Below are 57,671 nucleotides of genomic sequence, written 5' to 3'. Positions count from 1 at the left end.
GAACCGCCAATGTTGATAATAGCTTGATAGAATTCGCTCATCTTTTCATAGAAGACATCAACCCTTACATGACCATCTTCCTTGAGCGTGTAAGCCACGCCAAACATGAACATTGCTGCAAAGAGATGCCACTCTAGTTCTTGCATTCCTATGCTCACATCGTTAAATAGATAACGCATTACCACGTCATAGAATACATTTAGAATCATTAACATCATGAGTAGACTGCACACATTGCCAAGACCATTCAGGATTTTTTCAAGCAGATTAATTACAGCTTTCATTATTTAACTCTTAGCAATGGCACACAAACTTCGTGTGCCTTAATTGAATAAAATAGATTGGAATTTTAGTAGATTAGTGAATGCTATTTGTCTTCAAAACTATCGAGATAAGCTTTATCCGAGAAATTAGTCCAAGCTCTTATTTGGTCTTGATATTTATAAATTGATTCTAATATCTCTTTAGTTTTTGGGTCTTTATCAGCCGCTTCTTTTAGTAGCTCAGCTGTCACACTTTTAATTTTTGCCATGACAGGCTTTGGAAATGAACGTATTTTTACCTTAGGGTACTCATCTTGCAGTAAGGCTAAATTTACCCCACTTTCGTGCATCGATTGAGCGTACATATCGTAAGCTGATGCTTTCATAGCAATAGTAAGAATTTGTTGCAGATCAGGTGGTAATGAATCATAGGCTTTTTGGTTTACCATGAATTGCAATTCAGTTGCTGGCTCCTGCCAACCGGTATAATAAAATGGGGCAATTTTATGAAATCCCATGCGCAAATCTAATGATGGACCAACCCACTCAACTGCATCTATGGTATTGCGCTCCAACGCGGTATAAAGTTCACCGGACGGAATATTAGTCGGCTTTGCACCTAACTTTGCAAGAACCTCACCAGCAAACCCTGGGATCCGCATTTTTAAACCCTGAAAATCTTCAATTGAATTGATTTCTTTACGAAACCATCCGCCCATCTGAACACCTGTATTACCGCCGGGAAATGACATAATGCCATATTGATCATACGTTTCTTTCATTAACTCCATGCCGCCACCATAATAAAACCAGGCATATTGCTCAGGTGCAGTCATTCCAAATGGGAGAGTAGTGAAGAACATCGTGTTAAAGTCTTTTCCTTTCCAGTAATAAGAAGCGGAATGTCCCATTTGATATTGACCACTTTTAACAAAATCAAAGATACCTAAAGCTGATTTATGTTTATTAGCAGAATCAATTCTAATGGTAAGGCGCCCGTTGGACATTTCATCTACCATTTTTGCCATATTTTTTGTCGTATCTCCAAAAATAGGAAAGTTTGGACCCCATGTCTCAGCTAATCTCCAGCGGTATTTTTTCTGGTCATCTGCAATAGCAGGTTGAATAACCACCGATGCTAAAATTAATGCGCCAGCGAATAATCGATATATTTTGTTAGCCATATTCATACTTACTACCTTATTTTCTGCAAATGCAGTGATTAAAACCTATGTTTTTTGTTAATTGGATGTTAAACAATTGGGCCAAATAAACTATTCGGGCAAATACGCAAAGACACTAAGTGAAACTACCTACGTGTTAATATATTGTGAACAGGGCGTTAACCTGAAATACTGTCGATTATTAGAAGTAGAGATATAGGCAGATGAACGTGAACTTCAGAATGCGACTTATGTTAATAGCCGTTTTACAGGTTGTATTGACATCCTTAGTTACTTATTATTTTGTAACAAAAGAGTATCGTGACTTATCAAGTGAAAGTTTAATTACACTAGAGAAATTTTTAATTGACCAAAAAAAACAAGAACTCAAAAATTACACTGCTTTGGCAAAATCATCAGTTAACCATTTATATTCGCAATCAATCCCTGATAACACCGCTATAAAAAGCGTCGTTGCTCAAATTTTTGATGGTCTTTTATACAATGGAGACGATGGTTATTTTTTTGTATATGATGGTAACGGAACCAATATAAGTCACCCCAAAGAACCTTTTAGGATTGGTAAAAATTACTGGGAACTTGAGGATGAATCAGGTGAAAAAATCATACAAATACTGTTGAATAATGCAAAAAATGGTGGCGGCTTTTATCGTTATCCTTGGTTGAAACCCTCACTTAAAGCGTCATCCGATAAACTTGGATACTCTATTTACTTAGAAAAATGGGACTGGATGATTGGCACCGGAGTCTATCTTGATGATGTCTATGCGCAGCTCAGTCAGTTGCAGAATGAAATGGATAGACACACAAGTAAAACGAAACAGATTATACTGATAGTTGCCATTTCATCTATCTTTATGATTTTCTTGTTTGGTTTGATTGTCAACTTAAATCAAAAGAAGAAAACCGACTTAAAGATAAATCAACTTGGACAACGGATCATCACTTTGCAAGAAAACGAGCGCAGGCATTTTTCGCGTGAACTTCATGATGGGATTGTTCAGATACTTATATCCATCAAATATTCACTGGAAGCGACAGGCCGATATATTGGAACAGCCAACATACAAAAGCCTGAACAATTAAACAAAGCACAAAGTAATTTAAATACAGCGATCCAAGAAATACGCCGTATTTCGCATCATTTGCATCCTCGCATTCTGGATGAATTAGGTTTAACCGCAGCACTTGAAGCGCTCGCTTCTGAGTTTACTGAACGCACTGCAGTTAACATTCATATTGTTAAACCTGCCGCCAGAAAGTTACTACCGGATAATATAAACACAACACTTTATAGAGTAGTACAAGAAGCATTAACAAATATTGAAAAACACGCAAAGGCAACTGAAGTGGCTATTACTTTTGAATTTCAGAACAACTGGCTCACGCTCAATATTTCCGACAACGGTTGTGGATTTAATCAAGAGCTTAAATATGAACAGCCACCCCAGGGAATAGGGTTAAGAAACTTAGCAGAAAGAGTTGAATATCACAGTGGTCGATTTACTGTCACATCCGATACTGGCGGCACTAATATCCAAGTGATGATCCCTAAATCTAGCTTCGCCAATCATTTTAATAAAACCAGTTTTGAGGCACAAAAATGACCATTAATGCAACGTCAGATCGGAAAATCACCGTGTTATTGGTCGACGACCATCCCATGGTGCAAGATGGTCTAACAGCATGCTTATCGTATTATGATGATATTCAAGTAGTCGCAGCATGTACCAATGGAAAAGACGCATTAGATAAGGCATTAAGCCTAAAACCTGATGTTATATTAATGGACGTTAGCATGCCAATTATGAACGGCATAGATGCAACTGAAATCATTACTGATAAAATCCCAGACACCAAAATACTCATATTTAGCATGCATGAAAGTTCCGAATTTGTAACTAGTTCAATTCAAGCCGGAGCGTCTGGTTATATATCAAAAGACACGACATCAGAAGAAGTTTATTTTGCCATTAAAACGATTGCAGAGGGCAAAACGCATTTTAGTAGTTCCATCGCAATGTCTCTGATTGAGAACCCAATAAGACCTGAAAACGAAAAACTGACGACCAGGGAACAGGTAATTTTGACTTGGATTGCAAGAGGTTTGTCGAGTAAAGAAGTTGCCCGTAAACTCAATATTAGCTACAGAACTGTTGAAGCTCATCGTCGCAATATTAGAACCAAATTAAATATTGAATCTTTGGCTGAATTAGTGCGCTATGCGGTTAATCATGGCTTAGTTGATCCTTAGTTTGATTTGGCGATTGTTGAGGCCATATCAGGATTGTCGAAATCATTCCGACGTAACACAATTGCAGTAGCGATTGACAGCATACAATTCGCCACTTAAACATGCATGATGCCCATTTCACTAAATTGTTTAATAGCTATCATGAAATAAACCGCCTTTAGTGGATGTAACAATCAATTTGCTGCTTCTGTGCGCAAAGTAACTTATGTGTCTTATTTTAACTACGCTGAACAAGCTGTTTTGCACTCTAATCTGCAAAAACTACGCAAAAAATATGCACAAACTGGCACAGCAGATGAGCTTACTCGAGGTACAGCAAAAAAGCGGGTTACACCCCGACTTGTCTACAATAGTAGAAGTTACTCAAATGTTCAGCTAGAGTGATAGCCAATTAAGACCCCCTTTAAAGGCTAGATAGAAGATTGAACACATTCCAATACGCTTCCCCCACCTCATTCAGTAGTTACCGGTTTGAAGAACTGTCTAATCTGGCCCTCTATAGTGCTTTAAAACTTCGCAGTGATGTTTTTGTGGTCGAGCAGAACTGCGTTTATGCAGATTTAGACGGCAAAGACATTAAAGCAAATACATTACACTTGTTGCTTGAAACTAAGGCTAACACGTTGCTCAATGACAAGTCCGAGTCTGTCAGCGGCATTATCGCTTACGCACGATGTTTAGAACCGGGTAGCTCGTATCAGGGTTGCAGTATTGGTCGTGTCGCGGTTGCGAAAAAATCACGAGGGAATGGGCTTGCAAAATTATTGATGTTAGAGGCAATTAGTATATGTAAGCAACATTGGCCTGATGAAACTATTCAGATTGGTGCTCAGGTCTATCTACAAAAATTTTATGCTCAATTAGGTTTTATACCGTTTAGTCAGCCTTATGATGAAGATGGCATTATGCACATAGATATGCAGTTACAAACAAAGGCCTAGTTTACAGGCGCGGCATACTGTCTGCTTATATTTTTCCATGAAGCATCGGCGCCTCGGCGTAAACGCTTTATTCAGTAAGTGCATCAACGCCATAGCTCACATTCCAACTTTTCGTTTAAATGCTTCCCATGCATAAAAGGTCTTTAAAGCGGGTCGCCTAGCTAATGCGAAAGGAAATTGCTTAAGAGGTGATTTCCAAAACGGCAGATCAGGTAATTGCTCTGGAGCACAATGCAATTGTGCAAGACGTTTCCCAGCTTGAATAGAAAAAGCCAATCCTGCTCCACAATAGCCACTGCTATACAGTGTTTTGTTCTGTTGATCATGATAAACGCGTGGATAATCATCTAAAGAAACGCTGACCCATCCACTCCAAAAAGCGCCAATTTTGACATCATATAAATTAGGGAAAGTTGCTAATAGTCCATCTTTTAGCGCTTTTTGGTACTTAGCGTTATTCGCTTGCCTTCCTTCAATCGCTCCTCTGCCTCCAAACAACAAACGATTGTCAGGTAGTATTCGGTAGTAATATTTTAACGGCCTGGTATCCATAACCATCAAACCAGCTGCCATTCCAACATCCAACAGTTGCTGGGGCGTTAAGGGCTGCGTCACAATAATGCTAGATATAACCGGAAAGGTGCGATCTTTGAGACCGTTATACAAATTCCGTTGACCATAACCGTTCGTCGCTACAACCAGGGTATTTGCCGTAATTGAAGCCGATTTAGTTCTCAATACATGCTGTTGATCCACTCTTTGACAATCCATAATGGCGCTATTTCCGCAGATAGTAACGCCTGCATCTGCCGCTTTTTTTGCAATACCTTGGCACAACAACCAGGGGTTAATACCAAATGCATTTGGGTAGTAAATACCGCCATGTGCGCGCGTGCCGGATAAATAATTGGTCGCAATATCATCCGCTGAAAGTGATAATATTGAGTCACCATAATCCGCAGCCAGCTCCTTTGCTTGATGATGTAGAGCACTGACTAAAGATGGTTTATGGGCCAGTTTTAAATAGCCACCTGCAACGCGCTCACAATCAATACCGTCATCGATTAGCTGATTAACCGTATCAATGGAATTGAGATATTCGGCATAAATGGATTGGCTGACTGATTTGCCCCAGCGTTTTCGCATTTGTTGGACACTTAACCGTCCCGTCCCGGGTAGCACAAATCCGCCATTGCGACCACTGCAACCCCAGCCCGGTTGATTAGCTTCGATAACAGTGCATTCAACACCAAATTGTTGCGCCAAGTTGAGAGCACATGACAGTCCAGTATAGCCAGCACCAATGATCACAACATCCGTTTTATGCTCGCCAACAAGTGGCGAATAACCATCAGAAAATTTGTCTAATGCCCAAAAACTGTCTGGCTGATGCTGATCGCTGGGTGGCACATTATCCACAAGGGGGTCGTACATTAGTGAGCTAACCGATTGAATCTAAGTATCATTTCAGCGGCAGTACATTGGCATATAGCGCCACATACGGGGCAGTCATAGCCGTCTTCAATACTGTATTGCTGCCATCTATTTGTATGCTCTTTAACTAATTGGCCGCCACAAGCTTTGAAATAACTCAATGCAGAGTTACCGGGGCTGGCTAACCAAATATGAGCGACTCCTGCAAGTGCGCCCTGCTGCCTAGAAGTATCGATTGATTTTTTCAATAATCTTGAACCCACTCCACGCCCTCTCAATTCAGCATCAACCGTATTGCATTTAAAATAACAAACATGCTCTTTGGGAACGTCCCAAAGCAGCGGCGAACACCATTTGTCAGGCGTCCATTGATTGCTTGCAATGGTCAGGCGAAAGCCAATTAAATAGCCATCCGGCGTATTTCTTAATGAACTAACATTCAGCTTACGCAGCTCATCCAAGGAAAGCACGGCTACCCAGCTCGCATTGATATTGTTTGACCAACTGCGTTGATACAAATCACTTAAGCTGCTTTGATCCAAGTAATTATCACCATGCACTTGGTTACCTAAAGCAATAACAGCATCAAAATGATGGGCCGAAAGTTGCACGTAGTTTATTGACATTTAGAGATCGCGTTGGGGTTGTTATTATTACAATTGATGTTAACTACGTTACAGCAAAAAACAACACTCTTTTATCTAATTGCTTGCTTGAACTTTGAATTTACTTTTGAAAATCGATTCACGCAAATACTATATGTTGACTTTGTATTGTAAGCTGTATTTTTTTTAATTAGATCACTCGTATCAGAATGTTTCTAGTTATAAAAAGTGATATGTTTATGCTACTAAAATTTGAAACAATAAATGACTAATGAACGTTCAAACTATTAAAAAAATTACTCTTCTAGGAAAGACTGTCTCGTTCTTTCTATGCGTTATTTTTACGCCAGCGTCGATTGCTCTTGATAATGAAGAGAAAACGGTACTTCCACACTATGTTTTTACTGCAACCGATAACCCAATGTTGCAAGCCCAAACCGCATTAAGGAAAGCGAGTGCTGAGAATAAATATGCCTTAATCGTGTTAGGCGCGCAATGGTGTCATGATAGCGTTGGTTTAGCCGAACGTTTCTCTACTAACAAAATGCAAACGGTATTGTCAGAGCCCTATGTTACCCAATTTATTGATGTCGGCTATCTTGAGGACCGACGAGATATCACTTCTTTAGTCGGCTACCCGAATTACTTTGCCACACCTACGGTGTTAATTGTTGACCCAATATCTAATACTGTAATGAATATGGATTCACTTAAAAAATGGCAAAGTGCAGATAGTGTTGAGCTTCAAATCTATATTAAGCAATTCTCTCGTTTCAAAAAAGAAGCAAATTCCATGAAACTCGCACAAACGCAAAATAATCCTTATCTAAAGGCGTTTGAAACTCAACACGGCGAACGTTTGCAGCAAGGCTATCGAGTCTTAGGACCTCTGTTAGCTGCGAGTGATGTTGACGACGCTAGCAATATGACAAGGCAAGAGTATGAACAATTTTTGAAACTTTGGCGCGACGTTAAAAAGTTTCGCACCGCCGTTCAAACCAATATTCACGAACTAAGAGACGCCGACCTTGATGACACCGAATTGCAGCTAAAATTAGCCGAATCAACTCCAATAATACAATCATGGGAACGCGTATTGAGTAAAGATTAGTCGCTTTAAAGGGCGCGACTATGAACACCAACTAAACGCACAAGCGATACCCAGAATCACGTGCAAAAATCAAACAATACCGTTGATTATTATCTAACAGTCACCCGTTCTTATATACAATTGACATGAGTTATGTAAAACAAAGTGGATTTCTCTTGCGTTTGCGGTTGATTATAAACATCAAGTTATATAACATTAACCTACTTGGAAAATTCGTAAATAGAATCGAACTAAAATGACTATTACAAATCTCAGCCACCAGCATCATATGAACGCATAACCTTTCAGGTTCGTGCTGGAAGGGTGTTGTTTCCTTTCCGTGGCATTAAAGAAATTTGAAGCCCTCGAGAGGAAACTTTCGGGGGTTTTTTGTTTGGTTTTCGTTGCATATTAAATCAAATCGATCTCTCTGGGCTGGAATGGGTACAAGATAGAGCGATTAGATTGCATAAGTAAAGGCGTTGCGCTTGATCTTAGAGCCGTAAGTTACTATTTGTGCTTACCGTGTAATAAAGATTTTGTGAACCTTAGAAACTCCCAATATAGATTAACAAGTAGTAGCAATTAAGCGAAAGCATACAAAGGAACCAGAAATGAGCGATTCAACAAGATTAAAAATTGCGGTACAGAAAAAAGGCCGATTAAGTGATGACAGCATTGCGTTGTTAAAAGCGATTGGTATAAAACTACAAATTAGAGATCGCTTGCTCATTGCTCATTCAACCAATCAGCCTATCGATTTATTACTTGTGCGAGACGACGACATTCCAGGACTAGTGATGGATGGCGTTGTCGATATGGGCTTTATTGGCGAAAACGAACTTGAGGAAAAAATGCTTGAACGTCAATCATCTAAACGTCCTGCCGAGTTCAAAACGCTTCGTCGTTTAGATTATGGCGGTTGCCGTTTGTCTATTGCTATCCCAAACGAGATGCCATACGACGGCATAAAAACATTAAATGGCACCAAAGTAGCGACAACTTATCCTTATCTGCTAGAGCGCTACTTCAAAGAAAATAATATTGATGCACAAGCCGTCATGCTAACAGGCTCAGTTGAAGTTGCGCCGCGTGCCGGTGTTGCTGACGCAATATGCGACCTTGTATCAACAGGCGCGACACTTGAAGCCAATGGATTGCGTGAACAAGAAGTTATTTTTGAATCAAAAGCCGTCTTAATACAAAGAGCGCAGCCTTTAAGTGATGACAAGCAAGCATTAATAAATCGCTTATTACCGCGCGTTGATGGTGTTCTGCAGGCAAAAGAAAGCAAATACATCATGTTGCATGCACCTAAGGCCTACTTAGAGCAAGTCAAAAGTTTACTCCCTGGTGCTGAAAACCCGACTGTACTGCCGTTAGCAGGTAATGACGACACTGTCGCTATTCACGTGGTGAGCTCAGAGACATTGTTCTGGGAAACCATGGAAAAATTAAAATCGTTGGGCTGTAGCTCAATTCTTGTTATGCCAATTGAAAAAATGATGGGGTAATAGCGATGTTGTCGCAATCAATTATTGAATGGGCTTGTCTAACCAAGCAACAACAAATAGATGCGCTGTTGCGTCCAGCAATGAAAGACAGTGTTATTTTGCGTGATACGGTGACTAAGATTTTGAGTCGTGTGCGTGAAAACAAAGACGCCGCCGTATTTGAATATACAAAACAATTTGATGGTGCAGAACTGAGTGAATTGCGCTTAGACCCAGCCATCATTGAGCAAGCAGAAAGCAAAATTAAAGCGAAGGTCAAAATCGCTATTGATAAAGCGTATGCAAATATAAAAATATTTCATGAGGCCCAAATACCTCAGGATATTCAAATTGAAACAACACCGGGTGTGTTATGTGAACAAAAACACGCAGCCTTAGAAAAAGTGGGTCTTTACATTCCCGGTGGCAGTGCACCTTTACCTTCAACTGTGTTGATGTTGGGCGTGTCAGCCCAAGTAGCTGGTTGTGAATTGCCTATTTTATGCACACCACCCTCTCCACAAGGCACCATCGCACCTGAAATTTGTTATGCCGCAAAGCTATGTGGGATTAAACACATTTACCTCTGTGGTGGCGCTCAAGCAATTGCAGCAATGGCATTTGGTACCGAGAGCATACCTAAAGTCGATAAAATATTTGGTCCTGGTAATAGCTTTGTTACCGAAGCAAAACAACAAGTTAGCCAAGTTGTTAGCGGCGCGGCTATCGATATGCCCGCGGGTCCTTCTGAAGTATTGGTTATCGCTGATGCAAATGCGAATGCCGGATTTGTCGCTGCTGACTTGCTTTCGCAGGCTGAACATGGCGCAGATTCACAAGCCGTATTAGTGAGTAATGACCGCACGTTGATTGTGAAAGTACAACAACAAATCGGCTTACAACTTGCTCAACTTTCGCGCCATGATATTGCAACTAAAGCGGTAGATAACAGTCGTTATATTCTTACCGATAGTATTGAAGAATGTGTTTTGGTCAGCAACGCCTATGCACCTGAGCATTTGATTGTACAAACTGACCATGCTCGCGACCTATTAGCAACCTTGAAACACGCCGGTTCTATATTTATTGGGGCTTATTCTCCAGAGTCAGCGGGTGATTATGCAAGTGGTACTAATCATGTATTGCCAACCTATGGTTATGCGCGAAACTATTCGAGCTTGGGCTTACTAGATTTTATGCGCCGTTATACGGTGCAAGAATTATCGCGTGAAGGATTAGAGAATATTGGTGATGCCATTATGGACTTAGCAGATGCAGAAGGTCTCGATGCACATAGAAACGCGGTTAAAATTAGATTAACAGGTTTAGATCTACCCTCTACTTCACTTGCACAGTCTGAAAATGTTACAGTGAAAGACGATAGTGTTGTGAACAGTGCGGTAAATGAAGCGGAAAATAACACAAACAACAGCCACAATGAAACAGACGGTCATGTATATATTTACACCCCGGCAGGTAAGTAGCCATGAACACGAAACAAAAAAACAGAGGCAATGAGATAAACACGACAGCAAATTGGCTGTTAGACCTCAGCCTTGAGCATGTTAATAAGTTAACCCCTTACGAATCGGCAAGACGACTCTTCGCCGGCTCTGGTACCGATACAGGCCATGTATGGTTAAACGCCAATGAGTCTCCGTTTGCAGGGGAATACACTGTCGATTCATCAGTATTTAATCGTTATCCTGATTGCCAGCCTGACACCGTGATCAAAGGCTATACAAAATATACAAACTTACAGGCAGCGCAAACCTTGGTAACAAGAGGCGCCGATGAGGGCATAGAACTCATCATTCGCGCATTTTGTGAACCGCGCAAAGACAGTATTCTTATTTGCCCTCCCACTTATGGTATGTATGCGATCAGTGCTCAAACGTTTAACGTTGGTGTACAAAAATCAGTACTCAATGACGATTTCACCCTTAATATAGCCGACATACTAACGTATGTTGGTAAAGTCAAAGCAGTGTTCATTTGCTCGCCAAACAACCCGACCGGCACCAGTGTTTCCAGGCAAGACATTGTGACCGTGCTTGAAGCATTCAAAGATAAAGCTATTGTTGTAGTGGACGAAGCTTATATCGAATTTGATATTACTCAAAACCAAACTGATTTACTCGAACAATATGAAAATTTAGTGATATTGCGAACCTTATCAAAAGCGTTCGCGCTAGCTGGTTTACGTTGCGGATTTACGCTAGCATCAGCGGCAATTGTCCAAATATTATTGAAAGTTATTGCGCCGTACCCTATTCCTGCACCAGTTGCTCAAGTTGCAAGCAAAGCGCTCGAATCAGACGGTTTGCTTAAAATGCGTCGCGACGTTGATTTATTAAAGACAGAATTGATTGCATTGCGTGAAGTCTTAACTGACATTGGTGATATTCAAATTGTCGGTAATATTAACGCCAACTTTGTGCTCTTTAGAACACAAAGAAAAACTGAGCTCATGGCTTTTCTTGTGAAAAACAAAATGCTAATTCGCGATCAATCAAAACAGATAAACTTGAATAATTGTCTGCGCATTAGTATCGGAACCCCAGAGCAGAACAACACATTATTATCATTAATTAAGGCATTCTTTGCCGACGGAAATCAATAATATGAGTCAACAATCTATTCTTTTCATTGATCGTGACGGCACTTTAGTGGAAGAGCCCCCCGTTGATAAGCAACTCGACAACTTAGAGAAGTTGGTCTTTGAAGCCAGTGTTATTCCTGAGCTACTTAAACTCCAAGCCGCTGGTTTCAGATTGGTGATGGTTTCGAATCAAGATGGTTTAGGTACGGAAAGTTTTCCAATCGCTGACTTTGATTTGCCACACAACGCGATGATGAACATATTTTCCAGCCAAGGCGTGATATTCGATGACGTATTAATTTGCCCGCACTTTGATGCCGATAATTGCAGTTGCAGAAAGCCTAAATTAGGGCTGATAAAAGACTACTTGCAAGCAGGTAGAGTCGATTTTACGCGGTCGTTTGTGATTGGCGATCGTGATACTGACATACAACTTGCAGAGAATATGGGCATCAAGGGTATTAAGTACGACCCCGCAACTAACAATTGGCCGATGATCACACAGCAATTAACAGTAACAGAGCGCATTGCAGAAGTGGTCAGAACGACATCAGAAACAGATATTAGGGTAAAAGTAAACTTAGACAGTTCACAAAAACCAGAAATACATACCGGTATCGGTTTTTTTGACCATATGCTCGATCAAGTAGCCACACATGGCGGTTTTTACCTTAACGTGAGTGTTGATGGTGACCTCCACATAGACGATCATCACAGTGTTGAAGATACCGCTCTCGCACTGGGTGAATGCCTGAAAAAAGCCTTAGGCGATAAGCGAGGAATTGCTCGGTTTGGCTTCGCCTTGCCAATGGATGAGTGTCGAGCCGAATGTATTATGGATATTTCAAACCGCCCTCACTTAAAATTTGATGCGCCGTTTAGTCGTGATTCAGTTGGTGATATGGCAGTTGAAATGGTGCCTCACTTTTTCTATTCAATTGCGCAGACAATGGGTTTGTCATTGCATTTATCAACAACAGAAGGCAATGCGCATCACCAAGTCGAAAGCCTATTTAAAGTGTTTGGTCGTGCGTTGCGCCAAGCAATAGCGAAACAAGGTGATGCCCTACCAAGCACGAAAGGATCATTATAAATGTCTAACTCATTGGTCATTGTAAATACCGGCTGTGCGAACATATCGTCAGTTAAGTTTGCATTTGAGCGATTAGGTATCAACGTTGACGTGTCTGACGATGTTAAGGTAATAGCAAAGGCGCAAAGAGTGCTTTTACCTGGTGTTGGCAGTGCACCTGCAGCAATGAGCAGTATTAACAAAAAAGCCTTAGCCAGTTGCTTACGCGGGTTAACTCAGCCCACATTAGGTGTTTGCTTGGGTATGCAATTGATGGTCACCGACTCACAAGAAGGTGAATTTGGTAAAACTGATTTGACTAGTAGCTTGAATTTAATTCCCGGTCACGTAAAACGCATGCAAGTAGGCAATTTACGTTTACCGCATATGGGTTGGAATAGAGTCACAAGTAAACTTGCAAACCCTTTGTTTGTTGGCATTCCAGATGGCGAGCATTTCTATTTTGTGCATAGTTATGCCATTGATAACTATGCACATACACTAGCCACTTGCCATTATTCTTCAGCTAAAAAGCAATCAGACATAGGCGTAGTACCTATTCACGCAAACGCTGAGCTAGTAGATGCTGGCCCAATGAGTGCTAAGCCAATAAGTGCCAAGCCAATAAGTGCCGAGCAACTTAAAGCTGATATTGGCACTACTTTTTCCGCCGCGATCCATAAAGATAATTTTTTCGGTGTGCAATTTCACCCAGAGCGTTCCAGTGATGCTGGCGCGCAGTTACTCAAAAACTTTATTCAGTTGTGAGAAAATAAAATGATTATTCCAGCTATCGATTTAATCGAAGGAAAAGTGGTTCGTTTATATCAAGGCGACTATAACCAGACAACCGAATACAAACGTGATCCAATCGATGTGGTGCACCAATATGCCGATGATGGCGCGCAGTGGTTGCATATTGTTGACTTGACCGGCGCCAAAGACACGGCTAAACGACAATTAACCCTCATTTCAGAGATGGTTGCCACCAAGCGTATGAAGTTTCAAAGTGGTGGCGGTGTGCGCACCAAAGCGGATGTTGAAGGTTTATTAAAAGCAGGAGTGCACAGGGTAGTTATCGGTTCACTGGCCGTTACTCAGCAAGAAGTTGTGGAGCAATGGATGGTCGAATTCGGTTCGGAGCATATTGTTCTTGCTCTGGATATAAACATTGACGAGCTGGGTAATAAGTTTGTAGCAACGCACGGCTGGCAAAAAGACTCTGGTGTTTCTATTGAAGCGTTAATTGAACGCTACTCGAAGGTTGGTTTGAAGCACGTTTTATGCACAGACATTAGTCGCGACGGCACGCTTCAAGGGGCCAACGATAGACTGTACAAAGAAGTGGTCGCCCAATTTCCTGACATTCAATGGCAGGCATCCGGTGGTATCGGTAGTTTACGCGATATTGAGGTCTTAAAACCTACTAATGTCGCTGGTGTGATATTAGGTAGAGCGTTGCTTGAAGGCAAGTTTACAGTAAAACAAGCCATTGAATGTTGGTCAAAGTAAGTAACGAATTTGTGAGCAAGATGTAGGACCTTAATTGACTTAGCACTAATAAATGTAATGCAAACCTGCGACAGCTATTGTTCAAAGTTAAATATTACGTAAAATAGTCGTCATTATAAACGCTATCGGGCAACGTGCTGATAGTACAAGGTCAATAAAATTAGGCGATTAACGCCAACAACAAAAAGTGGGAATTATACATGGCTGCGTTCGGGACTGTTTTTATGCCACAAATGGCATTGGCAACTTTTGAAGATGATAACTGGAACGATACCCAAAAAGTCTCTGCTGAGAGTATTCAAATTCATCCAGGCGCCCATGTGTTGCACTATTCAAGTACTTGTTTTGAAGGTTTGAAAGCCTTTCGTCACGAAGATGGCGGTATTTACGTATTTAGAATGGATAAAAACCTCAACCGTTTTGAGCAAAGCAGTGAACTACTGAATTTACCTAAAATAGACAAACACCAAGTAGAAGCGATGATCCTAGACATTGTTGCTCAATATGCTGATGACGTGCCACGACCACCTGGCTCTATGTATATTCGCCCTACTCATGTTGGTACAGAAGCGTCTATCGGCAAAGCCGCAGCTCCATCGCTGACCTCTATGTTATACGTGCTATTGTCACCTGTAGGCGATTACTTTGCCGGCGGCGCCAAACCGCTGCGCTTATTGCTTGACGAAACAGGTATGCGCTGCTCACCGCACATGGGAATGATTAAAAGTGGTGGCAACTATGCAAGTGCATTAGGCCCTATTTTAAAAGCGCGTAGCGACGTACAAGCTGATCAAATACTGTTCTGTCCAAATGGTGATGTACAAGAAACCGGGGCAGCCAACTTTATTTTGATTGATGGTAACGAAATCATCACCAAAGCATTAGACTCTAGTTTTTTACATGGCGTTACTCGTGATTCTATTTTAACCCTCGCTGCTGACTTAGGCATGACCATTAGTGAACGAGACATCAGTGTTGATGAGTTATTGAAGAGAGCAGCAAAACCAGGTGTTGAAGCAGCGCTTTCAGGCACTGCTGCAGTACTTACGCCAGTAGGTACCTTTATTCATAATGATAAAGAGCATCAAGTCGGCGATGGCGAAGCTGGCCCAACCACAATGAAATTGCGCCAAACATTGAATGATATTCAATGGGGTAAGGCCGAAGACAAGCACAATTGGCTGGTTAAAGTTAACTGATATTTATGTAGTTTTATTTCTCTGCCTGAATTTATATGCAATCTTATTAACAGAAATATATATGAAGTGTATCTTATGTCGACCTGTAAAAAATCAAAAACGCTCAAGATGAAAATTAAAAGATTGAAAAATCAAAGGTATAACCTAGGTGGAGCGCAATGTTAGCCAAACGCATAATCCCATGCCTCGACGTAAAAGACGGTGTTGTAGTTAAAGGGGTTAAGTTTCGTAATCACGAAATTATTGGTGATATTGTGCCACTAGCTAAGCGTTATGCACAAGCCGGTGCTGACGAACTGGTGTTTTATGATATTACCGCCTCGAGCGATCAACGCGTAGTCGAAAAAAGTTGGGTAACTAAAATTGCGCAAGTGATTGATATTCCGTTTTGCGTTGCAGGTGGCATTAAGTCAGTTAAAGATGCGGGTAAAATTCTCGAAATGGGCGCGGATAAAATATCGATAAATAGCCCTGCATTATCTAACCCAAAATTAATCAAAGATTTACATGACACCTTCGGCCAACAGTGCGTTGTTATTGGCATTGATAGTTTTTTTAATGAAGAAACTGGGCAGTATGAAGTATATCAATTTACCGGTGACGAAACGCGCACCCAAAAAACGGCATGGCAGACCATCGACTGGGTCAAAGAAGTTCAGTCACTTGGTGCTGGTGAAATTGTTTTGAACTGTATGAATCGAGACGGTGTTCGCACCGGGTATGACATCGCGCAACTTGCCGCAGTGAGGGCCGTTTGTAAGGTGCCGCTTATTGCATCCGGCGGTGCGGGGGAAATGCAGCATTTTGCCGACGTTTATAATCAAGCTGATGTTGATGGTGCACTAGCTGCATCCGTCTTTCATAAAGCTATTATAGATATACCTGAACTAAAAGCTTGGCTATCCATTCAAGGAATAGAAATGCGCAGCTAATGCGCGTTGACTCAATAGGAACAAGAATGAAAATCACACACGAAACATCTACCCAGTTGGCGTGGGAGAAAATGAAAAATTTATTACCCGCGGTGATTCAAGACTCGCACTCAGGGCGGGTCTTGATGCAAGGTTATATGGATCAAGAAGCGCTAGCGAAAACCCTTGAGTCTGGCAAGGTCACCTTTTTCAGTCGCTCAAAACAACGTTTATGGATGAAAGGCGAAACCTCTGGTAATACCTTAGATTTAGTGGATATTTCAGCTGATTGTGATCAAGATTCCCTGCTGATTTTGGCTAAGCCAAACGGCCCGACTTGCCATACCGGTGCTAGTACTTGTTGGTTTAATAGTGAACTACCAACCATGACCTTTGTTGCTGAGTTAGAGCAAATATTAGCAGAGCGCAAAGAAGCTGATCCATCCACTAGCTATACGGCCGAACTCTACAGTAAAGGCATTAAGCGTATTGCACAAAAAGTGGGCGAAGAAGGGGTTGAAACCGCACTTGCCGCTGTAGTTCAAGATTTAGAAGAATTGAAAAATGAATCTGCTGATTTGTTATATCACCTGATTGTGCTACTCCAAGCCAGTAACCTTTCATTAAACGACGCTATCGCAGTATTACAAGCTCGGCACAATAAATAACGCACTTTTATACTGGGCTTATGTCGAACATATAAAAACTGTAAAGGAATTGCATGCGCAAGCTAACGAAGATTTGCATGCCCCTCTCGATCAACATCCGCGCATTTCGCGATGCCATCATTGGCAGTCATTCTCTTCCTCTAGCTCTTTTGGAGGAGCAGTATTGAAAGAGCTGTTTTGGAAGAGCAGTATTGGAAGAACTGATTAAACAACCATTCCAATTATAATAAATACCTTAAATGCGTCACAGCGAAAAATATGCGGCGCAAGTAGTTAATAACCTATAGTAGAGAATAAATCACAACTCTTTGATTTAAAAAAACTTTAGTTCATATTGTTAGTTTTATAAAAATTAATCACGTTTTGTTCTTGAAAAAATTCAGTCCGTTCTTATATACAGTACTTGGACGCCGAAAGGGTCCACAAAAACCGCCGCCGTATTATCGGGGCATTGAAATTAAAACATATTGCTTAAAAGTAAAAGGATATGACCATGCGTACTATCGATCTATCTCCACTATACCGTTCATTCATTGGTTCAGACCATTTGGCATCTATCATTGATGCTGCAGCAAGGAATGAGAAACAAAACACTTACCCTCCCTACAATATCGAATTACTTGAAGATGACAAGTACAGAATTACAATGGCTGTTGCTGGCTTCGCGAAAGAAAATGTAGTTATTGAAGTTGTGGAAAATACACTCATTATTAGCGGCAGCAAAGAACAAACGCCTGATGAGAGCCGTAAATTTCTGCATAAAGGCATTTCAGAAAGAAATTTTGAACGCAAATTTCAACTTGGTGACAATGTTAAAGTGCTAACCGCCGATTTGGAAAATGGTTTATTGCATGTGGATCTTGAAAGGGTTGTCCCTGAAGCTAAAAAGCCAAGACGGATCGAAATAGGCAGTCAGGTTATTGAAAATAAGTAAACAGTACACGTATGCCTTAACTAGAGAGTCAAAGAATTCCCTAACTTTGAAGCTTAACGTTAAGGTAAACAACAGTTAGTTCCCTTTGGCCACCGCATTTGCAGTGGTCTTTTTGTTTATAGAAGATTATATTTCTGCTCTAAATTACTCTAGCCGCGACGATATACAAGTTCCACAAAGACAATCCAATTAGCACGGCAAAAGTACCTAAGGTACCGCTAATACGTCCCCAACTTGCGCCTGATTTTGTAATCAAGCCGTGGGCGTGCATAATACGTGCTAACAACAGTACCACACCGCAAACGTGCAAAAAAACATCAGCATTTGAAGTTATTTCTGCTATTAACAAAAGAATCAAACAAATTGGTGTGTACTCACTGAAGTTGGCATGAGCTCTTATCGCTTTTTGCAAATCGTCTATTTCTCCATCACCTAAACTAACTAAATGCTTCCTTCTAATGTTAATAACTTGAATAGACAAAGCAATAAAAACGAGGCCTAGAAGCCCACTATACAATCCGGCAATAATTAAATTCATTTAGTATTTTCTTCAGTTAGTTTATAGTGAGTGTAACGAATCGAATAATGGTTAGTATTAAATTAAAATAAAAAATAGTAACAACTTAACTTCACTTGTTGTATTAACGTTAACGAATTGTTAAATTAACGCGGTAAGCAAATAAACACCTAGCTTTATGACCGTTTGTCATTTTCTGTTTTTACAACCCCATATACTTTGCAGTGCTAGGAGATAAGATTTGAGTCATTTATTTAGACTAGGCGTGATATTAGTCATCGTTTGGTTGTTGTTGTCAGGCATCTACGAACCCCTGATGCTATCTTTTGGGGTTATATCTGTTCTTATTTCTCTGTGGTTGACAAAACGCATGTTGCGAATAGATCAAGAGCAGTACACATTTTTCGTAACGATTAGCTTAGGTAAATTTCTCTGCCAATTGTTCTATAAAATTGTGCTATCAAATTATGATGTTACACTCAGAGTGCTTGGTATAAGGCCAGTACAATCGACTTTTATTACTATCGAAGTTCCTTTCGACAACGACGTTGCAAAAGTACTTTACGCCAATGCAATCACACTCACTCCCGGTTCAGCCAGCATAGTTCTGTCAGACACTACGCTCTTGGTGCACACAATCAGTGAGCAAGGAGCTCAAGACCTCGCCCAAGGTGATATTTTGAATATCATGCCAAAGCAATATCAGGTAAAAACGATAGAGAATATTAACCAATGACGGATTATTACCTCGTTGCAGCATTGGCCATACTTATTGCAATGGCGTTAGGCGTTTGCAGAGCATTATTAGGCCCAAGTGTGTTCGACCGTATTTTGGCGATCAATTTATTTGGCACAAAAGCCGTGTTACTAGTGGCTATTTTTGCCTTTTTTACAGGACGCCATGATTTACTAGATATTTCCTTACTTTATTCTTTGCTTAACTTTGTCGGTGTTATTGCTGCCTTAAGATTGGTGGAAAGAGGTAAATTCTTTGCTAACAATAGCGTAATCGAAAAAGGAATGAGTATAGGTGATGAAGAAAGTAGCGACGAAAATTCAATAGATAAACAAAAAGGAGACCAAGATGCTTGAAATCGTTGGCTTTGTGCTCATTGGCTTGGGCTGCTTTCTTGGACTTGTCGGCGCATTCGGCTTGATCCGTCTACCTGATATGTATGCTAGATTACATGCTGTTGGGATAACCGACACGCTATGCTCGTTCTTAATTTTGTCAGGGCTAGCATGTCATGCCGACTCAGTTAACGTCATTGCCAAACTTGTTTTAATCTTTTTGTTCCTTCTGTTTACCAGTCCGGTTTCATCCTATGCACTGGCAAATAACGCATGGCGATGGGGCTTGATGCATAATCAAAAAATACATATCAGTAGTTTCAAAACAGATAAGGAAAATAAATGAGCCTAGTCGTCAATTTAGTTCTCCTCGTTTTTCTTTTGGTCATGGCTTTAGCCGTCTTAAAAACTCGTCACTTGTTTGCAATGGCAATGTTATTTGGTTTATACAGCTTGTTAGTTGCGGGCCTTTTTGTCGTTTTAGATGCACCCGACGTGGCTTTTACTGAGGCTGCTGTTGGAACCGGTATATCGACCGTTCTCATGTTGGTCACTTTAGCTTCAATCAAAGATGGCCACGAACTCATCTCCACACAAAAATCTCGAACAGCACCGCTTATCATATGCGTGCTAATGGGGGGACTTCTTATTTATGGTACACATGACATTGCAGAACTAGGTGAAGTTGAAAGTGCACCACATACTCAAGTTGCCGCGCGATATATTGGAAAAGGAAAAGAAGAAACCGGTGTACCAAATCTCGTCACTGCCGTTTTAGCGAGTTACCGCGGCTTTGATACTTTAGGCGAGGTAACAGTTGTGCTTACTGCAGGCATTGGCGTTCTTATGCTGCTAGGTTCAAGAAAAAAAATAAGAATAAGAAAGGTATCCAATGGCAAATGATCTGATTTTAAGAGTTATTACTAAATGGCTGTCTCCCATCATTATCCTGTTTGCACTTTATGTGCAATTTCACGGTGATTATAGCCCTGGAGGCGGTTTCCAAGCGGGCGTAATATTTAGCTCCGCAATTTTGTTATATTCACTCACTTATGGTCTTGATGCGGCTCTACAACTTATTCCCGAATATATACTGCGCATTGGTGCCAGTTTAGGTGTACTCATTTATGGTGGTGTTGGTGTTGCTTCAATGATACTTGGCGGTAACTTTCTGAATTACAGCGTTTTAGGCAGCACGCCGGTTGCTGGACAACATCTAGGTATTATTATTATCGAACTTGGTGTGGGCATCACGGTAGCGTCAGTTATGGTGCTGTTGTTTTTCACTTTTGCAAGAAGGGTTGCACCAGAATGATTGAGTACATTATTGGACATATTAACTATTGGTTAATTGTTGCGATTATGATGGTCGGCCTTTATACCTTGATGAGCCGCTCGAATCTGATTAAAAAATTAGCTGGATTATCGATGTTTCAAACAGCCGTTATTTTATTTTATGTCAGTTTAGGTAAAGTAACAGGAGGTACTGTGCCTATTATTAGCGAAAAATACAGTCTCTATTCCAACCCGCTTCCACAAGTTCTCATGCTTACCGCAATCGTTGTTGGTGTTGCCACAACGGCATTGGGATTCGCATTGGTTATCCGCATAAAAGAAGCTTATAACTCCGTCGAAGAAAATGAGATTTCGGCTATGGATGAAAAAGAATAATGGAACAACTTACCATCTTATTGATTGTCATCCCTTTGATGGTCGCACCAATAACAGCATTAATACCATCTGAGAAAGTGACGTGGTTATTAACGCTCATTGTTTGTTTAATATCACTCGGAATTTCTTGCTACATTCTTTACGAAGTAATTGATGGTAGCCACGTTATTTATGAATTAGGTGGTTGGCGTCCGCCTTGGGGGATCGAATACAAAATTGATTCATTGAATGCATTTGTTGCTCTTATTGTGAGCGCAATAGGCTGCCTTTCTTGCTTATTCGCTTACCGTAGTGTGCCAGATGAAATTGAAGAAAAGATGATCCCATTGTTCTATGCGGCATTTCAGTTGTGCTTATTAGGCCTCTTAGGTATTGCATTAACGGGTGATATATTTAATCTATTTGTCTTCTTAGAAATTTCGTCGCTATCTTCCTATGCACTTATCAGTATGGGCAAAAATAGAAAAGCACTCACCGCTGCGTTTTCATATTTAATATTAGGTACTATTGGCGCAACATTTTTCCTAATTGGCGTGGGCTTTTTATTCGCTGCTTCTGGAAGCCTAAACACCGCTGATATCGCGAATAGATTCGATACGTTTAAAGATATGCAATTAGTTGAAACCGCACTTATCTTCATGATCATGGGTATCGCCTTAAAAGCGGCAATATTCCCGCTGCATAGCTGGTTGCCCAACGCATATAGCCAAGCTCCTTCAACGGTGGGCATATTCTTATCTGCTACCGCAACGAAGGTGTCAATTTACGTGCTACTTCGTATCCTGTTCGATCTCTATCCTATCGACTACTGGGTTGACATGTTGTTGCCACAAATTATGCTATCACTGGGCTGTGTCGCGGTTATCTATGGCTCATATCGCGCATGGCAACAAACTGAAATGAAACGGCTTTTAGCATTTTCGAGTGTTGCACAAATTGGCTATATTGTGATTGGTTTTTCACTTGTAAACCAACTGGGGTTAACCGCCGCTATTTTACACTTGTTCAATCATGCGCTGATCAAATCAACTTTATTTATTGGTGCAGGTATCATCTTATATAGAACAAACACGACTGAATTGGGTAATTTAAGAGGCTTGGGCAAAGACATGCCGTGGACATTCGCGGCTATTACGTTGGCAGGACTCAGTCTAATTGGTGTTCCTGGTACGGTCGGGTTCGTTACAAAATGGTACTTACTCGAGGCTGCGGTTGAAAAAGGCATGTGGATTGTTGTTATCACCATTGTTCTGGGGTCAGCACTGGCTATTGGCTATGTCTGGAAAATAGTTGAAAACTTGTATTTCAGAAGTAAACGTAAAGTGCGTATACAAGATGTGCCAAGCGGTGACTCGGCAATTGCTAAAACGCCAAGAACCATGTCGAGCGCCCTGTGGATTGGCGCTCTTTTATGTATATTTTTTGGCTTAAATACCGAATTATCTTTTGAGGCTGCCTCATCTGCTGCCGCCGCAATGTTGAAGCAATAGGAATAATGATGACCCAATTAGCTTTAACGCATTTATTAATTCTGTCGATGATTGTCCCCATTATTGGGGCACTCATCATATCCCGATTAGATAAGCATATTAACCTGCGCGAAACAGTTACTATTGTGACTGCCATCATTCTGTTTATTATAAACATTGATATCTACCTCAGTCTTGACCTCGATCATGCCAAAGACGTGGCGGCGTCTAGGTTTACCTTTGCAGAACCTATTAAAGGTTTGTCAATTGCCTTCTCTGCAACGGCTTTTGGAAGCTTATTTGCGTTAGTTGCTAGTGGTTTATGGATTGCCACATCCATCTATTCAATTGGATATATGCGCGCACACAATGAAAAATACCAAACACGTTTTTATATCTTATTTGCTGTCGCTATTGCTGGCGTTATGGCTGTAGCCTATTCAGATAACCTATTTACTTTATTTTTATTCTACGAAATCTTAACCGTATCAACTTATCCACTAGTGACTCATGAGGGTACCCGAGAGGCCAGAAAAGGCGGAAAAACTTACATTCTGGTGTTAATGGGTTCATCCATCTTATTTTTCCTTCCCGCAATGGTCATTGTGTGGTTTGTTTCAGGCACACTGACGTTCCAAGAAGGCGGTATTCTAGCCGATAATCTCGATATGATTTGGGCTGCACCACTTTTACTGCTGTTTCTCTTTGGTATCAGTAAAGCGGGTTTAATGCCTCTACACAAATGGTTGCCCGCAGCAATGGTTGCGCCAACCCCGGTAAGTGCCCTGTTGCACGCGGTAGCGGTCGTTAAGGCTGGCGTATTCTCAGTAATGAAAGTCGTGGTATTCATTTTTGGAACCGACTTTATTACTGAATCTGGTGCCAACCATTGGCTCATTTGGATACCCTTGGTCACCATTGTCCTTGCATCATTTATTGCCTTAACAAAGGATAATTTAAAAGAACGTTTAGCCTATTCGACAATAAGCCAATTAAGTTACATTATTTTAGGTGCATTATTGGCAAATGAGGCGGGTATATTAGGCGGCACTATGCATATCGCGATGCATGCCTTTGCGAAAATAGCCTTATTTTTTGCAGCCGGCGCAATTCTTGTTGCAAGTCATAAAAAATACGTTAGTGAATTAGCCGGTTTAGGCCGCGTTATGCCGTTCACGTTTATTGTATTTACAATAGGCACCCTAAGTATTATTGGTCTACCTTTTTTTGGCGGTATGTGGAGCAAGTGGTATTTGATATCAGGTGGCCTTAATTTTCAAGGTCCGCAAGCCACATATTGGGCTGTACTGATTGGATTAACAGTGAGTTCATTGCTAAATATTTACTATTTACTAAGTATTCCGATGACTGCGTTTTTCAACAAACCGCTTAACCATGGTACTGAGAACGAGCACGGTGGAGTAGTTAAAGAAGCCCCTCTTGCCTGCTTAATGGGTATGGCGATCCCAACATTCATGACAATTTATTTGTTCTTTGATCCACAAGTGTTTTATCGACTTTCATTAACACTAGCAAATTTTTAAGGTATCGAAATGAAGATTGAAACAACTAACACAGAACAAAAAATCCCATTTTTCGATAACCCTAAAAATGTCACTTGGATAATTCGGATATTTTATGCAATATGTATTTTATTAGTCGTTGCTGACTTTATTGTTCATCGACACATCTATGTATCGTTTGAAGAGATCCCTGCATTTTATGCCCTCTATGGCTTTATTGCCTGTGTTGTGCTTGTTGTTATTGCAAAAGGAATGCGATTATTGGTTATGCGTGATGAACATTATTACGACAAGCGCGAAGATGAGGTAGAACAAATAGTACCGCGGGTTGATGTCGAGCATAGTACTGATAATAGTACTGATAATAGTACTGATAACAGCACCGCTAGTAGTTCCAATAAGGAATCGCATTAATGAGTTATGCTATCCCTGCTTTTTTACCGTTTTTCTTAGCCGCTTTATTTGCCGCTGTTGCCCCGATAAGGTGGCGCTATCTGCTAGTTTTAGTGCCACTAGTCAATGGTGTCTTAATTTACTTAAACGCTGACCAACTAACGCCAATTAGTATTCAACTACACACGTTCACACTGCAAATTATGGATGTCGGTGTTGAAGTCAGTGATCAAGATTCGAAACTGAGTTTATTATTTGCTTATCTCTTTCACTTGGCGTGTTTTATCTGTCTTATTTACGCATTGCACGTAAAAGACCGAGTACAAATAGTCGCAGGCTTACTGTATGCCGGTAGTGCCATAGGTGCGGTGTTCGCCGGTGACTTTATTACCTTATTTATTTTTTGGGAATTACTCGCTGTTACATCTGCATTTTTGGTTTTTGCTCGCAGAACCCAAGCGTCTAAAACTGCAGGTATACGCTATTTAATTATCCAAGTGCTGTCAGGCGTATTATTGCTAATTGGTGCGATTAGCTATTTTCAACAAACCGGCTCTACAGAAATCGGTTATATCGGTTTGGGCTCAATGGCATCTTGGTTATTCCTGATTGCGTTTGGTATTAAAGCGGCCTTTCCTTTCATGCATTCATGGTTAACTGATGCTTATCCTGAGGCCACTCCTACAGGTACTGTTTTCTTATCGGCATTTACCACTAAAGTTGCTATTTACATGCTTGCAAGAACCTTTCCAGGTGAGGACCTATTGGTTTATATTGGTGCAGCAATGACTTGCTTTCCTATATTTTATGCCGTTATTGAGAATGATCTACGCAAGGTATTGGCGTATAGTTTAATAAACCAGCTCGGGTTTATGGTCTGCGGTATTGGCATAGGTACCGCCTTAGCGCTTAACGGTACCGTTGCTCACGCATTTAATGATGTTATATTCAAAGGCTTGTTGTTTATGACAATGGGCGCAGTATTGCATCGGGTTGGGCATGTTAATGGGTCAAACTTGGGTGGCTTATACAAAACGATGCCCAAAACCACTATTTTCTGTATTATCGGCGCAGCGTCTATTTCTGCCTTCCCGTTGTTTAGTGGTTTTGTAAGCAAGAGTATGGTCATGGCAGCGATGATTGAAGACGGTCATGAATATTTGTGGTTAATGCTATTATTTGCGTCAGCAGGTGTATTCCACCACGCTGGCATTAAAATTCCTTTCTTTGCTTTTTTTGCACACGATTCAGGTTTACGCCCCAAAGAAGCACCTACAAACATGTTGGTCGCAATGGGCATCGCTGCATTCATGTGTATTCTAGTCGGTACTTACCCAGAATTTCTATATCAAATGTTACCTTGGGATATGGAAAAACAGTATGTTCCTTACGATTTAACTCATACGTTAACCCAATTACAATTATTGTTTTTCTCAGCTTTAGCCTTTGTTTGGCTTAATAAGCAAGGACTTTACCCACCCGAGTTGAAATCAGTCAACGTAGATTTTGAGTGGATATACAGAAAAGCAATGCCCGATGCGGGGCTTAGCTTAGCTAAACTGGCTGCCAAGCTCAAAGTCACTTTTGTTGGATTTGCGGCAAGCGCAGTTAATGCAATACCGGTAATGAAACGAGGTAGCGACGCCAACGCTGCTACATTGACATTGCGCATGGCAATCGGTTTTGTTGTGCTCGTAGTATTGGCATTTGTGACGCAATTTATCTAAGTTATAACTGAGTATGTCAGCTAAGGTTAGTTGCCATACTCATGTCATGTAAGCCAATCATATGCAAGCCACCCTTTTAGCGATAAAAAAGAACAGAGATGTCGACCAAATCGACGCCTCACATCGCCGGACCATATGCAGTAGGGTCTACTAATTTGCAAGTGGCGCCAACATTTGCCACTGTTGGCGATGATATGATGCACCAATATTTGTTAGGTATTCCAGCATTAGAGCAACATCCTCGTTATCTAGCGGACCTGTTACAATTTCGTGATAGTTATGAGTATTCTTGCCCATGTTGCTGCGGCGCATGGTCTGTCAATGGATGGTGGAAACGAAGATTTGCAACTACTGGAGTACCAACGTACACAAAGTGTTGTTTACTAAACAGCCAATCATTTAACCTCCGTGAAGAGTCTTAAGAAACCAATGCATCGTAAAAGAAAATTAATTGAGCATTTGATAATGCAACTTAACGCAATCTATCAAACCGCTTTGACTGCGGCAAAAAGAGCCCATTCGACAGCCACAGACAAAGCTAATGTTGCAGAAAATAAATACGACACACTGGGCTTAGAAGCCGCTTATTTAGCAGAAGGTCAAGCTAAACGTGCATCAGAGTGCCGCGCTGATTTGGAGGCCATTCAAAATTTAACAGCGCTGGACTACTCATTAAATGATCCCATTGTTGTTGGTTCTCTAGTCATATTAATTGATCAGAATGAAAAGTCACTATCGCTCTTTTTAGCGCCAGTATCAGGGGGCCTCAAATTTGTATTTGAAGACCAAACTATGGTTGTGATCACCCCATCATCACCACTGGGGAAAATATTACGGGGTAAGTTTGTTGATGATGAGTTTGAATTTGGAAGCGCTCAGCATAAGAAAAATTATCGAATTAGTGATATTAGTTAAGCACTAGTTATAAATTAGCGTTGGTCTATTTAGGCAATGTAATATTGGCAGTGATTGCTGTAGCAAGAGAAGCTAACACATTATATCCGAGCGCCGCAGTCTAGTTTTCTTGTTGGGCCTTAACATCATCTTCTCGTTCGGCCTCAGCTTTTTCAGCGGACCATGCACCGGCAGCTTCTACCGCCACTATTGACGAAGTGGGTAGGACACCAATGTAGCTTTCAGTTTCGTCTATTGGAGTCGCTTTTCGCTGTGTCATTCGGTAGAGCGCATAAAGCGCGATGGCACCGAAGGTTGCACCAAGCACCAGCCAAAACGCAAAAGGGCCAAAACGTTGCATCGCCCAACCAGATATCAGGGGTCCTGCAATCGCACCCAGTCCAAAAGTAAAAACAAGCGCTCCTGAGGCCGCCGGCATATCTTCGGACGAAAGAGTATCGTTAGCGTGAGCCAGAAAAAGTGCATAGAGGGGCGTCGTTACCCCACCTGCGAAAAAAGCAGACACCATCAAGAGCAGCAGACCTCCGCTTGTGAACCAGCCAATTGTACACGATATTAGGCCCAGAATGGCCGCCCCAAAGATCAGATTACGGCGATCCATCCGGTCCGAGAGCCAGCCTATAGGATGTTGCAACACCAGTGCCCCAGCAAATAGCATCGCCACAAACATGGAAACCTGTGAGGCCGTCAACCCGATCTGAGTGCCGAAGACCGCACTCATGCCCGATTGCGTCGCAAAGATGCCGCCCAATAAGAATATGCCGACAGTGCCAAGCGGCGAACCACGGAAAAGGTCACGCAAGGACATCGGGCGTGCGACATCGACAACCGGCACTGGAGTAGCGGAAAGAAGGATTGGCGCAAAAGAAATCGATACAAGAATCGATGCACAAATAAACAGCACAGAGGTCCCAGCATCGGCTAACGTCAGAAGGCCTTGCGCCCCTATAATACCAAGAGTCTGCGCGGTCATATAGGCTGACAGCACTTTGCCACGATTCTCATTAGTCGCGGCATTGTTCAGCCAACTCTCGGCGGCGACATAAATGCCCGACATGCAAAAGCCCACGATTAGTCGCAGGAACGTCCAGACCCAAGGTTCGGTAACTAACGGAAAAGCGATTAATCCTGCACTCATAAAGCTGCCAAGCGCCGCGAAGACGCGCACGTGTCCCACCCGTTTGATCATCAGCGGAGAAAGGCGCGCGCCCGCCAAAAAGCCCATGAAATAGCCCGAGGTGACAATGGCTAACTCAGCAGAGGTAAAGCCTTCAATCCCACCGCGCAGACCGATAAGGGTAAAATGCATGCCGTTGCCGAGCATAATTAATAAAATGCCGAGTAAGAGGGGCCAAACCCTATACAATATTTGAATCATGAAACCTCATTTTGGGATCTACGGGGTCAGAATAATCTCACTCCGGTCTCTATCCTATTATGTCAGATCAAACTTTGCCAGCATGCTTTGCTGATCATGTTTAATGCGTTTTAAGTGTTCATTGACTAAGGAATGTTCTTTCGATGAACTAAATGTAAATTTAGTTCGCACTTACCTTGTACTCCAGTTTGCACAATAAGGGTTAAAACTTATCTCAAGAATGCTTGCTGCTTTATCTTCATTACCACTGTAAAAAAATACAAGTAGGCGAATGTTTCTCGTCAACTGGGTTAAGTCGAATTTCGGTGAGGTGTAGGGGCAAACCTCGAGGATTCGATTCCTTCAATTACTGTAATCCCCTGTGATGAATTAACTGCTTACGGCGGCTCACCGCAAATTCCAGCCCCCATAATATGAAACTTTATTGTTGATTTGCATAGCCTGGTAATAACCTTGATAAAAGAATCCCTATATAGCCCAAAAGTCACGAAAATACTTACGACTTTTGGCACATTCGGTCAATCGTAAGTTGGCATATTCTAATTACGTCAACTCACTCAAAGGATAACGACGATGAACTTATTTCAACAACTCACTGTGGGCTCTATTTTAGCTTTATCTGCAACCGCTTTTACCCAAGCAGCAGAAATACAGCTAACCGTTAGCAATATTCAAGTAGTTAAAGGCGCTATTCAAATAGCTATTTTCAATAGCGAAGAAACGTACAATAACGGCCAGCCGGCAGTGACTAAAAGTATTGACGTGACCGCCGACAAACTTGACGTCAGCTTTCCTAACCTAATTGATGGCGAATACGCAATTAAGCTACTCCACGATGAAAATAACAACGGAAAATTAGATACCAACCTTGTTGGTATGCCAACTGAAGGTTATGGCTTTAGCAACAATGGCGGAAGATTTGGCCCCGCCTCATATGCTGATGCTCATTTTGCCGTAGTCGGTGATACACCAATTACCATTAATATTCGTTAAACAGAAAGTTAAGGAGACAACTATGCAACGCCGCACTTTTCTGAAAAATGCTATACAAGCCGGTGCTTATGCTGGCGCCGCATTGACTGTCCCGACGATGGTACAGGCGGCTACATCAAACGCTGATATTGATTGGTCTTTAGGTTGGCAATCGGTAGATGTGGATAGTTTTTCACCCTTGCAAATGAAAACTATCGGCCATATTCCGTCTTCGCTTTCTGGTAACTTATTTCGCAACGGCCCGGCCAAAATGCAGCGTGGCAATCAGCACTATAAGCATTGGTTTGATGGTGACGGAATGGTGCAACAATTTTCGTTTGATGCAGGCAAAGTCTCGCATCAAGGCAAGTTTGTGCAAACCGAAAAGTATGTGGCAGAACAAGCGGCGGGTAAATTTTTATATGCAAGCGCTGGCACGACCTTCGAAAACACCATGCCCACCAGCAACAACGATTCAATAAATACAGCCAACACGGCGCTGCTTGAATGGGACAATGAACTATTAGCCCTATGGGAGGGTGGCTCAGCTTATCGCTTAGACCCAAATTCACTATCAACGAAAGGTGTCAAAACATGGAGTAAAGAAATGCAACACATGCCCTTTTCTGCCCATCCTCTGATTGACCCAACTGATGGCAGTATGTGGAATTTCGGTTTTGCACCCTACGCTGACAAAGGCATGTTGTTTGTTTACCATATTCAACCAAAAGCCGGCATCCAAAAAGTGAAGGCGATCAATTTGCCATTTTCAGGTTATATGCACGATTTTGCCCAAACCCAAGGGTCGCTAATATTTTTAGTGCCTCCGCATCATTTCGCTAATAATAGTGGTCAAACGTTTATCGACAAATTTTTATGGCAGCCTGAAATGGGCTCTAGGTTGTTAATCGTCAGTAAAAACGATTTAAACGACCAGCAGTGGTTTGAGTTGCCTGCTGGGTTTGTGTTTCATTTTGGACATGCTACCGAACAAAATAACGAACTCAGAGTTAACGTGAGCTGGTATGAAGATGCTAGTTTACTGTCTCAAGGCATGACTGAATTAATGGCCACAGGACAGATAGAGAATAGCGAGCATGCTGTTTCGGCGACTATAGTGGCAAATAGGAATACTAAAACGTGCGAATTACTTAAAACAAACGTTGCGATGGAGTTTCCTGGGTTTGATGAAATTGATCTAAGTGCAAATTCAAGCATTTTTGGCGTAGGTCGTAAAACTGTTCGCGCTCTTTTCTCATCAAAAAGTATTTCCCCTCGTCGACATAAAAACACCTTAGTGAGCTACAAGCCGCAGTCGGGTGAACACAAGGAATATGTTTACGATACCGGCGTTTTTGCTGAAGAACCTTTACTGATTAAGCCCAAAGACACGAACGACAGTTGGCTTGTACAAACGTTTTTAGATGTAGTTAACAAGCAAAGTGGAATTAATATTTTTAATGCTGCACATATTGAGGCAGGCCCAATTGGTCAAGCGATCACTGACAGAACCCTTCCATTGGGGTTCCATGGTACTTTTATCGCTTAACAGGTTGATTAATAGCGCTATATAAGCGCTTTAATTTCTGCTTAAGAGGCTAAAGCTGCATTGAGTGTTTGCATATTTCAACCAGTGACTTGAAAGCCTTTAACTTTTCTACAGACTGACAATTGTTTGAGACAGATTAATTGCTATTTGGTGTAAACAGCTTTTAAAGGAAAAAATGTAATTAAACCGCGCAAAGGGATCTGACCCTCTTCTTCGCTTTTTAATTCACATTCCTCCAACCACTCGATGAGTTTGTGACGCAAGGCGGCAAACTCCTTAGGCGAAACACGTCCGGTTAACCTCATTACGATGGGAGAAATATCGTTTTCAAGTTCAGCAATGGTCTGATAGTCGCGTTCTACTATGCCGCGTTTAGGCTGTTTTCGAATAAAAACAAGTAAATCAGCCTCTACTAAAGCTTCAACATGACGATATAACCTAGGCGCTTTTAACGCCATGAGATCGGCAACCTGTTTGGTTGTGCGAGGTTCAACAGAAAACGGCTCCATCAGTTGAAGCTTTAAAGGGTCGTTAAGCAAAGCCGCCTGATCTAAACGTTTAATAATGTGTGTTGGTATTTTTTAAGCACTCAAAAAGTAAGTTGATATTAAATGATAAAAAAGGGGTATTAACGACAGACTAAGAAAATTATTTATGACCACTTACCGTCCAAAGCCCGCATAAAAATCTAAAAGGCTGATAATTTAAATTGCATTCACTATTAATTGCTTTAAATGGAACTTTTAGGCACTGTTGTGTCCATTAGAGAGTTAATTACCTTTTGAGAAGAATGACATGCAACAAAAAAAATATTTCCTCGGAGTAGCAGTCTTAACTATGTTAGTTGGCACTGGATGCTCAAATAAAGCTGCTTATGAATTAATGATGACTAATAAAAAACAAGCTTGTGGGCGCATGGCTGAAGGCCAAGCTAGAGAAGATTGTTTACGAGGTTATGAAAAAACATTTAAAGAATATGAATATCAGCGCAATAGAGTAGTGGGAGATAAAAAAATAGCAGAACCGACATTGCAGCTTCCCACAGAAAAAGACCAAGACGACTCAGGTAATTAGGCTCGCAATACCCATTATAAGCACCCAAGTAGCGAAAAATAGTTTGAGCTTTACAACAGAAAAATAAAGAACGACTCGCTTCGCGATAATGCCACCAACAATGGCACCAGCACCGGCAAATAGAAGCACATGCCAATAAATAGCTTGGGTGACAAACAGGTGGTGAAATATTCCTGACCAAACCGTAAACGCACTGAGTATGACGGCCAAGGCTATAGCTGAAGTTACATTAAAGCCGCGCAAGATGAGGTATACAGCAACCAACTCCCCGACTCCCACCGACAACCATGCAGTAATAATACCGCCAAAAAAAGCAATTACGCTTAGCGATAATACGTCAATCGGTAAAAGATGTTTAGTTAGCTTTCTCCTTTTCAATAGCGGAATCGAGCCATAAATGGCGATAGCCAACAGAATGGAAAATACACCAAAAGCGATATGTAAGGATGTTTGCATTTGCTGTGTATATTCACTTAGACCAAATTGAGCGATAAGGATACCCAATATCGAAAACGGAATAGTAATTAACAGTCCTTTGTTGACATACAACCAGTGAGCACCGTCGTCTGTTACTTTGTTGGTGCTCACATTGTTATCTTTAGTAAGAGACTGTCGGTGGTAATGCCAAGTGAGGGCTCCAGCAGTCATACCGCAGCATTGAATTGCAAAGCTTGTTGCAATAATAGCGCTATTGTGCATATTAATTTGATTGAAAAACGGAACGAAAACGACCCCGCCACCAGCACCTGTTGAATTAGCAAAAATAGCACCCACAATACCTATAAACAAAAAACCAACATAATCAAAAATGATCTGAAAACTGTTAGGTGCGCTAAATATAAGTATGAGCCAGCAAATTGCAAGAGTGACTCTATATGGATGGCTATTAAAAGCCCTTCGAAAAATAGTTAACAATACGACTCGCCAATAATAAAAGAGTGTTAATATATGCTGGAAAAAGAGATAGTCTTAGGCAAACAATTTCATTCAAGCAGTGAAAAATGGTCCAGTTAGAAAGACATGATAATGCAGTTACTATTTTGCTTACACCTAATCGTTCTATTACGTGGGTTCAAGCAAAATGGATTATCGCATTCATGATTGCGGTTGTCATGATAATTGCCATTGCCTGGACATTTGTTGGTGCTTGGATGATTTTGCCCTTTGCTGGCTTAGAAGCAGGTTTGTTTGCATACTTAATGTATAAAGTAACTCGCTTCACGTATTTAAAACAGATAGTGACGTTTACGGAGCAAGAGATCACTATTGAAATGGGTATTGACCGTCAACAATCAGCAGAATCACTTCCTCGCTTTGGTACAGATATTTATTACTCAGAAACCGACCTAAATTGGCACACGCCCAAAATCACATTGCATAATGGCAGGCAACGGGTGCAAATCGGCCAATTTCTAAATGCTGATGATATGGTGCTCCTGCGCAATGAATTAGAGAACTTAGGTCTCCTAATTTGTCGGCAGCATTGGTGGAAGAATAAAGATTAAGCCAGTAATTAATTAAGACCATCGTTTCTCTTATAACAAGGTTGATCTTTTGCTTGTACTCATCGTTTATATTACAAAGAATAGGATAGCTAAACATGAACTTATTTATTGAATCAATTGAAGGCGGAACGTATATTGCTGGGACAGGCGAAACAAAAGTCGACACGTTTTTTTTAGACAAGTATAGTAAAACGCTGTCCTTTCAATGCATAAACAATATTAAGCTGAGAGTCGAAGGACAGAAGTTCGAGAATGTATGGCTGAAGCAGAATACGCCTTATGAAGAAATGTGCGGGCTTGACAGTAGCACAGAAAGTCCTGTCATCAGATTAGATTGGAAATAGATTAACTCACCACCAATTAATTAAAAAATCAACTGGTCAGATGTGATAATAGTGTTAATATCGATAACATGAAATTTATTATTTGAAGCATTATGACTGAGTTTGACATTATCATTGTTGGCGCTGGCTCTGCCGGTGCCGTTCTAGCAAATAGATTATCTGAAAATCCTCAAATGTCTGTGTGCCTGCTTGAAGCCGGCCCAAAAGATACCAATCCAGCGATACATGTTCCTTTTGGTTTAGCCGCTTTAGCTGACATGAAGTCAGTTAATTGGAGTTTTCAAACCCACCAAGAAAGTAATTTGAATGACCGAGAAATGTTTTGGCCTAGAGGCAAAACATTGGGCGGTTCTAGCTCAATTAACGCCATGTGCTATATTCGTGGAGCAGCACAAAATTACAATGACTGGGCTGCGTCTGGTCTGATCGGATGGGCTTGGGATGATGTGCTCCCCTATTTCAAAAAAAGTGAAGATAACACCCGAGGTATATCAGATTTCCACGCTATTGGAGGCTATCAAGGCGTATCAGATCTAAAATATATTAATCCTGTGAGTCATGATTTTGTCGCTTCGTCTGTATCTAACGGGCTTGCTGAATCTGTTGATTTCAACGGCGAATTCCAAGAGGGTGTTGGCATATATCAAGTGACTCAGCGCAATGGCTCACGTTGCAGCGCGGCTAAAGGCTTTTTATCTGACACTATAAAAGCGCGTCCAAACTTACATATTATGACCAATGTTGAAGTTAAAAAAGTTACCTTTGATAATAAAAAAGCCACCGGAATTGAAATTTTTTCGAACCATACGAAGCAACTTTTGTTTGCTAAAAAGCGAGTTATTTTAAGTGCTGGTGCTATTGGGTCTCCTCAAATACTGATGCAATCAGGCATTGGCAATAAGGAACACCTACAATCCTTAGGCATTGAAGTAAAAGCACATTTGCCCGGTGTTGGCCAAAACTTACAAGACCATTTGGATGGCACCATCTTATTTAAAACTCAGGCTCGACGTTCTTATGGTTTGTCTGTGCCGGCATTACTAAAAAATGCATTAGAGCCACTCAACTATTGGCTAAATAAAGAAGGCATGTTTACTTCAAATATTGCTGAAGGTGGGGCCTTCTTAAAATCAGACCCTGAAATGACGTTACCTGATATACAATTACATTTTTTACCCGCTTTACTTGTAGATCATGGTCGCTCAAAACCTTGGGGGCATGGCTTCACGATCCATTTTTGTAACCTTTACCCGAAAAGTAGAGGCGAAGTTTTGCTGAAACAAATCGATGGTGAACTACACGCTGATATTCGTCCAAACTACTTGGCTCACGAAGATGATATAAAACCCTTAGTTGCTGGTTTTAAGTGGTGTAGAAAAATAAGCAACACCTCTCCACTTGGTGATGGTGCGGTAGAATGGACGCCTGGCGAAACGGTGCAAACCGATGAACAAATTATTGATTACTTAAAAAACAACGCTGAGACTGTATATCACCCCGTAGGAACATGCAAAATGGGCGTTGATGAAGATGTATTTGCTGTTGTTGATGTTAATTTAAATGTAAAAGGTATTACCAATTTAATGGTTGTCGATGCCTCTGTAATACCGAATATTATTGGTGGTAACACGAATGCGCCTACAATAATGATCGCGGAAAAGGCAGCCGATCTGCTCAAAGCTAGTTTACAGATAATTGCGTCGCCGAAAAATTCAGCTCTAGCGTAAAATAGTAAAAAGAGACCGTAATAACAACACAGTCCCGTTACTTTTTCTAGCTGACAATTTTCTCTATCTCAGCACTCACGACAGTAACGACTTTTGTGCCGTCAAGTTTGTGATAATGACATAAACCTTCATTTGCGGCTGCTTGATAGTAGTTAACAAGAGGCTTAGTTTGATCGTGGTAAACAGCAAGACGGTCACGCACGGTGGCTTCTTTGTCGTCATCACGTATAATCAGACTGTCACCGGTATCGTCGTCCTTACCATCCGCTTTAGGGGGATTGTAAGTAGTATGATATACACGACCGGAAGCCGGATGGACTCTGCGTCCACTCATACGGTTAACGATAACATCGTCTGGCACGTCAAACTCAATACAATGATCGACCTTAACACCAGCGTCTTTCATTGCGTCAGCTTGCGGAATAGTGCGTGGAAATCCATCTAATAGAAAACCGTTTGCACAGTCTTCTTGTGCAATACGTTCTTTAACTAAACCGATAATAATATGGTCAGAAACCAGTTTTCCAGCGTCCATTACTTTCTTAGCTGCAAGACCCATTTCAGTACCCGCTTTAATAGCTGCACGTAACATGTCGCCAGTAGAAATTTGTGGAATACCAAACTTCCTCATTAAAAACTGAGCCTGTGTTCCTTTTCCGGCACCTGGTGCGCCAAGTAATATGATGCGCATTAAGCATCCTCCAACAAATAATTAAGGTAAATTGTAAACGCGCAAACTTTACAACTTAGGCTCCGAGTTCACAAGTCAAATTATGGTTAAAAATCATAACTTAAGACTAATAGCGGATAATTTTCTCGAACTGTTGAAAAAACGGCCAGCCAACACGACTTGATTTAGTCAATAAATAAAAAAGCGAGCCTAAGCTCGCTTTTACTATCTCAATGTTTTCCTAATAATAAGCCTATACAGGTTTATTAAAAGACACAGTATTAACCACTACTTAGCTAGACTAGCCAACAGACCATTTAAGTTTTTTACAAAAGCAGACGGATCTTTCAAACTGCCCTGCTCAGATAATGATGCCTGATCAAATAACACTTCAGACCACAACTTAAATTGCGCTTCGTCTTGCACGTTAGACATTAATTTAACCAGATGATGTTCTGGATTCAATTCAAAATGATACTTCGTTTCAGGAACAGGTTGACCGGCGGAAGCCATCAACTTGGCCATTTGCGTTGTCATTCCGTTTTCATCTGCAACAATACATGCTGGAGAATCAGTTAGTCGGTGAGTAAATTTAACGTTTTCCACTTTATTGCCAAGTGCTGTTTTAACTCGCTCAATAATTCCTTCAACTTCTTTTTCAGCAGTTTCTTTGGCTTTCTTAGATTCTTCATCATCCAAGTCACTCAAGTCTAGGTTAGCTCCCGCAATAGACTGGAACTGTTTCTCACTAAACTCTGTCAAATGTGACATTAACCATTCATCAATGCGCTCACCCATCAATAAAACTTCGATACCTTTCTTGCGGAAAATTTCTAAATGCGGACTCGTTTTAGCCGCTTGGTAACTATCAGCAGTGACGTAGAAAATTTTCTCTTGGTCTTCTTGCATACGGTCAATATAGTCTTTAAGCGAAACTGATTGTACGCCTGACTCATCTGCCGTTGAAGAGAAACGAAGTAGTGCTGCAATCTTTTCTTTATTGGCGAAGTCTTCAGCTGGACCTTCTTTAACAACATTACCAAATTCAGACCAAAACGCCTGATACTTTTCAACGTCATTTTTAGCCATTTTTTCAAGCATTTGAAGCACACGTTTTGTGCAACCTTGACGAATTGATTGAGTAACTTTGTTATCTTGTAAAAGTTCACGGGATACGTTTAATGGTAAATCGTTTGAGTCCAACAAGCCTTTTACAAAACGTAAATAGGTTGGCATGAATTGCTCTGCATCATCCATAATAAAAACACGTTGAACGTAGAGTTTCAGCCCGTGGGCTTGATCTCTATTCCACATGTCAAATGGCGCTTTAGCTGGAATATACAATAAGCTGGTGTATTCTGTTTTTCCTTCAACGCGGTTATGCGACCACTTAATTGGATCGGCAAAGTCATGCGATACGTGCTTATAAAATTCAATGTATTCTTCGTCACTAAGCTCTGACTTTTCGCGTGTCCACAACGCTGTCGCTTTGTTGACTGATTCCCAAAAACCGGGGACTGCAGGTATTTTCTCGTCGCCTTCACCGTCGCTTTCAGGCACTTCTGCTTTAAACATTTGCACAGGAATATTAATATGATCAGAGTACTTAGTAATAATTGAACGCACTCGCCAATCATCAGCAAACTCTTTTTCATCTTCACGCAAAAATAAGGTAATTTCAGTACCGCGGCTTTCTTTGTCGATTGTGGAAACTGAAAACTCGCCTTCACCAGCAGACTCCCAGCGCACACCTTCCGACTTATCCGCACCTGCAGCTCGGCTCTTAACAATTACTTTTTCAGCAACAATAAACGAAGAGTAAAAGCCAACACCGAACTGACCGATCAATTGAGAATCTTTGGTCTGATCGCCAGATAATTTACTAAAAAAATCGGCTGTTCCAGACTTGGCAATAGTGCCTAAGTTAGCAATAGCTTCTTCTTTGTTCATACCAATTCCATTATCGGATATGGTTAGCGTACCAGCCTCTTTATTCACGCTAATTCTAACGTTGAGATCAGGGTCATTCTCATACAAGCTGCCGTCAGAAAGGCCCTTAAAACGAAGCTTATCAGCAGCATCGGCAGCGTTTGATACAAGCTCTCTTAAAAATATTTCTTTATTCGAATAAAGTGAGTGGATCATCAGTTGAAGCAATTGTTTTACTTCGGTTTGAAATCCGTGGGTTTCTTGTTTGACGGTCTCAGCCATAGCCAAGTATCTCCTACTTTGTTTTCTGTTATGTGAAGCCAAGTGGCACAAAACACCGTTCTATTAATAAAAAATGCAGAACGCCACCATAAAATTCGTCGATTGAAGAAAGATGTAAGGACACAAAGGGGCATTTTCAAGGGAAAAACGAAATGAAGCCAAAAATAATTTGGTTTTTATCAGTATTTATACGCCATAGGTCAGCTTATACTGGCCTTCTTCCGGCAAAGGCATGACTTATGGTATTTCCATCGATATATTCTAATTCACCACCGACAGGAACACCATGCGCAATACGGGTCGCTTTTATGTCCTTTTCTCTGCATATTTGCCCAATATAATGGGCTGTTGCCTCGCCTTCTACCGTTGGATTGGTGGCGAGAATAACTTCTTGAATAGATTCCCTATCCAATAATTGGGCTAATTCAGTCAAACCAATTTCAGCAGGACCAATACCATCAATAGGGGACAAATGACCCATTAATACAAAGTACTTGCCTTTGTATTCTGAGGTTTGTTCTACCGCTAATACATCTTGAGGTGATTCGACAATACAAAGCTGGCCCGTTTCGCTGCGCATTGGATTTGCACATATTTTACACAGCCGTGCCTCTGTAAAAGTGCGGCAATGTTCGCAATGTGAGACATGTTCCATGGCGTCGTGTAACACTTTACTTAAGGTCATTGCGCCATCACGGTTTCTTTCCAACAATGTAAACGCCATACGCTGAGCGCTTTTTGCACCAACGCCTGGCAGGCATCTCAAGGCTGTAATCAATTCGTTAATAAGAGGACTAAATGACATGTATAAAACTTCTTAAATAATAAAATTAAATAATACCATGAAGTCATGGATTTGTTGAATTGCGCAAGCAAGATTTTATCCATCAACAGCTAACACAAAAAGCACACTTAATAGCTCATAGTTTACTATTGAGGAATACCTTGAGTTGGGGGATTTTACGAATGCTGATGTTGAGGATTTTAGTGGTGTTTAAGCATGATAGATTTCAGGCCAAATGTCGGTGTACCTCAAAATAGAAAAGCCGATTAAAGCAATGTGCCTAGGTGCTAGCACTGCACTCAAAATCAGCTTTTTGATTTTGGTTATGTTGAAAAACTAAAACGGCATCTTAAAGCCAGGCGGTAAATCCATCCCACCTGTAAGAGAACCCATTTTTTCTTGGCTCATTTCTGCAACACGACGAACAGCATCATTTGTTGCCGCGGCCACCAAGTCCTCAATCATTTCTTTATCATCTTGCATTAGCGACGCGTCAATATCTACTCGTCTCACATTGTGATTACAAGACATTGTCACCTTCACTAAGCCTGCACCTGACTCGCCAGTTACTTCTAAAGTAGCAAGCTCATCTTGTGCCTTTTTCATTTTTTCCTGCATTTGCTGGGCTTGTTTCATCATATTACCCATGCCGCCTTTAAACATTGTCATCTCCTGATTATTTTAGACAGAATTATAAATCTACTCTGTGGATATTTATCATTAAGGGCCCGTTGTTATCTTGGTTTTATAGAACCTTCGATAACTCGCCCCTCAAACGCTTTTAACAATTCTTGAATTGAATCATTCGTTGCCACAACATTATGAGCATGTTGATGTCGTATTAACGATATCTGTTGTTGTATTTGAAAAGGTGTTTCGTCAACCTCGCCATATTGCACTTCAAAGGCAACTGGTTTTTGATAGAAGACACTTAACGCCTCGATGATAGATGTACGATGCTGCTCTTCATCTAGATGCCGATTACGTTCTTCAATACGAATAATAAACTGTTCACCGTGTTGTACTAGATTAGATTGTAGCAAAAGTTGTTTATTCAACCCACCAACACCAAGCTCTTCAATAAAATCACTCCATTTATTTATTTGTTTCGCTCTTAAAAGTTTGTCGCCATTTTTTAAATAAGGCGCAATTTGTGGATGAGTTACTTTAACATTACTTAGATCATTTACGCCGTGACCAAACATAGCTGCAATTTCATCTGCTGTATCTAAAAATTGTTTTTCAGAGAGGCTATCCACCTCATCATCGTAAACCTGTGTTGTGCTAACGTCAGTTTGTTCATAAGTGGCTATTTGCTGGCTATCAGCTGGGTCCTCAAAGAACGCTGCGCTTTGTGTTTTTTCAATAACGTTAGTCGTTGGCATATCAAAAGAATGATGACTAGACTTCTGCGCTTCAGCGTTCTGTTGTTCAGGCTCAACTGATGTGTGTTTTTGAACGTCTGCTACAGGTATTATAGCTACTTTCTCAAAAGGAGCATCATCCGCATCATCAAAATTAATATCGTCTTCGTCTTTCGCATATACTGGATCTGATGGAAGCTCAAAATCCGGAGTAGTAAATTGCTCTACAACTGGACCAGGTCCCTTAAGCGCTGGTGAAGTCTCATTATCCCAAGGTGGAGTTTCGCCTTCAATCAGTGGATTTCGAACTAGCTTACTTTCACGTTCGCCTGCACTTTTGTTTTGCGAGGACTCAGGTAAACCATCATTAGTGACGAATATTGAATTTTCCTGCTTCATTAGGCGGTCAAACAACGACAGTGTGCTGCTCTCAACTTCTACGTTCGCTTCTTCTTCCGGTTCTTCGTTTTCAAGTAATTCATGCAGTGCAAGTAGGTCCGAAGTCGTGGTTAGATTGTCTTGTGTAGTTTCTTCCCCCGTTGCATCGGCGCTTAGGATATGCAGCGTTGAATCTGTCACTTCTGTTGTCAACAAACTAGTCGCATTTTGACGCTGTGTTTGCGCCTCATCATGTAATTCATGAAACTCATCAAACATCGATTGTTCTGCATCTTCGTCGACAAAAGACATATTAAAAATATCTTGTTCAACTTGTTCAACTTGTTCAACTTGTTCAACTTGTTCAACTTGTTCAACTTGTTCAACTTGTTCAACTTGTTCAACTTGTTCAACTTGTTCAACTAATAACGTATTTTTGCTCGGGTCTATGTCAAGTGTTTGTGCAGTAATTTCAGGTTTTACTTCAACTATACTTGCTTCTTTATGTTGTGTTAGTGCTTCAGAAACCTGAGTAATATTAGGCTCGGTAGTAATGACAGGATCCGTTTCAACTAAGTCAGCTGTTTTTTTTTCTGCTATAGCGTCGCTGTGTGCACTTTCTAAATCAAGCTCAACTGTTTGCGCGGGACTGAATGCGAGCATCCGCAATACGGTCATTTGCAGCCCTGTAAATGCATCTGGCGCGAAAGGTAAGTCCTTCTTACCTTGCAACACTAATTGATATAATAGCTGGATATGCTCAGCAGATACCGACTTGGATAATTGGTAAACAGCTCGTGCACTCACAGTTTCAATTTTACAAATATCAGGCACGATTTGAGTTAACGACACTTGATGCAACAAACTTAAGAGTTCTGATAGCACTTGTGAAAAGTCTGGCGCATGCACACAAATTTCATCTAGCTGTTTGAGCGCTTCCTGACTGTCTTTTTCAATCACGGCTTTGACCAAACGTAAGACTTGGTTTTTGTCTAGGAGGCCTAACATGTCCGTGACTATTTGCGACGTTATTTGGTTATTTCCCTGAGCGATAGCTTGATCAGTTAAGCTCAATGCATCACGCATACTGCCTTGTGCTGCCCTTGCTAAATGCGATAAAGCGATGGGATCAGATGGAATACTTTCTTGCGTTAAAATATGCTCGAGTTGTTTTTGAATTTGCTCTCTGGACAACGCTTTAAGACTAAACTGTAAGCACCTTGATAAAATAGTGACAGGTAGCTTTTGCGGATCAGTTGTGGCCAATAAAAACTTTACGTGAGGAGGCGGCTCTTCTAATGTTTTCAACAGTGCGTTGAAGCTATGTTTTGAGAGCATATGCACTTCATCTATCAAATACACCTTAAAGCGCCCACGAGTAGGCTTATATTGCACATTATCAAGTAATTCGCGAGTGTCCTCTACTTTGGTTCTCGACGCTGCATCAATTTCAAGTAAATCAACAAAGCGACCTTCGTCAATATCTCTGCAGGCATCACACGTGCCGCATGGTGTTGCACTTTGACCTGTTTCACAGTTTAGGCTTTTTGAAAATATGCGAGCGATGGTGGTTTTACCAACGCCTCTTGTGCCAGTAAACAGATATGCATGGTGCAATTTGTCGTTATCAAGTGCATTGGAAATGGCACTAACAACATGCTCCTGGCCTACTAGCTCAGCAAATTTTTGTGGTCGCCACTTCCTTGCTAATACTTGATAGCTCATAGTAATTAATTACTCACCTTCAAATTCAATTAAACTAAATGGTGTTACACCATGTTCTTTTAGCTTTTTATCACCGCCAATTTCAGGCAATGATATGACAAAACCGGCATGTTCAGTAATGCCACCTAAACGACGGATCAAGTTAGCAGTAGCAACCATAGTGCCACCTGTAGCTAACAAGTCATCAATCATCAGTACTCTTTCACCGGGTAAAATAGCATCGGTATGAATTTCTAATGTATCAGTACCGTACTCGAGCTCATAAGTTTCGGAAATTACCTCTCTGGGTAGCTTTCCAGGTTTTCTAACTGGGACAAAACCAATGCCCATTTCTAATGCTAATGGCGCACCAAAAAAGAACCCTCTGGCTTCGGTGCCAACTATTTTTTCAAAAGTCATTCCATTAAATTGAGATTTCAATTGCTCGATACATGCGGTAAAGGCTTCATGGTCTTGCAGTATGCTTGTTACATCACGAAACATGATCCCTTTCTTTGGATAATCAGGGATTGTGGTTATTGCAGATTTGATTAGTTCAATTGTCACTTAGCTACCTAAAACAGGTTAATTGCTGAAAAAGAATACATACCAACCAGAGATTATATGCATGAGAGGGAGTGCAAGCAGAGTAACCAAAATACCTACCACATACCAGCCGTTAAAAACCTCTTTAAATTCAGTATCATCACTCATTGGCACAACCTTATTTATTGACGGTAATTTTAGAGCGGTGAATGTTACTTGATCGAAGTCAAAAAAAACAGGATTTGATCGATTTCTTACTAGAAGATTTTGGTCTATGGTCATAGTTCAGGTAACTGCGATGTGCGTATCTTAGCTTGGTTTGTCAACTCCTTCAAATGTAGACTATTTACGCTAATAATACGCACACTGCATTGGTCTCTAACTTTACGCCAACCGCGACTATTAGGGCATCAGCTAAGCCGCTTTGTAACCTATTATAAAGCACCCCCAGTGCGTTGCATTAACATAGGGATCAGAAATAGTGCTTAGTGCTTGCTGGCTAAGCTAAATGATCGATTCATTCGACCTTTCAATTAAACAAACACGTTTAGCAATTTGTTTGATGCTATCAACTTGGGCATCAAATAAAGCAATTTAACATAGCACTCTAGCAAAAATAAATAATGTCAAAATACAGCCCTCAGTCAGTTATTAATTATGTGGGCAACGTGCATGTGGAAAGACTTATAAAAAAATGAAAATAGGGAGGTTCTCACCACAAAGGCAAATTTGTTAACTTCGACTTTCGTCACGGGGAGATAACTGATAACAAAGTAAAGAAGGGTATAGTCAAAAAGGAAACCTCATCCATGAGGCAAAAACAGGGATTTTTATGTTACATCAACTGCGTCTTTTAAAAATTATTTGTCTAGATTAGCAACTAAAAACTCGTCGGGACTAATAAAACCATCAGCATTGCTATCCAGGGAATCGAATAACTCATTGAGTACCTCATGAGATCCCGCTTCTGTTTTAGAAATCATGCCATCAGCATCGCTATCTAATGTTTTAAACAAGTCCTCATTTGAGAATACACTTGTTGAAGTAAGGGCTAATGTGAAGGCCAAAGCCGCGATAGATAAAAATATATTGCGTTTAGTACTCATAGTAATAAATCTCCAGTTACAGTAAAAGTTGGTGAGAAGTAATGTTCTCTCAGAACAGTCATATCAGAATCTATGCCAGTTTTAATTTCTATCTATATTTCATATAGTTAAGTTAATCGGCACCAAAATTTCGTATTACATGTAAGCTAATGTGTTTCTTTTCTGCAACGCATAAAAAATAGTTTTTATGAATAAACGAGTAAGTACATGTAACTATTAGATAATTTATTGTATGAAATGGACGACACTTATATTTGGAAATGATTAATATGGCGACGCTAGTGGCTAATAGAGAAGGTGGTTCATGTTCTATGCGCACAAAAGTAGAGGTAAAATTAAGGAACGACGTTTATCTAAAAATAAAAACCCACCTGACAGTGGGTTTTGAACAGGTAGGCTATCTCAATGAAGAAATAGCCTACTACCGTTAATAAAACAAATTTTTATTAATTAGCGCTAAAGGTGATGTTATCGAAATAAACAACACTTTCTACGGTTCTCTCGCCCGCAATGAAATCAGGGAATACGACAACATCAACAAGGTCAGAAGTATCACCAAGACCGATATTACCCGATAAATCAAAGGTCATTTCTTCCCAAGCATTAACCACTGTATTAGATATTTTAAGCTCTCCTTGAGCTCCGCCTGCTGCATTAGCAAACTTAATACCAACATCACTAATCGTCGTTTTCCACACCATAATACGCACAATTGAATTAGTCGCGTCCAGCGTAAAGGTTGGAGCAGACTCAGTTTCTGTTCCTGCATAGTTTGCAGCACCAACAGGTGCAGTAAATTTAGCAACCGTTGCTGACGTATTTGCACCCGTCATATCAGGGTTAGCCACAAACTCTAATGGCGCGGTAGTATCTTCAAATACGGTCCACGTACCGGTGTTCCCATCAGGCTCAAAATCAAAACCTAAGGTGCTCAGGGTAACAGGCGGCTCAGCGCTGCCAGCGGTTCCAGGGAATGTGATGTCGTCAAAGTAGAAAGTCCAGTTTGCTGCATCATTCGCTGCATCACCAACTGTGCCATTGTCAAAGATCAGAGTGACGCCGGTATTGCCTGCACCTGAGATACCGGTAAAGTCGAAACTTAACTCTTCCCAACCCGAACCACCATGCGCTGCCGTTATTTCGCCTACGGGTCCACCTTCAAGTTTAAACAATACAGGAACTACTCGCGATGACCATACTTTCATCGTAATCATGGCGTCCGCTGGAATATCAATAGCGCTGTCTAGAGTTAATGTACTGCCTGCATAATTCTGACCCGCGTTTTTAACCATTTGACCAACCTGCGCGCTAGGGTTAATACCAGAAGCGTCCGGATTAGCAATAACGCTTGCTACACCGCCTTCAAAATCAGAGAAGGAATACGACTCAATTGCACCTTCAAAATCGGTAACTGTGGTGTCACCAACTTCGCCGCCACCATCATCAACTGGGAATATAATGTCGTCAAAGTAGAAAGTCCAGTTTGCTGCATCATTCGCTGCATCACCAACTGTGCCATTGTCAAAGATCAGAGTGACGCCGGTATTGCCTGCACCTGAGACACCGGTAAAGTCGAAACTTAACTCTTCCCAACCTGAACCACCATGCGTTGCCGTTATTTCGCCTACGGGTCCACCCTCAAGTTTAAACAACACAGGAACTGCTCGCGATGACCATACTTTCATCGTAATCACGGCGTCCGCTGGAATATCAACAGCGCTGCCTAGAGTTAATGTACTGCCTGCATAGTCCTGACCCGCGTTCTTAACCATTTGACCAACCTGCGCGCTAGGGTTAATGCCAGAAGCGTCCGGATTAGCAATAACGCTTGCTACACCGCCTTCAAAATCAGAAAAGGAATACGACTCAATTGCACCTTCAAAATCGGTAACTGCGCCATCTCCGCCACCTGTGTCACCGCCCCCCTCAACACTAACTATCTTGAAGTTGTCGATAAGATACTCTGCACCAGCCGCTTCGCCGTAGCTTGGGAATACCATAAATATATCGATTCCACTAAAATTTAAGCTACCGCCGCTAAGCGATGAAAGTGGGAATGTATATGTTTGCCAAGTGTTCAATGCTGGCGCTGAATGACTTTCAACACTGCTCGATAACGGAACTTCAACTGCGTTCGCACCACTGCCAGACTCAACTTTAAAGAACCAACCATTATTAGGCGCAGTTGTATCTGCTAGCAGCTGTAACTCGAATGTAATCTGACCGTTAGAGACGATACCAGATGCATCGAAAGGTACGCCGTTAACAGCTGTACTACTTCCACCTGCACGGGCAATAAAGCCTGCTACACTTGGTTTAGTTAGTGGGCCAAACTTCATAGCTTGGTCACGGTCAGCATCACCGGGAACTGTAAATATAGTTGTTGGGCCGCCATTGTCAGTCCAAGCTGCCCATTCAGGTAACTCAGCATTTTCAAATACGCTAAGCTCCAAGGTTTCTACATTGGCTGTAGCAACAGTAATAGTAAACATTTGTGTCGCTGCATCAGTGCCATCACTGACCATTAATTCTACGTCGTAATCACCTGCGATATCAGGTGTACCCGATAGAATAGCGGTAGCTACATCAAACGCAGCCCACGCTGGCACGACTGAAGCAGAGAAAGTCAGATCATCAAAATTATCATCTTCTGCAGTGGCTGTGTAGGAATAAGCAGAACCGACCATGCCCGCGACAATTCCAGTACTAGTAAAAATCGGCGCAACTTGGTCTGGCGCAGCGGTGACCACAATGGTAAACGACTCAGATGACGTATCAGTGCCATCGGTAACAGTTAACGTAACATCGTGATTACCGACATCCGCGCTTAAAGGAGTACCAGAAAGAACGCCAGTAGCAGGATCAAATACTAACCATGCTGGCAACGTTGTTGCTGCAAGAGTCAATGCATCTGCGTCAGCATCCCTTGCAGCGAAAGTATAAGTGTATACTTGGTCTTCATTTGCTGTGGTTATTCCAGTGCTGCTTACTACTGGCGCATTGTTGGCAGCCGGCGGAGACGGAGGCGGCGCTAGATCGTCATTTCCACATGCCGCCATTCCGAATACCAGTCCTGTGATCAAGACTAGCCTTTTTAATTTGAATCCGTGTGTACTAGCTTTCATTGTTCATTCCTATATAACTATCTAGTTATTTATAAATTTGCACCGCAATACGTTAACAAGTAATTACGTTACGTTTACGTTATGTTTACTTTATATTCACATTTGAGATTATAAGGAGAAGTAATTGTGATCAACTTAAACTAGACTAAGTGAACTTTTAAAGCGCTCAAGTGGACTTTAAAACAGTTAAGGCAGAGCTAAAGCACTATCAGGGAAGGCTATGTTTACTTGACTTACTAATTTGCATTCATTGGAAATCAATAAACATATTTGCGGTCAAACGACCACTTTTTGGGTCCGAATTAATGTCAGTATCAATGTCAACAATAGTTGAATGTAATAAATTCCCAGGATAGATAATTAGCCGGTTTGGTTTGTATTCAACTTCGTGGTAAAGCTCATAGTGCTTATCTGAACAGGTCACGTATTTCTGCATTGGGTCGCCGTTTTCAGCGATGAATGCCTTCGCCGAACTGACATAATGTTCGCTGCGGCTATCACTAATTCTTTCATAGCCTGTGGGAATATGACGAAAAAAACCGGTATTTCCATGGCTTCCTGAATTTAAATAATGTAACACAGCAAAATGATAGGCTTTGCTGGTGTCAAAATGTGGCATGCATTGTAAGAGGTGTAGTTCACTTTGTGCTTTAGTCAACAATGAGTAACTCTGATTGAGTGGTATGAGCTTTAACTCTATGGGCACTTGGTAGACCTGACAAATTCCTCGATAAACAGCCTGCAGAATAGTGATGACGTAAGGTTGTGGCAGTGGGGAACGTATACCAGGATAAAATGTTGCAAGGTCATTAGTAAATTTACTTGTGGTGCAGGCATAATTGATTACATCTTTATTATCGACTGCTAGGTCATCGATTATGATGATTGGTGTTCTCTCTTCCCCGATCTGAATTATTTCAGCTTTAATATTGGGATTAATTAGAAAACTGGGTTGTTGTTCTTGCATGCGTTATTCAGACCCTAGATAAAATGGTAACCGGGTGCAGCAGTTTGCTCCACCCAGTTAAATAGTGAATACCGCTAAGTGTTAACGCTCGATGGGCAATAATGCTTGATAAAATCATTGCTGTCAGGCCAGTTTTCGACCTGCCGTTTTACCCTGGATTTAATATTATTTAAGAAATCACGCAGTTCATTGTCGCTCATCATATCGACAATAGGATGATATTGCTCTGGCATCAAGCCTTGACCCATCATCACTTGTATCCAAGACGTTTCACCAAACAATTCATCTGATTTTTTAAAAACTTGGCCACTTTCTCTAAATAAACTCATCCGATGTTTCAGGCTGTCAGGCACATCCATGCTGCTACAATATCGCCAAAAAGCGGTGTCTTTGCGTTCGGTCAAATGATAATGCAGAATAATAAAGTCTCTGATGTTTTCTGCTTCTTCTTTAGTTTGAACATTATACTCTTCGATGTCTGACTGCTTGATACCTTGTGACGGAAACATTAGCAGTAAACGCACAATGGCCCTTTGAAACAAATGAATACCCGTAGACTCTAAAGGCTCAATAAATCCAGATGAAAGGCCCATTGCTATGCAGTTTTTATTCCAGTGCTTTCTGCGTTGGCCGGTTTTAAATTTGATGACACGTGGCTCGTTTAGACGCTCGCCTTCGATATTGTCTAGTAAGGTCTTTGTGGCTTCCTCGTCTGACATATATTTACTGCAAAAGACAAAACCATTACCGGTTCGATTTTGCAGTGGAATACGCCATTGCCAACCAGCGTCACGCGCGATTGCTCGCGTATAAGGTACAGGCTTGCCGACAGTGTTGGTTTGTACCGCAATTGCACTGTCGCAAGGTAATACATGACTCCAGTCATCGTAACCAGTGTGCAATGCTTCTTCAATTAACAAGCCTTTAAAGCCGGTACAGTCTATGAACAAATCGCCTTCGACGACCTGACCTGAAGCAAGGGTGAGTGAATCAATATAACCTGACTCTTCGTCCAAAGTGACTTTGGCAATCTTACCTTCAATACGCTTTGTGCGGTATTTTTCGGCTATTTTTCTCAAAAATTTAGCATACAGACCGGCATCAAGGTGATAAGCATGATTTAGTTCTTGTCCAGCTAACACAGCGAACTTACCTTCTCTAGCACCTAGATGCTCTGGCACATAATCACCAAGTTGTGAGGCTATACCGCGTTCGCGTCCTTTCAGCCAAAAATGCTGAAAACCTGCTGCCCAGCAACCTTGTCCTAAAAAGCCAAAAGAATGAATATAGTCTTTACTAACATCGCGCCAATTTTCAAAAGAAATACCCAGTTTAAAGGTCGCGTTAGTGGCCGCCATAAACTCCTGTTCGCTAATACCTAATAGCTGATGAAAAACATGTAACGTAGGAATTGTGGCTTCTCCTACACCAACGGTGGGTATTTCATCGGACTCTATCAAGGACACGTCCAGATTATTACCAATTAATTTTGATAATGCGGCTGCGGCCATCCAACCAGCGGTGCCTCCGCCTGCAATAATCACCTTCTTAATTTTTCTCTGTTGTTTTTTCAAAATAAAACCTTGGTAATTAATCTAAATGTTTAATATGACGGACTAAGCTATTGTTTAGGACTTACTGTTTTAATTTATTTAATAGGTCAGCTCTTAATTTTCTTGCCGCTAATTCATCATGAGGCTTTGCCAATACACCTTTTGCTTGGTCAGGAATATGGTCCAGATTTTGCTCATCGTGATCGAAAATATAATAATCAAAATGTGCTTTCCACGCTTGCCGCTGTGCCCTTGGTAAATCTCGTAAACTCAGCATGGCTAGCATCAGTGCATTATTTGGACGACCCATAAAAGCCGGACTATTTCGCCACCAGTGGGTGACTAACACATTAAATGCATCTAAGCCCTCAACATGATGCCACCACATACTGGGCATAAAAAGTGCGTCTCCAGGCTCCAATTCAGCCACCTGAGCTGCAGCCATTGCTTGTTCAAACTTCGGATATTTAACTAGATCAGGTTGCTCAAAATCGACGAGGCTAATATCTTGGCCTCCGGGCGCAAATTCCATAGGTCCCACATATAGGTTAGCAATTTGCTCAGGTGGAAATAATGTGAATTTTCGCCTTCCAACGACACAACAAGCCAAATTATTCGGAAAATCATAATGTGCTGCTATTTTGCACCTATTGCCAATCCAGATAGTGGTTAATGGATCGAGGTGGTCTATCGACGCATTATTCTGTTCATTGTAGCCAGGAAACCAATTATTAATTTCGGTAGAGCCTATGTACATTGTAGGAGGCTCGGGGTCATCAGCATGTGCTAGTAGCTTATCCAGTACCTGATTCAGATTAGCTTTTGAACTGGAAAAATTAAAACCATTCATCTTTTCGTTATAAAACACCCGGCCTTTAGTTTCTGGCTCGCCGTAATACACATTGATAGGAATATCTGAATAAAAATCACGCAAATAATCAGCGGCTTTGAGCGGTGACTCTTTTCCTGCAATGACGACCGGCCATTTATTGGCAAAACCTTTGAGAATGAGCGGTTGCGAAGACGATAACACAAAGTCAGGAATATCACCGGGCTGGCAATTATTAATTTCTTTCACTTTCTTAATTATCGTTTTCACTAAAAACACCGTTTAAATAATGAGATTGAAATATTACAGACCCAGTTGTATATTTTTTCTATTTAAGAGCCCACGTACATTAGATTGAGACGCGATAGCCATATATATCGCTTGCAAGTAACCTCTTGCATGCAATATCGCTAATGTGTCAGCACTCAACTCAGCGACTTTATCTTCACTAATGACGTAAAAACCCAACATTTGGTTTTGAGTTTTGTCATTTAACTCAATTTCTAAGGTGAATGGCTCTAGCAATTCATGTTCAATTAGCAGGTCTATGAAGATTTTACTATCCACCATGCCATGATGAATGGCTTCCAGCATATCCGCCACACTATCAAGATAAGGTGTATTACCACCGAATTCTAAAAATAATGCGTGGCCGTGCTGTTGGTTAACTCTAGGGTGGCTCATATCAATATGCAATACTCTTTGCTCTTTGTCTTGGCCATCTTCATTGGTTTTCTGCACACCAATTAAAAAAGGTTGTCGGGTAACGCTCAATGGAATATAAGGCGCGTCCCACTTATTATCAGTCAGAAAAAGATTTTCTTTGTCTTGAAACCCAAATATAGCGACTGAAAAGAATTCGCCAGTATTAGCATCTTTGTTAAAAAATATAGGGTAATAAGCTTGTACACTTCTAAATTCAGCTGGAAAAGTCAGGCTGTACCAAAGATTATCACCGTATTGTTGTGAACGTTCGGTAATTATTTTTACATCTTGATGATCGATACTATTAAGTAATACGGTGGTTGCCATTTTCATTCCAAATTTCATTGTTTATCAGTGTGATAGTCTACTTCTTATTAAAACACATATTGTGACTAAATTTTTGGTAAGCCATATAGTTTGATTTTATTAATTAACTCACGATTCGAGGGTAGTGAGGATAATAGTTGCTTCGTGTGTTTAGCGTTTTCAGCAAATAATACCTGCGCTTTTTTCGACTCATCCATCCTTTTTGTGTTGACCGGCTGTGTAATGAAGTCCATACCATAAAGGATGTATTGATAACTAGCTGGGGGAAACATTTCCTCTGTGTGGGTAGCATCGTAATGATAAGGAGCCCGAGTTTTCCACAATAGTAATTGATCTTTTAAGGTATCAGGAAGTTGCTCGACATCAGATATCTCACGCCAATATGCTGAGTCTGTTCTGTTACTTAGGACATAGTGTAATTTTAAAAAATCAACAATATTAAGCCAACGATGTAAAAATTTAGCATTAAAACGTTTGGCTACAAGGTCCATTGCTTCGCGATCCGCTGGTAACTGTTCGCTGATCATTTTTGCAGAAAGCTCTATTAATGCTAATGCGGTGGCCTCTAAAGGTTCAATAAAGCCAGCAGATAAACCGACCGCTACACAGTTTTTATGCCAGAACTTTTCTCTGTATCCAGGCGAAAAATCTATTTTGCGGATTTTAGTCGACTTCGCTGCACTCTCGCCCATTATCGGGGTAATGTAATCACGTAGTGCTTTTTCTGCTTCAACATCAGTAATATGCCGGCTGGAATAAGTGTACCCAACGCCTCTGCGTGACGGCAGTCCTATATCCCATATCCAACCAGCAGATTGCGCGGTAGAGCAAGTAAAAGAAGCAATCGGACTGTTTGAGTCCTGATGAGGCACATGTACCGCTAACGCAGAATCATTAAAAAGAATATGCTTTGTACTAACAAAAGGCACTGCGTAATGTTTAGCTAGCAAAAGAGAAGCAGTACCCGTGCAGTCTATAAACAAATCACCAGCAATATCACCGTTATTTTTAGTGGTGATAGTAGCGATGTCTCCGCTCTGAGCACTATTAACCTGCGTTACATGGTCGATAATGTGTTTGACCGCTAGCTTCGTGGTGCAATGCTTTTGCAGCAAGGCCGCAAACTTACCCGCATCTAAATGATAACCATAATTAGCATTGAAGTCGTATTCCGCAGTAGAAATCTGTTTAGGCGCCAAGCCATGTTCACCTAACTGACTTTGCACACCTACTGCGTCGGCGAAAGTTACTTGATGCCGATAGGGTTGCCAAAATGACGCAAGGTTGGTGTCATTAAATCCATGCGGTAATGTAAATGGATGATAATAATGTTCGTTGGTATTAGTATGCCAATTTGAAAATTTTGAACCTTGTTTAAAACTCGCATCACATTCCAACAAAAAATCGGTTTCACTAATTCCCATTTTTTTCAGGGTGCTGCGCATAGTAGGCCATGTGCCCTCACCTACGCCGATGGGAGCAACATCTGCTGATTCAATCAGAGTGACTTCAATACCGACATTAGGATCTATTGAATGCTCTGCGGCAATAACTCCGGCGGTTAACCACCCTGCAGAACCACCACCAACAATGACTATTTTTCTTAAGGGCTTGTGCATTTACGTACCTGACTTTAACTATATTTCAAAAAGACCCAAAAATATTACTAAACCAACATTACAATTACAACTCACTGTGTATAAAGGTTTTAACAACTCTGTATGTAACTGTCTACAAGCTCCTCGTAAGCTTTCAATAAAATCACATAACTCTTTTTAACGGTTTGGAAAACGGTATTGATCACAGAGAAAAAAGATAGATTTTAATTTTCAGCGTAATTCTGATTCTTTTGGAAAAATATTTTGATGCAAACAATAAAAGAAGCCGCATGAATTATGATTAATTCATGCGGCCTTACTGAGCTATTTGTTAACTACAGTCAACAGTTTGTGTGCTTACTAGAAAGTATAACGCGCACCAAACGAGTAACGAGCTCCTTGTTGAATAGCCGCAAGCACCTGCTGTTCAGAACGACCGCTTACTCTCAGATTCTCTTCCGTTACATTAATACCATTCAAGTAAATCGTTAAGCCTTTGATTTGCGGTACTTCGTAGCTTACCGTTAAATCTAACTGGCCATACTCTTCAATATAACGAGGTCCGGGACCTGCACCGCCATCCTGCACTAACGATACAATGTATTTATCACGCCAGTTGTACGCAATACGTATTGACAGGCCATCCATTTCATAGAATCCAACCACGTTAGCAGAATCACTAATACCTAATTCAGCCAATTGTGGGGCTAAAATAAAGTCATCGTGAGTATTATCGGTATTCGTTGCGGTATAGTTGATTATGCCGCCAAATCCAGATTCGCCGAACAAATGCTGTACTGCAAACTCGATACCATCATAGCCGGTAGTGCCATCAACATTTAATGGTGTCTCAACCTTGAAATTTAATAAGTCATTTATCGCGGGGTTACCTGCAATAACAATGTTACCTTCGTCTAAATAAACATTAGGATCAATTGCACCATAGGTATCAAATATATATTGACGTTGTGCTAAACCGTCAGTACCTACCGCAGCAAGCGCCTCTTCGACATAAATACCAGTGGCTGGGTTAAGTATATTGAACTGAGTGTCTACAGGCAGTGTTAGAATGTCGTTTTCAACATCTTTGGTAAAAAATCCCAAAGAAATGTAACTACCTTCGTCATAATACCATTCGGCCGAGAAATCGATATTGGTAGACTCAAGAGGTAGCAGCGCCGGATTACCGGTAGAACCAGTACCACCGTTAAATCGAGCATTAGCGGCCAATCTAGTACCACCTATCATCTGATTGTACCTTGGACGTCCGATAGTCTCACTGTAAGCGGCACGCAATATGATATCTTCAGTTACGTTTAAATTAAAGTTAATACTTGGCAGCGTATGGTCATAGCTGGCTTCTTTCGTTCCATATAACACGTTACCGGTACCGACAAGCGCAACCTCAGTTACACCGTTCCATAGGGCTGAAGGAAGAAATTCAGGTACTGAAGAAATAGCTTTTATATCTGTTTCTTCATAACGTACGCCAAGGTGGACGTCGTAGAACATATCACCAATCTCACCTTCATAATTATACTGAACATAAACCGAGGTCATTTCTTCTCTGGTATATTGGTCTGCATCCGTACCGTAATTAGTAGACGGGCAGAAAGAATTCCCACAATCTCCTGTCGCTGCAGATTGAACACTCAAGTTGGCTGCTGCGATATCCCTTACCGCACCAAAATCAAATTCAAAGTATTGATTCAAAATCTCAACAGGCCCAGTATAACCGTCAAAATTACCACCGCTTAGATTGTCAAATTGGCTCAATATATCACGAGGAAATAACAAATCGTCAAACAAACCAGTTGGACCCTCGCCACCCCAGTTATTACGCTGTACACCTTTTATACGTGCCCGATTTTGTGAATTAGTTAAGGCGATACCAAAATCGATACTGCCGTGTTCTTCTAAGACATATTCACCACCAAATTGCGTTTGTGATATTTCAGATGCATTTCTCGTGTTTGTAAATACGCTCCCGGTAATCTGAAAATCTGTGGCTGTAGCTGAGTTACCGCCTACAACCGATAGTACCGGTCTTTCGCCAGTGAAATCAGTGGCTGTATTTTGGCGAACTAAAGCGCGCAGCTGCATTTCGTTACCAGAGCCTAATGGACTATTAGGGGTGCTATTTGCAGAAGACTCATGATGGTCAAGTATAAGAGTCAGATTATCATTCACTTTCCAGTCTAGGTTTAAGCCCAGAGACTTGGTATCGTCCTTGACGCTGAAGTCTTGACCACCAATAGCTAAATCTGCAGGTAAAACCTGAGGATTGGCGTCAAGATCAACGTTGTGATCTTCAGAATATATTAAAGGTGAAGCGATCGGTCCGTCAGACCAAACGTTGGTTGTGTCACCGAAATTATACCAAGCAGAAATAGCGTTGCTTTGCGTATCATTTTCTTTTTGTACATAAAGATAATCTACTGTAGCGGTAAGATTATCCATTGGCTTATACTGCAGCACTAGCTGAGCATTGGATCTTTTGCGCTGCTGTTCTTCAAACTTATAGATGGTGGCTTGCGGTACTGAAAAGATATCACCGTCGCCAAAACGATTAGTTTGTGAATCATCGTTTGGTACGCCGCCCCAATCGTTAAAATCACCGGCAAAGCTTCGGAAAAACGAAGTCTGGGCTTGCTGACTGCCACTTTCACGCTCTGAATAACTGGCTGAAAGTGCAATACCAAACTTACCATCGTCACTGGTATTTGAATATAGTCCTGATAGTTGCGGAGTAAATCCACCTTTTTTGGTTGTAGCATCATCTAACGCTTCGACACTGAACGTCGCCTTCATACCGGGACTATTCAGCGGTTTTGTGGTTAAAATATTAATCGTTGCGCCAATACCGCCAGTGGGTATATCTGCTTTGGATGTTTTATAGACTTCTACACCGCTGACACCCTCTGCCGCTAGATTAGAGAAATCAAAATTACGTTCTCCGGTTGTAGTCGGCATTTGACGGCCGTTCAATATCACTAGGTTTCGATCTGGGCCAAAACCGCGAGCACTCACCTTGGCACCTTCTCCATTTGAACGTTCAATAGAAATACCGGTGATACGCTGTAGTGACTCCGCTAAGTTACTGTCAGGAAATTTTCCGATGTCTTCTGCATTTATAGAGTCAACAATACCAGTTGATGTGCGTTTGACATCCATGGATTTGATCATGCTGCCACGGATACCCGTGATTTCGATAATTTCGGTCGCATCTGCTTCTGCATTATCTGGCGATTCCTGTGCAAAGCCAGGGGCCATAATACTGGCACCAAGTATTAATGACAGGCTAGCCGCCAAAGGAGTTTTAGTAAAGATTCTAGTTTTCATGTGTGTCCTTAAATTTCTTGTTTTTAGTCTTACTGTTTAAATACTTACAAGGCCGTGTAGGTAATTACCCCCGCGTCAGCAAAAAACGTTAAGCGCTTCATATACTGCGATAACACGACAAATTCTTTTCCTAAATAAAATCTACAAGCTTAAAATACTTAGAAAATATCTCGATGAAAATTCTATGTGAAAATTGTAACGCAAAGGTTAATAAATAGGCGTTAAATACGCTAAAGCGGGATATTTGGGCGGTAAAGTGGAAAAAAACCAAATTTAGTCTCGGTAAGCCAAAGCTGAAATTCATAAAAAATAACTATCGTACAGATTTTAACAGTAATAAGACAAACCAGCTTTGTGTTTTTTACTAGAGGCAAATTTGGGCCGATACTTGCTGTCATACTCTGGCACAGCGAGTGTGAATATGACGAAGACAATCACCAAAAATACGATAGATTGGAAATAGGC

Annotated in this window: 55 protein-coding genes (1 of these 55 running past the window's edge); 33 read left to right on the top strand and 22 right to left on the bottom strand. The window is 41.1% G+C overall.

What is annotated here, in order from left to right; all coding sequences use genetic code 11:
- Nucleotides 1–284, bottom strand: partial view of a TRAP transporter small permease subunit gene (locus CXF81_RS09120; protein ID WP_198556364.1) — the 5' portion only. The gene continues 235 nt to the left of window position 1, outside the view; the window shows 284 of its 519 coding nt (coding positions 1–284); its start codon is at nt 282–284; its stop codon lies off the left edge, out of view.
- A gap of 83 nt (nt 285–367) precedes the next feature.
- Nucleotides 368–1,447, bottom strand: a complete 1,080-nt coding sequence (locus tag CXF81_RS09115; RefSeq protein ID WP_101181134.1) for a TRAP transporter substrate-binding protein — start codon at nt 1,445–1,447, stop codon at nt 368–370.
- Nucleotides 1,448–1,677: 230 nt separating this feature from the next.
- Between CXF81_RS09115 and CXF81_RS09110 the strand changes: the two genes are divergently transcribed.
- From CXF81_RS09110 to CXF81_RS09100, 3 genes are all read left to right on the top strand, one after another.
- A complete protein-coding gene (locus CXF81_RS09110; RefSeq protein ID WP_232771862.1) occupies nt 1,678–3,054 on the top strand; it encodes a cache domain-containing protein in 1,377 nt (458 codons plus the stop codon).
- Nucleotides 3,051–3,701: a response regulator transcription factor gene (locus CXF81_RS09105; protein ID WP_101181059.1), complete on the top strand. Its 651-nt coding sequence runs from the start codon at nt 3,051–3,053 to the stop codon at nt 3,699–3,701. The genes CXF81_RS09110 and CXF81_RS09105 overlap by 4 nt, the downstream gene beginning before the upstream one ends.
- 422 nt (nt 3,702–4,123) lie before the next feature.
- Nucleotides 4,124–4,642, top strand: a complete 519-nt coding sequence (locus tag CXF81_RS09100; protein WP_369828671.1) for a GNAT family N-acetyltransferase — start codon at nt 4,124–4,126, stop codon at nt 4,640–4,642.
- Between the two features lie 96 nt (nt 4,643–4,738).
- Here CXF81_RS09100 and CXF81_RS09095 read toward each other — a convergent pair whose 3' ends face one another.
- Together CXF81_RS09095 and CXF81_RS09090 are read right to left on the bottom strand one after the other, a co-directional pair.
- Complete coding sequence (locus tag CXF81_RS09095; protein ID WP_101181058.1) at nt 4,739–6,076, bottom strand: FAD-binding oxidoreductase; 1,338 nt, start codon at nt 6,074–6,076, stop codon at nt 4,739–4,741.
- Nucleotides 6,076–6,702: a GNAT family N-acetyltransferase gene (locus CXF81_RS09090; protein WP_101181057.1), complete on the bottom strand. Its 627-nt coding sequence runs from the start codon at nt 6,700–6,702 to the stop codon at nt 6,076–6,078. The genes CXF81_RS09095 and CXF81_RS09090 overlap by 1 nt, the downstream gene beginning before the upstream one ends.
- A 250-nt stretch (nt 6,703–6,952) precedes the next feature.
- Here CXF81_RS09090 and CXF81_RS09085 point away from each other — a divergent pair, with 250 nt between their 5' ends.
- From CXF81_RS09085 to CXF81_RS09035, 11 genes are all read left to right on the top strand, one after another.
- A complete protein-coding gene (locus CXF81_RS09085; RefSeq protein ID WP_101181056.1) occupies nt 6,953–7,792 on the top strand; it encodes a thioredoxin family protein in 840 nt (279 codons plus the stop codon).
- Between the two features lie 593 nt (nt 7,793–8,385).
- Nucleotides 8,386–9,285 carry an ATP phosphoribosyltransferase gene (gene hisG / locus CXF81_RS09080; protein ID WP_101181055.1) on the top strand — a complete coding sequence of 300 codons (900 nt, stop codon included), beginning with the start codon at nt 8,386–8,388 and terminating at the stop codon, nt 9,283–9,285.
- Nucleotides 9,286–9,290: 5 nt separating this feature from the next.
- Nucleotides 9,291–10,748, top strand: a complete 1,458-nt coding sequence (hisD, locus tag CXF81_RS09075) for a histidinol dehydrogenase (RefSeq protein ID WP_101181054.1) — start codon at nt 9,291–9,293, stop codon at nt 10,746–10,748.
- Between the two features lie 2 nt (nt 10,749–10,750).
- A complete protein-coding gene (gene hisC, locus CXF81_RS09070) occupies nt 10,751–11,887 on the top strand; it encodes a histidinol-phosphate transaminase (protein WP_101181053.1) in 1,137 nt (378 codons plus the stop codon).
- 1 nt (nt 11,888) lies between these two features.
- Nucleotides 11,889–12,959 (top strand): bifunctional histidinol-phosphatase/imidazoleglycerol-phosphate dehydratase HisB, encoded by a 1,071-nt coding sequence (gene hisB / locus CXF81_RS09065; RefSeq protein WP_101181052.1) that lies wholly within the window; start codon nt 11,889–11,891, stop codon nt 12,957–12,959.
- Complete coding sequence (hisH, locus tag CXF81_RS09060) at nt 12,960–13,706, top strand: imidazole glycerol phosphate synthase subunit HisH (protein WP_101181051.1); 747 nt, start codon at nt 12,960–12,962, stop codon at nt 13,704–13,706.
- Between the two features lie 9 nt (nt 13,707–13,715).
- Complete coding sequence (gene hisA / locus CXF81_RS09055) at nt 13,716–14,450, top strand: 1-(5-phosphoribosyl)-5-[(5-phosphoribosylamino)methylideneamino]imidazole-4-carboxamide isomerase (RefSeq protein ID WP_101181050.1); 735 nt, start codon at nt 13,716–13,718, stop codon at nt 14,448–14,450.
- A 167-nt stretch (nt 14,451–14,617) separates the two neighbouring features.
- Nucleotides 14,618–15,649 carry a branched-chain amino acid aminotransferase gene (locus tag CXF81_RS09050; RefSeq protein ID WP_255409435.1) on the top strand — a complete coding sequence of 344 codons (1,032 nt, stop codon included), beginning with the start codon at nt 14,618–14,620 and terminating at the stop codon, nt 15,647–15,649.
- 158 nt (nt 15,650–15,807) lie between these two features.
- Entirely contained in the window at nt 15,808–16,581 is a 774-nt protein-coding gene (hisF, locus tag CXF81_RS09045) for an imidazole glycerol phosphate synthase subunit HisF (RefSeq protein WP_101181048.1), read from the top strand.
- A gap of 26 nt (nt 16,582–16,607) precedes the next feature.
- Nucleotides 16,608–17,228, top strand: coding sequence for a bifunctional phosphoribosyl-AMP cyclohydrolase/phosphoribosyl-ATP diphosphatase HisIE (gene hisIE / locus CXF81_RS09040; protein ID WP_101181132.1), 621 nt, complete (start codon nt 16,608–16,610; stop codon nt 17,226–17,228).
- A 493-nt stretch (nt 17,229–17,721) separates the two neighbouring features.
- Nucleotides 17,722–18,162, top strand: coding sequence for an Hsp20 family protein (locus CXF81_RS09035; RefSeq protein WP_101181047.1), 441 nt, complete (start codon nt 17,722–17,724; stop codon nt 18,160–18,162).
- Between the two features lie 139 nt (nt 18,163–18,301).
- On the opposite strand, the gene CXF81_RS09030 is transcribed toward CXF81_RS09035, so the two are convergent.
- A complete protein-coding gene (locus CXF81_RS09030; RefSeq protein WP_101181046.1) occupies nt 18,302–18,700 on the bottom strand; it encodes an MAPEG family protein in 399 nt (132 codons plus the stop codon).
- 220 nt (nt 18,701–18,920) lie between these two features.
- Here CXF81_RS09030 and CXF81_RS09025 point away from each other — a divergent pair, with 220 nt between their 5' ends.
- The 12 genes from CXF81_RS09025 (at nt 18,921) to CXF81_RS08970 (ending at nt 27,448) form a co-directional block, all read left to right on the top strand.
- Nucleotides 18,921–19,415 (top strand): Na+/H+ antiporter subunit E, encoded by a 495-nt coding sequence (locus CXF81_RS09025; protein WP_101181045.1) that lies wholly within the window; start codon nt 18,921–18,923, stop codon nt 19,413–19,415.
- On the top strand, nt 19,412–19,771 hold the full coding sequence (locus CXF81_RS09020) for a monovalent cation/H+ antiporter complex subunit F (RefSeq protein WP_101181044.1): 360 nt from the start codon (nt 19,412–19,414) through the stop codon (nt 19,769–19,771). The genes CXF81_RS09025 and CXF81_RS09020 overlap by 4 nt, the downstream gene beginning before the upstream one ends.
- A complete protein-coding gene (mnhG, locus tag CXF81_RS09015; RefSeq protein ID WP_101181043.1) occupies nt 19,764–20,096 on the top strand; it encodes a monovalent cation/H(+) antiporter subunit G in 333 nt (110 codons plus the stop codon). Before CXF81_RS09020 ends, mnhG begins: the two co-directional genes overlap by 8 nt.
- Nucleotides 20,093–20,653: a DUF4040 domain-containing protein gene (locus CXF81_RS09010; RefSeq protein ID WP_101181042.1), complete on the top strand. Its 561-nt coding sequence runs from the start codon at nt 20,093–20,095 to the stop codon at nt 20,651–20,653. Before mnhG ends, CXF81_RS09010 begins: the two co-directional genes overlap by 4 nt.
- Entirely contained in the window at nt 20,643–21,065 is a 423-nt protein-coding gene (locus CXF81_RS09005) for a Na(+)/H(+) antiporter subunit B (protein ID WP_101181041.1), read from the top strand. The genes CXF81_RS09010 and CXF81_RS09005 overlap by 11 nt, the downstream gene beginning before the upstream one ends.
- A complete protein-coding gene (locus CXF81_RS09000; protein ID WP_101181040.1) occupies nt 21,062–21,421 on the top strand; it encodes a cation:proton antiporter subunit C in 360 nt (119 codons plus the stop codon). The genes CXF81_RS09005 and CXF81_RS09000 overlap by 4 nt, the downstream gene beginning before the upstream one ends.
- Nucleotides 21,421–22,911: a monovalent cation/H+ antiporter subunit D family protein gene (locus tag CXF81_RS08995; protein WP_101181039.1), complete on the top strand. Its 1,491-nt coding sequence runs from the start codon at nt 21,421–21,423 to the stop codon at nt 22,909–22,911. Before CXF81_RS09000 ends, CXF81_RS08995 begins: the two co-directional genes overlap by 1 nt.
- A gap of 8 nt (nt 22,912–22,919) precedes the next feature.
- On the top strand, nt 22,920–24,434 hold the full coding sequence (locus tag CXF81_RS08990; RefSeq protein WP_101181038.1) for a proton-conducting transporter membrane subunit: 1,515 nt from the start codon (nt 22,920–22,922) through the stop codon (nt 24,432–24,434).
- A gap of 9 nt (nt 24,435–24,443) precedes the next feature.
- Nucleotides 24,444–24,827, top strand: a complete 384-nt coding sequence (locus CXF81_RS08985) for a hypothetical protein (protein WP_101181037.1) — start codon at nt 24,444–24,446, stop codon at nt 24,825–24,827.
- Nucleotides 24,827–26,533, top strand: a complete 1,707-nt coding sequence (locus CXF81_RS08980; protein WP_101181036.1) for a Na(+)/H(+) antiporter subunit D — start codon at nt 24,827–24,829, stop codon at nt 26,531–26,533. The genes CXF81_RS08985 and CXF81_RS08980 overlap by 1 nt, the downstream gene beginning before the upstream one ends.
- A gap of 98 nt (nt 26,534–26,631) precedes the next feature.
- On the top strand, nt 26,632–26,955 hold the full coding sequence (locus CXF81_RS08975) for a hypothetical protein (RefSeq protein WP_101181035.1): 324 nt from the start codon (nt 26,632–26,634) through the stop codon (nt 26,953–26,955).
- 7 nt (nt 26,956–26,962) lie between these two features.
- Nucleotides 26,963–27,448 carry a transcription elongation factor gene (locus CXF81_RS08970; RefSeq protein WP_101181034.1) on the top strand — a complete coding sequence of 162 codons (486 nt, stop codon included), beginning with the start codon at nt 26,963–26,965 and terminating at the stop codon, nt 27,446–27,448.
- Nucleotides 27,449–27,548: 100 nt separating this feature from the next.
- Here the strand turns inward: CXF81_RS08970 and CXF81_RS08965 are convergent, their stop codons facing one another.
- Nucleotides 27,549–28,826, bottom strand: coding sequence for an MFS transporter (locus CXF81_RS08965; RefSeq protein WP_101181033.1), 1,278 nt, complete (start codon nt 28,824–28,826; stop codon nt 27,549–27,551).
- A gap of 573 nt (nt 28,827–29,399) precedes the next feature.
- On the opposite strand from CXF81_RS08965, the gene CXF81_RS08960 reads away from it, so the two are divergent.
- The gene (locus CXF81_RS08960; protein WP_101181032.1) at nt 29,400–29,819 is read left to right on the top strand and encodes a DUF2141 domain-containing protein; all 420 of its coding nucleotides are present in this window, start codon (nt 29,400–29,402) and stop codon (nt 29,817–29,819) included.
- A gap of 22 nt (nt 29,820–29,841) precedes the next feature.
- Nucleotides 29,842–31,347 (top strand): carotenoid oxygenase family protein, encoded by a 1,506-nt coding sequence (locus CXF81_RS08955; RefSeq protein WP_101181031.1) that lies wholly within the window; start codon nt 29,842–29,844, stop codon nt 31,345–31,347.
- Between the two features lie 143 nt (nt 31,348–31,490).
- Here CXF81_RS08955 and CXF81_RS08950 read toward each other — a convergent pair whose 3' ends face one another.
- Entirely contained in the window at nt 31,491–31,886 is a 396-nt protein-coding gene (locus CXF81_RS08950; protein WP_157825537.1) for a hypothetical protein, read from the bottom strand.
- A gap of 256 nt (nt 31,887–32,142) precedes the next feature.
- Here CXF81_RS08950 and CXF81_RS08945 point away from each other — a divergent pair, with 256 nt between their 5' ends.
- Nucleotides 32,143–32,421 carry a hypothetical protein gene (locus CXF81_RS08945; RefSeq protein WP_101181029.1) on the top strand — a complete coding sequence of 93 codons (279 nt, stop codon included), beginning with the start codon at nt 32,143–32,145 and terminating at the stop codon, nt 32,419–32,421.
- Here CXF81_RS08945 and CXF81_RS08940 read toward each other — a convergent pair.
- Complete coding sequence (locus tag CXF81_RS08940; protein ID WP_101181028.1) at nt 32,410–33,336, bottom strand: sulfite exporter TauE/SafE family protein; 927 nt, start codon at nt 33,334–33,336, stop codon at nt 32,410–32,412. The genes CXF81_RS08945 and CXF81_RS08940 overlap by 12 nt on opposite strands.
- A gap of 86 nt (nt 33,337–33,422) precedes the next feature.
- Here CXF81_RS08940 and CXF81_RS08935 point away from each other — a divergent pair, with 86 nt between their 5' ends.
- From CXF81_RS08935 to CXF81_RS08925, 3 genes are all read left to right on the top strand, one after another.
- Nucleotides 33,423–33,926 carry a DUF2244 domain-containing protein gene (locus CXF81_RS08935; protein ID WP_101181027.1) on the top strand — a complete coding sequence of 168 codons (504 nt, stop codon included), beginning with the start codon at nt 33,423–33,425 and terminating at the stop codon, nt 33,924–33,926.
- A 95-nt stretch (nt 33,927–34,021) separates the two neighbouring features.
- On the top strand, nt 34,022–34,270 hold the full coding sequence (locus CXF81_RS08930) for a DUF6482 family protein (RefSeq protein WP_101181026.1): 249 nt from the start codon (nt 34,022–34,024) through the stop codon (nt 34,268–34,270).
- 92 nt (nt 34,271–34,362) lie between these two features.
- Nucleotides 34,363–35,997, top strand: coding sequence for a GMC family oxidoreductase (locus CXF81_RS08925; protein WP_101181025.1), 1,635 nt, complete (start codon nt 34,363–34,365; stop codon nt 35,995–35,997).
- A 46-nt stretch (nt 35,998–36,043) separates the two neighbouring features.
- On the opposite strand, the gene adk is transcribed toward CXF81_RS08925, so the two are convergent.
- From adk to CXF81_RS08885, 7 genes are all read right to left on the bottom strand, one after another.
- A complete protein-coding gene (gene adk, locus CXF81_RS08920) occupies nt 36,044–36,688 on the bottom strand; it encodes an adenylate kinase (protein ID WP_101181024.1) in 645 nt (214 codons plus the stop codon).
- Between the two features lie 267 nt (nt 36,689–36,955).
- Nucleotides 36,956–38,878, bottom strand: coding sequence for a molecular chaperone HtpG (htpG, locus tag CXF81_RS08915; protein WP_101181023.1), 1,923 nt, complete (start codon nt 38,876–38,878; stop codon nt 36,956–36,958).
- A gap of 205 nt (nt 38,879–39,083) precedes the next feature.
- Complete coding sequence (recR, locus tag CXF81_RS08910; RefSeq protein ID WP_101181022.1) at nt 39,084–39,683, bottom strand: recombination mediator RecR; 600 nt, start codon at nt 39,681–39,683, stop codon at nt 39,084–39,086.
- A gap of 315 nt (nt 39,684–39,998) precedes the next feature.
- Nucleotides 39,999–40,325, bottom strand: coding sequence for a YbaB/EbfC family nucleoid-associated protein (locus tag CXF81_RS08905; RefSeq protein WP_101181021.1), 327 nt, complete (start codon nt 40,323–40,325; stop codon nt 39,999–40,001).
- Between the two features lie 71 nt (nt 40,326–40,396).
- Nucleotides 40,397–43,129 carry a DNA polymerase III subunit gamma/tau gene (gene dnaX, locus CXF81_RS08900; RefSeq protein ID WP_101181020.1) on the bottom strand — a complete coding sequence of 911 codons (2,733 nt, stop codon included), beginning with the start codon at nt 43,127–43,129 and terminating at the stop codon, nt 40,397–40,399.
- A gap of 9 nt (nt 43,130–43,138) precedes the next feature.
- The gene (gene apt, locus CXF81_RS08895) at nt 43,139–43,675 is read right to left on the bottom strand and encodes an adenine phosphoribosyltransferase (RefSeq protein ID WP_101181019.1); all 537 of its coding nucleotides are present in this window, start codon (nt 43,673–43,675) and stop codon (nt 43,139–43,141) included.
- An 839-nt stretch (nt 43,676–44,514) separates the two neighbouring features.
- Complete coding sequence (locus CXF81_RS08885) at nt 44,515–44,760, bottom strand: hypothetical protein (protein ID WP_101181017.1); 246 nt, start codon at nt 44,758–44,760, stop codon at nt 44,515–44,517.
- A 281-nt stretch (nt 44,761–45,041) separates the two neighbouring features.
- Between CXF81_RS08885 and CXF81_RS19865 the strand changes: the two genes are divergently transcribed.
- A complete protein-coding gene (locus CXF81_RS19865) occupies nt 45,042–45,191 on the top strand; it encodes a hypothetical protein (RefSeq protein ID WP_157825536.1) in 150 nt (49 codons plus the stop codon).
- A gap of 15 nt (nt 45,192–45,206) precedes the next feature.
- Here the strand turns inward: CXF81_RS19865 and CXF81_RS08880 are convergent, their stop codons facing one another.
- The 7 genes from CXF81_RS08880 to CXF81_RS08850 all read right to left on the bottom strand — a co-directional run bounded on the left by CXF81_RS08880 (nt 45,207) and on the right by CXF81_RS08850 (nt 57,206).
- Complete coding sequence (locus CXF81_RS08880; RefSeq protein ID WP_101181016.1) at nt 45,207–47,885, bottom strand: putative Ig domain-containing protein; 2,679 nt, start codon at nt 47,883–47,885, stop codon at nt 45,207–45,209.
- 247 nt (nt 47,886–48,132) lie between these two features.
- Entirely contained in the window at nt 48,133–48,852 is a 720-nt protein-coding gene (locus CXF81_RS08875; RefSeq protein WP_101181015.1) for a DUF6445 family protein, read from the bottom strand.
- Between the two features lie 74 nt (nt 48,853–48,926).
- Nucleotides 48,927–50,426: a tryptophan halogenase family protein gene (locus CXF81_RS08870; RefSeq protein ID WP_101181014.1), complete on the bottom strand. Its 1,500-nt coding sequence runs from the start codon at nt 50,424–50,426 to the stop codon at nt 48,927–48,929.
- A gap of 61 nt (nt 50,427–50,487) precedes the next feature.
- Nucleotides 50,488–51,504, bottom strand: coding sequence for a cupin-like domain-containing protein (locus CXF81_RS08865; protein WP_101181013.1), 1,017 nt, complete (start codon nt 51,502–51,504; stop codon nt 50,488–50,490).
- Between the two features lie 33 nt (nt 51,505–51,537).
- Nucleotides 51,538–52,266 (bottom strand): SapC family protein, encoded by a 729-nt coding sequence (locus CXF81_RS08860; RefSeq protein ID WP_101181012.1) that lies wholly within the window; start codon nt 52,264–52,266, stop codon nt 51,538–51,540.
- 65 nt (nt 52,267–52,331) lie between these two features.
- Complete coding sequence (locus CXF81_RS08855; protein WP_101181011.1) at nt 52,332–53,885, bottom strand: tryptophan halogenase family protein; 1,554 nt, start codon at nt 53,883–53,885, stop codon at nt 52,332–52,334.
- Nucleotides 53,886–54,224: 339 nt separating this feature from the next.
- On the bottom strand, nt 54,225–57,206 hold the full coding sequence (locus CXF81_RS08850; protein WP_101181010.1) for a TonB-dependent receptor: 2,982 nt from the start codon (nt 57,204–57,206) through the stop codon (nt 54,225–54,227).
- Between the last annotated feature and the right edge of the window lie 465 nt (nt 57,207–57,671).

Source organism: Glaciecola sp. 33A, assembly GCF_002836745.1.
GTDB lineage: Bacteria > Pseudomonadota > Gammaproteobacteria > Enterobacterales > Alteromonadaceae > Glaciecola.
This window is presented reverse-complemented; position numbering and strand designations above follow the sequence as displayed.

Excerpts from the sequence above, each read along its gene's own strand:
- CXF81_RS08930 (WP_101181026.1), top strand. The coding sequence starts at position 34,022 with ATGAACTTATTTATTGAATCAATTGAAGGCGGAACGTATATTGCTGGG.
- CXF81_RS08965 (WP_101181033.1), bottom strand. The coding sequence starts at position 28,826 with ATGATTCAAATATTGTATAGGGTTTGGCCCCTCTTACTCGGCATTTTA.
- CXF81_RS08980 (WP_101181036.1), top strand. The coding sequence starts at position 24,827 with ATGAGTTATGCTATCCCTGCTTTTTTACCGTTTTTCTTAGCCGCTTTA.
- CXF81_RS09115 (WP_101181134.1), bottom strand. The coding sequence starts at position 1,447 with ATGGCTAACAAAATATATCGATTATTCGCTGGCGCATTAATTTTAGCA.
- hisH (WP_101181051.1), top strand. The coding sequence starts at position 12,960 with ATGTCTAACTCATTGGTCATTGTAAATACCGGCTGTGCGAACATATCG.
- hisF (WP_101181048.1), top strand. The coding sequence starts at position 15,808 with ATGTTAGCCAAACGCATAATCCCATGCCTCGACGTAAAAGACGGTGTT.
- hisC (WP_101181053.1), top strand. The coding sequence starts at position 10,751 with ATGAACACGAAACAAAAAAACAGAGGCAATGAGATAAACACGACAGCA.
- CXF81_RS08955 (WP_101181031.1), top strand. The coding sequence starts at position 29,842 with ATGCAACGCCGCACTTTTCTGAAAAATGCTATACAAGCCGGTGCTTAT.
- CXF81_RS09035 (WP_101181047.1), top strand. The coding sequence starts at position 17,722 with ATGCGTACTATCGATCTATCTCCACTATACCGTTCATTCATTGGTTCA.
- CXF81_RS08855 (WP_101181011.1), bottom strand. The coding sequence starts at position 53,885 with ATGCACAAGCCCTTAAGAAAAATAGTCATTGTTGGTGGTGGTTCTGCA.
- CXF81_RS09095 (WP_101181058.1), bottom strand. The coding sequence starts at position 6,076 with ATGTACGACCCCCTTGTGGATAATGTGCCACCCAGCGATCAGCATCAG.
- CXF81_RS08935 (WP_101181027.1), top strand. The coding sequence starts at position 33,423 with ATGGTCCAGTTAGAAAGACATGATAATGCAGTTACTATTTTGCTTACA.
- CXF81_RS08975 (WP_101181035.1), top strand. The coding sequence starts at position 26,632 with ATGTCGACCAAATCGACGCCTCACATCGCCGGACCATATGCAGTAGGG.
- CXF81_RS08885 (WP_101181017.1), bottom strand. The coding sequence starts at position 44,760 with ATGAGTACTAAACGCAATATATTTTTATCTATCGCGGCTTTGGCCTTC.
- htpG (WP_101181023.1), bottom strand. The coding sequence starts at position 38,878 with ATGGCTGAGACCGTCAAACAAGAAACCCACGGATTTCAAACCGAAGTA.
- CXF81_RS09110 (WP_232771862.1), top strand. The coding sequence starts at position 1,678 with ATGTTAATAGCCGTTTTACAGGTTGTATTGACATCCTTAGTTACTTAT.
- CXF81_RS09030 (WP_101181046.1), bottom strand. The coding sequence starts at position 18,700 with ATGAATTTAATTATTGCCGGATTGTATAGTGGGCTTCTAGGCCTCGTT.
- CXF81_RS08860 (WP_101181012.1), bottom strand. The coding sequence starts at position 52,266 with ATGGCAACCACCGTATTACTTAATAGTATCGATCATCAAGATGTAAAA.
- CXF81_RS08990 (WP_101181038.1), top strand. The coding sequence starts at position 22,920 with ATGACCCAATTAGCTTTAACGCATTTATTAATTCTGTCGATGATTGTC.
- adk (WP_101181024.1), bottom strand. The coding sequence starts at position 36,688 with ATGCGCATCATATTACTTGGCGCACCAGGTGCCGGAAAAGGAACACAG.
- recR (WP_101181022.1), bottom strand. The coding sequence starts at position 39,683 with ATGTCATTTAGTCCTCTTATTAACGAATTGATTACAGCCTTGAGATGC.
- CXF81_RS09090 (WP_101181057.1), bottom strand. The coding sequence starts at position 6,702 with ATGTCAATAAACTACGTGCAACTTTCGGCCCATCATTTTGATGCTGTT.
- dnaX (WP_101181020.1), bottom strand. The coding sequence starts at position 43,129 with ATGAGCTATCAAGTATTAGCAAGGAAGTGGCGACCACAAAAATTTGCT.
- CXF81_RS08960 (WP_101181032.1), top strand. The coding sequence starts at position 29,400 with ATGAACTTATTTCAACAACTCACTGTGGGCTCTATTTTAGCTTTATCT.
- CXF81_RS08985 (WP_101181037.1), top strand. The coding sequence starts at position 24,444 with ATGAAGATTGAAACAACTAACACAGAACAAAAAATCCCATTTTTCGAT.
- CXF81_RS08875 (WP_101181015.1), bottom strand. The coding sequence starts at position 48,852 with ATGCAAGAACAACAACCCAGTTTTCTAATTAATCCCAATATTAAAGCT.
- hisA (WP_101181050.1), top strand. The coding sequence starts at position 13,716 with ATGATTATTCCAGCTATCGATTTAATCGAAGGAAAAGTGGTTCGTTTA.
- CXF81_RS09005 (WP_101181041.1), top strand. The coding sequence starts at position 20,643 with ATGGCAAATGATCTGATTTTAAGAGTTATTACTAAATGGCTGTCTCCC.
- CXF81_RS08880 (WP_101181016.1), bottom strand. The coding sequence starts at position 47,885 with ATGAAAGCTAGTACACACGGATTCAAATTAAAAAGGCTAGTCTTGATC.
- CXF81_RS08945 (WP_101181029.1), top strand. The coding sequence starts at position 32,143 with ATGCAACAAAAAAAATATTTCCTCGGAGTAGCAGTCTTAACTATGTTA.
- hisD (WP_101181054.1), top strand. The coding sequence starts at position 9,291 with ATGTTGTCGCAATCAATTATTGAATGGGCTTGTCTAACCAAGCAACAA.
- CXF81_RS08970 (WP_101181034.1), top strand. The coding sequence starts at position 26,963 with ATGCATCGTAAAAGAAAATTAATTGAGCATTTGATAATGCAACTTAAC.
- CXF81_RS08905 (WP_101181021.1), bottom strand. The coding sequence starts at position 40,325 with ATGTTTAAAGGCGGCATGGGTAATATGATGAAACAAGCCCAGCAAATG.
- CXF81_RS09000 (WP_101181040.1), top strand. The coding sequence starts at position 21,062 with ATGATTGAGTACATTATTGGACATATTAACTATTGGTTAATTGTTGCG.
- mnhG (WP_101181043.1), top strand. The coding sequence starts at position 19,764 with ATGCTTGAAATCGTTGGCTTTGTGCTCATTGGCTTGGGCTGCTTTCTT.
- CXF81_RS09085 (WP_101181056.1), top strand. The coding sequence starts at position 6,953 with ATGAACGTTCAAACTATTAAAAAAATTACTCTTCTAGGAAAGACTGTC.
- hisIE (WP_101181132.1), top strand. The coding sequence starts at position 16,608 with ATGAAAATCACACACGAAACATCTACCCAGTTGGCGTGGGAGAAAATG.
- CXF81_RS09105 (WP_101181059.1), top strand. The coding sequence starts at position 3,051 with ATGACCATTAATGCAACGTCAGATCGGAAAATCACCGTGTTATTGGTC.
- CXF81_RS08850 (WP_101181010.1), bottom strand. The coding sequence starts at position 57,206 with ATGAAAACTAGAATCTTTACTAAAACTCCTTTGGCGGCTAGCCTGTCA.
- hisG (WP_101181055.1), top strand. The coding sequence starts at position 8,386 with ATGAGCGATTCAACAAGATTAAAAATTGCGGTACAGAAAAAAGGCCGA.
- hisB (WP_101181052.1), top strand. The coding sequence starts at position 11,889 with ATGAGTCAACAATCTATTCTTTTCATTGATCGTGACGGCACTTTAGTG.
- CXF81_RS08995 (WP_101181039.1), top strand. The coding sequence starts at position 21,421 with ATGGAACAACTTACCATCTTATTGATTGTCATCCCTTTGATGGTCGCA.
- CXF81_RS08925 (WP_101181025.1), top strand. The coding sequence starts at position 34,363 with ATGACTGAGTTTGACATTATCATTGTTGGCGCTGGCTCTGCCGGTGCC.
- CXF81_RS09020 (WP_101181044.1), top strand. The coding sequence starts at position 19,412 with ATGACGGATTATTACCTCGTTGCAGCATTGGCCATACTTATTGCAATG.
- CXF81_RS09010 (WP_101181042.1), top strand. The coding sequence starts at position 20,093 with ATGAGCCTAGTCGTCAATTTAGTTCTCCTCGTTTTTCTTTTGGTCATG.